This is a genomic window from Mesorhizobium humile, assembly GCF_033977215.1.
Classification (GTDB): Bacteria; Pseudomonadota; Alphaproteobacteria; order Rhizobiales; family Rhizobiaceae; genus Mesorhizobium; species Mesorhizobium humile.
This window is the reverse complement of record NZ_JAVIIV010000002.1, coordinates 168,668-225,006: the sequence shown is the minus strand read 5'-3', so window position 1 is coordinate 225,006 and position 56,339 is coordinate 168,668. Positions and strand designations below refer to the sequence as shown.

Annotated in this window: 54 protein-coding genes, 1 tRNA gene, 2 pseudogenes and 1 riboswitch (1 of these 58 cut by a window edge); of the genes and pseudogenes, 24 read left to right on the top strand and 33 right to left on the bottom strand. The window is 64.9% G+C overall.

Annotation, left to right across the window (positions count from 1 at the left end; all coding sequences use genetic code 11):
- From nuoG to RFM52_RS03960, 8 genes are all read right to left on the bottom strand, one after another.
- Positions 1-11 carry the 5' end (the start) of an NADH-quinone oxidoreductase subunit NuoG gene (gene nuoG, locus RFM52_RS03995; protein WP_320295239.1) on the bottom strand. Its footprint begins 2,071 nt before the window's first position, so 11 of the gene's 2,082 nt are visible here — the first part of the coding sequence; the start codon lies at positions 9-11; the stop codon falls past the left edge of the window.
- Positions 12-86: 75 nt separating this feature from the next.
- Positions 87-770 carry an NADH-quinone oxidoreductase subunit E gene (locus RFM52_RS03990; protein WP_320295238.1) on the bottom strand — a complete coding sequence of 228 codons (684 nt, stop codon included), beginning with the start codon at positions 768-770 and terminating at the stop codon, positions 87-89.
- A 75-nt stretch (positions 771-845) separates the two neighbouring features.
- Positions 846-2,150, bottom strand: a complete 1,305-nt coding sequence (nuoF, locus tag RFM52_RS03985; protein ID WP_140683773.1) for an NADH-quinone oxidoreductase subunit NuoF — start codon at positions 2,148-2,150, stop codon at positions 846-848.
- Between the two features lie 10 nt (positions 2,151-2,160).
- Positions 2,161-3,465, bottom strand: coding sequence for an NADH-quinone oxidoreductase subunit E (locus tag RFM52_RS03980; RefSeq protein WP_320295237.1), 1,305 nt, complete (start codon positions 3,463-3,465; stop codon positions 2,161-2,163).
- Positions 3,466-4,656 (bottom strand): NADH-quinone oxidoreductase subunit D, encoded by a 1,191-nt coding sequence (locus RFM52_RS03975; RefSeq protein WP_320295236.1) that lies wholly within the window; start codon positions 4,654-4,656, stop codon positions 3,466-3,468.
- Between the two features lie 9 nt (positions 4,657-4,665).
- Positions 4,666-5,271, bottom strand: a complete 606-nt coding sequence (locus tag RFM52_RS03970; RefSeq protein WP_320295235.1) for an NADH-quinone oxidoreductase subunit C — start codon at positions 5,269-5,271, stop codon at positions 4,666-4,668.
- A gap of 4 nt (positions 5,272-5,275) precedes the next feature.
- Positions 5,276-5,857 (bottom strand): NuoB/complex I 20 kDa subunit family protein, encoded by a 582-nt coding sequence (locus RFM52_RS03965; RefSeq protein ID WP_015317338.1) that lies wholly within the window; start codon positions 5,855-5,857, stop codon positions 5,276-5,278.
- Positions 5,848-6,213 carry an NADH-quinone oxidoreductase subunit A gene (locus RFM52_RS03960; protein ID WP_140644309.1) on the bottom strand — a complete coding sequence of 122 codons (366 nt, stop codon included), beginning with the start codon at positions 6,211-6,213 and terminating at the stop codon, positions 5,848-5,850. Before RFM52_RS03960 ends, RFM52_RS03965 begins: the two co-directional genes overlap by 10 nt.
- Before the next feature lie 332 nt (positions 6,214-6,545).
- Here RFM52_RS03960 and RFM52_RS03955 point away from each other — a divergent pair, with 332 nt between their 5' ends.
- From RFM52_RS03955 to RFM52_RS03920, 8 genes are all read left to right on the top strand, one after another.
- Entirely contained in the window at positions 6,546-7,745 is a 1,200-nt protein-coding gene (locus RFM52_RS03955; protein ID WP_320295234.1) for a winged helix-turn-helix domain-containing protein, read from the top strand.
- 29 nt (positions 7,746-7,774) lie between these two features.
- Positions 7,775-7,977, top strand: a riboswitch (cobalamin riboswitch).
- Positions 7,978-8,017: 40 nt separating this feature from the next.
- A complete protein-coding gene (locus RFM52_RS03950; protein WP_320295233.1) occupies positions 8,018-8,446 on the top strand; it encodes a DUF1636 family protein in 429 nt (142 codons plus the stop codon).
- 2 nt (positions 8,447-8,448) lie between these two features.
- Positions 8,449-9,486, top strand: a complete 1,038-nt coding sequence (gene cobW, locus RFM52_RS03945; protein WP_320295232.1) for a cobalamin biosynthesis protein CobW — start codon at positions 8,449-8,451, stop codon at positions 9,484-9,486.
- Between the two features lie 17 nt (positions 9,487-9,503).
- Complete coding sequence (locus tag RFM52_RS03940) at positions 9,504-13,271, top strand: cobaltochelatase subunit CobN (protein WP_320295231.1); 3,768 nt, start codon at positions 9,504-9,506, stop codon at positions 13,269-13,271.
- Positions 13,268-14,731 carry a precorrin-3B synthase gene (gene cobG / locus RFM52_RS03935; protein ID WP_320295230.1) on the top strand — a complete coding sequence of 488 codons (1,464 nt, stop codon included), beginning with the start codon at positions 13,268-13,270 and terminating at the stop codon, positions 14,729-14,731. Before RFM52_RS03940 ends, cobG begins: the two co-directional genes overlap by 4 nt.
- Entirely contained in the window at positions 14,732-15,364 is a 633-nt protein-coding gene (locus RFM52_RS03930; RefSeq protein ID WP_320295229.1) for a precorrin-8X methylmutase, read from the top strand.
- Positions 15,361-16,110 carry a precorrin-2 C(20)-methyltransferase gene (locus tag RFM52_RS03925; protein WP_320295228.1) on the top strand — a complete coding sequence of 250 codons (750 nt, stop codon included), beginning with the start codon at positions 15,361-15,363 and terminating at the stop codon, positions 16,108-16,110. Before RFM52_RS03930 ends, RFM52_RS03925 begins: the two co-directional genes overlap by 4 nt.
- A complete protein-coding gene (locus RFM52_RS03920) occupies positions 16,107-16,871 on the top strand; it encodes a precorrin-3B C(17)-methyltransferase (protein WP_320295227.1) in 765 nt (254 codons plus the stop codon). Before RFM52_RS03925 ends, RFM52_RS03920 begins: the two co-directional genes overlap by 4 nt.
- On the opposite strand, the gene RFM52_RS03915 is transcribed toward RFM52_RS03920, so the two are convergent.
- Complete coding sequence (locus tag RFM52_RS03915) at positions 16,835-17,602, bottom strand: cobalt-precorrin-6A reductase (RefSeq protein ID WP_320295555.1); 768 nt, start codon at positions 17,600-17,602, stop codon at positions 16,835-16,837. The two genes, RFM52_RS03920 and RFM52_RS03915, sit on opposite strands and share 37 nt — an antisense overlap.
- 1 nt (position 17,603) lies before the next feature.
- Between RFM52_RS03915 and cbiE the strand changes: the two genes are divergently transcribed.
- The 7 genes from cbiE to cobT are packed head-to-tail and all read left to right on the top strand — an operon-like array spanning position 17,604 to position 23,927.
- The gene (cbiE, locus tag RFM52_RS03910) at positions 17,604-18,845 is read left to right on the top strand and encodes a precorrin-6y C5,15-methyltransferase (decarboxylating) subunit CbiE (protein ID WP_320295226.1); all 1,242 of its coding nucleotides are present in this window, start codon (positions 17,604-17,606) and stop codon (positions 18,843-18,845) included.
- On the top strand, positions 18,842-19,228 hold the full coding sequence (locus tag RFM52_RS03905; protein ID WP_320295225.1) for a cobalamin biosynthesis protein: 387 nt from the start codon (positions 18,842-18,844) through the stop codon (positions 19,226-19,228). Before cbiE ends, RFM52_RS03905 begins: the two co-directional genes overlap by 4 nt.
- The gene (gene cobM, locus RFM52_RS03900) at positions 19,225-19,989 is read left to right on the top strand and encodes a precorrin-4 C(11)-methyltransferase (protein WP_320295224.1); all 765 of its coding nucleotides are present in this window, start codon (positions 19,225-19,227) and stop codon (positions 19,987-19,989) included. Before RFM52_RS03905 ends, cobM begins: the two co-directional genes overlap by 4 nt.
- Positions 19,986-20,801 (top strand): uroporphyrinogen-III C-methyltransferase, encoded by an 816-nt coding sequence (gene cobA / locus RFM52_RS03895; protein WP_320295223.1) that lies wholly within the window; start codon positions 19,986-19,988, stop codon positions 20,799-20,801. The genes cobM and cobA overlap by 4 nt, the downstream gene beginning before the upstream one ends.
- Positions 20,798-22,114: a cobyrinic acid a,c-diamide synthase CobB gene (locus RFM52_RS03890; RefSeq protein WP_320295222.1), complete on the top strand. Its 1,317-nt coding sequence runs from the start codon at positions 20,798-20,800 to the stop codon at positions 22,112-22,114. Before cobA ends, RFM52_RS03890 begins: the two co-directional genes overlap by 4 nt.
- Positions 22,111-22,878: an adenosylcobinamide-GDP ribazoletransferase gene (cobS, locus tag RFM52_RS03885; protein ID WP_320295221.1), complete on the top strand. Its 768-nt coding sequence runs from the start codon at positions 22,111-22,113 to the stop codon at positions 22,876-22,878. The genes RFM52_RS03890 and cobS overlap by 4 nt, the downstream gene beginning before the upstream one ends.
- A gap of 23 nt (positions 22,879-22,901) precedes the next feature.
- Positions 22,902-23,927 (top strand): nicotinate-nucleotide--dimethylbenzimidazole phosphoribosyltransferase, encoded by a 1,026-nt coding sequence (gene cobT / locus RFM52_RS03880; protein ID WP_320295220.1) that lies wholly within the window; start codon positions 22,902-22,904, stop codon positions 23,925-23,927.
- Between the two features lie 116 nt (positions 23,928-24,043).
- On the opposite strand, the gene RFM52_RS03875 is transcribed toward cobT, so the two are convergent.
- From RFM52_RS03875 to RFM52_RS03865, 3 genes are all read right to left on the bottom strand, one after another.
- Positions 24,044-24,880, bottom strand: a complete 837-nt coding sequence (locus RFM52_RS03875) for a hypothetical protein (RefSeq protein WP_320295219.1) — start codon at positions 24,878-24,880, stop codon at positions 24,044-24,046.
- Between the two features lie 305 nt (positions 24,881-25,185).
- A tRNA-Lys gene (locus RFM52_RS03870) sits at positions 25,186-25,261 on the bottom strand.
- Between the two features lie 160 nt (positions 25,262-25,421).
- Positions 25,422-26,324, bottom strand: a complete 903-nt coding sequence (locus tag RFM52_RS03865) for a PhzF family phenazine biosynthesis protein (RefSeq protein WP_320295218.1) — start codon at positions 26,322-26,324, stop codon at positions 25,422-25,424.
- A 132-nt stretch (positions 26,325-26,456) separates the two neighbouring features.
- On the opposite strand from RFM52_RS03865, the gene RFM52_RS03860 reads away from it, so the two are divergent.
- From RFM52_RS03860 to RFM52_RS03850, 3 genes are read left to right on the top strand one after another with little or no spacing between them, the layout of a single operon-like run.
- Positions 26,457-27,743 carry an efflux RND transporter periplasmic adaptor subunit gene (locus RFM52_RS03860; protein WP_320295217.1) on the top strand — a complete coding sequence of 429 codons (1,287 nt, stop codon included), beginning with the start codon at positions 26,457-26,459 and terminating at the stop codon, positions 27,741-27,743.
- A gap of 4 nt (positions 27,744-27,747) precedes the next feature.
- Entirely contained in the window at positions 27,748-28,455 is a 708-nt protein-coding gene (locus RFM52_RS03855) for an ABC transporter ATP-binding protein (protein WP_320295216.1), read from the top strand.
- Complete coding sequence (locus RFM52_RS03850) at positions 28,452-29,669, top strand: ABC transporter permease (protein WP_320295215.1); 1,218 nt, start codon at positions 28,452-28,454, stop codon at positions 29,667-29,669. Before RFM52_RS03855 ends, RFM52_RS03850 begins: the two co-directional genes overlap by 4 nt.
- Positions 29,670-29,710: 41 nt before the next feature.
- Here RFM52_RS03850 and RFM52_RS03845 read toward each other — a convergent pair whose 3' ends face one another.
- Complete coding sequence (locus RFM52_RS03845; RefSeq protein ID WP_320295554.1) at positions 29,711-30,427, bottom strand: hypothetical protein; 717 nt, start codon at positions 30,425-30,427, stop codon at positions 29,711-29,713.
- A gap of 5 nt (positions 30,428-30,432) precedes the next feature.
- Complete coding sequence (locus RFM52_RS03840; RefSeq protein WP_320295214.1) at positions 30,433-31,545, bottom strand: endonuclease/exonuclease/phosphatase family protein; 1,113 nt, start codon at positions 31,543-31,545, stop codon at positions 30,433-30,435.
- Between the two features lie 166 nt (positions 31,546-31,711).
- Here RFM52_RS03840 and RFM52_RS03835 point away from each other — a divergent pair, with 166 nt between their 5' ends.
- The gene (locus tag RFM52_RS03835; RefSeq protein WP_320295213.1) at positions 31,712-32,293 is read left to right on the top strand and encodes a BA14K family protein; all 582 of its coding nucleotides are present in this window, start codon (positions 31,712-31,714) and stop codon (positions 32,291-32,293) included.
- A gap of 176 nt (positions 32,294-32,469) precedes the next feature.
- Positions 32,470-32,754: a PilZ domain-containing protein gene (locus tag RFM52_RS03830; protein ID WP_041008222.1), complete on the top strand. Its 285-nt coding sequence runs from the start codon at positions 32,470-32,472 to the stop codon at positions 32,752-32,754.
- Positions 32,755-33,156: 402 nt separating this feature from the next.
- On the opposite strand, the gene ilvC is transcribed toward RFM52_RS03830, so the two are convergent.
- From ilvC to RFM52_RS03815, 3 genes are all read right to left on the bottom strand, one after another.
- Positions 33,157-34,176, bottom strand: coding sequence for a ketol-acid reductoisomerase (gene ilvC, locus RFM52_RS03825; protein WP_320295212.1), 1,020 nt, complete (start codon positions 34,174-34,176; stop codon positions 33,157-33,159).
- Positions 34,177-34,208: 32 nt separating this feature from the next.
- The gene (locus RFM52_RS03820) at positions 34,209-34,850 is read right to left on the bottom strand and encodes a TetR/AcrR family transcriptional regulator (protein WP_320295211.1); all 642 of its coding nucleotides are present in this window, start codon (positions 34,848-34,850) and stop codon (positions 34,209-34,211) included.
- 129 nt (positions 34,851-34,979) lie between these two features.
- Positions 34,980-35,438, bottom strand: a complete 459-nt coding sequence (locus tag RFM52_RS03815) for a MarR family winged helix-turn-helix transcriptional regulator (RefSeq protein ID WP_320295210.1) — start codon at positions 35,436-35,438, stop codon at positions 34,980-34,982.
- A gap of 96 nt (positions 35,439-35,534) precedes the next feature.
- Here RFM52_RS03815 and RFM52_RS03810 point away from each other — a divergent pair, with 96 nt between their 5' ends.
- Complete coding sequence (locus tag RFM52_RS03810) at positions 35,535-35,840, top strand: Rieske (2Fe-2S) protein (RefSeq protein ID WP_320295209.1); 306 nt, start codon at positions 35,535-35,537, stop codon at positions 35,838-35,840.
- Between the two features lies 1 nt (position 35,841).
- On the top strand, positions 35,842-36,561 hold the full coding sequence (locus tag RFM52_RS03805; protein WP_320295208.1) for a glutathione S-transferase family protein: 720 nt from the start codon (positions 35,842-35,844) through the stop codon (positions 36,559-36,561).
- On the opposite strand, the gene RFM52_RS03800 is transcribed toward RFM52_RS03805, so the two are convergent.
- Entirely contained in the window at positions 36,515-37,744 is a 1,230-nt protein-coding gene (locus RFM52_RS03800; protein ID WP_320295207.1) for an FAD-dependent oxidoreductase, read from the bottom strand. The two genes, RFM52_RS03805 and RFM52_RS03800, sit on opposite strands and share 47 nt — an antisense overlap.
- A gap of 150 nt (positions 37,745-37,894) precedes the next feature.
- On the bottom strand, positions 37,895-38,302 hold the full coding sequence (locus RFM52_RS03795; RefSeq protein WP_320295206.1) for a winged helix-turn-helix transcriptional regulator: 408 nt from the start codon (positions 38,300-38,302) through the stop codon (positions 37,895-37,897).
- Positions 38,303-38,469: 167 nt separating this feature from the next.
- Here RFM52_RS03795 and RFM52_RS03790 point away from each other — a divergent pair, with 167 nt between their 5' ends.
- Positions 38,470-39,363, top strand: a complete 894-nt coding sequence (locus RFM52_RS03790) for an SDR family oxidoreductase (protein WP_320295205.1) — start codon at positions 38,470-38,472, stop codon at positions 39,361-39,363.
- A gap of 32 nt (positions 39,364-39,395) precedes the next feature.
- Here RFM52_RS03790 and RFM52_RS03785 read toward each other — a convergent pair whose 3' ends face one another.
- The 4 genes and pseudogenes from RFM52_RS03785 to RFM52_RS03770 form a co-directional block, all read right to left on the bottom strand.
- On the bottom strand, positions 39,396-40,436 hold the full coding sequence (locus tag RFM52_RS03785; protein WP_320295204.1) for an SDR family oxidoreductase: 1,041 nt from the start codon (positions 40,434-40,436) through the stop codon (positions 39,396-39,398).
- Between the two features lie 77 nt (positions 40,437-40,513).
- On the bottom strand, positions 40,514-42,433 hold the full coding sequence (locus RFM52_RS03780) for a potassium transporter Kup (RefSeq protein ID WP_320295203.1): 1,920 nt from the start codon (positions 42,431-42,433) through the stop codon (positions 40,514-40,516).
- 145 nt (positions 42,434-42,578) lie between these two features.
- Positions 42,579-42,824 (bottom strand): annotated as a pseudogene (locus RFM52_RS03775) (KUP/HAK/KT family potassium transporter); the annotation flags it as partial.
- 120 nt (positions 42,825-42,944) lie between these two features.
- A complete protein-coding gene (locus RFM52_RS03770; RefSeq protein WP_320295202.1) occupies positions 42,945-43,685 on the bottom strand; it encodes a pyridoxine 5'-phosphate synthase in 741 nt (246 codons plus the stop codon).
- 108 nt (positions 43,686-43,793) lie between these two features.
- On the opposite strand from RFM52_RS03770, the gene RFM52_RS03765 reads away from it, so the two are divergent.
- Positions 43,794-44,192, top strand: a complete 399-nt coding sequence (locus tag RFM52_RS03765; RefSeq protein ID WP_320295201.1) for a SpoIIAA family protein — start codon at positions 43,794-43,796, stop codon at positions 44,190-44,192.
- Between the two features lie 202 nt (positions 44,193-44,394).
- On the opposite strand, the gene RFM52_RS03760 is transcribed toward RFM52_RS03765, so the two are convergent.
- The 10 genes and pseudogenes from RFM52_RS03760 to RFM52_RS03715 form a co-directional block, all read right to left on the bottom strand.
- A complete protein-coding gene (locus tag RFM52_RS03760; RefSeq protein ID WP_320295200.1) occupies positions 44,395-45,522 on the bottom strand; it encodes an ATP-dependent DNA helicase in 1,128 nt (375 codons plus the stop codon).
- Between the two features lie 165 nt (positions 45,523-45,687).
- Positions 45,688-46,590: pseudogene (locus RFM52_RS03755) on the bottom strand (translation factor GTPase family protein); the annotation flags it as partial.
- A 97-nt stretch (positions 46,591-46,687) separates the two neighbouring features.
- The gene (locus RFM52_RS03750) at positions 46,688-47,032 is read right to left on the bottom strand and encodes a nitrile hydratase accessory protein (RefSeq protein ID WP_320295199.1); all 345 of its coding nucleotides are present in this window, start codon (positions 47,030-47,032) and stop codon (positions 46,688-46,690) included.
- The gene (nthB, locus tag RFM52_RS03745; RefSeq protein ID WP_320295198.1) at positions 47,019-47,678 is read right to left on the bottom strand and encodes a nitrile hydratase subunit beta; all 660 of its coding nucleotides are present in this window, start codon (positions 47,676-47,678) and stop codon (positions 47,019-47,021) included. The genes RFM52_RS03750 and nthB overlap by 14 nt, the downstream gene beginning before the upstream one ends.
- Positions 47,675-48,280 carry a nitrile hydratase subunit alpha gene (gene nthA, locus RFM52_RS03740; RefSeq protein ID WP_320295197.1) on the bottom strand — a complete coding sequence of 202 codons (606 nt, stop codon included), beginning with the start codon at positions 48,278-48,280 and terminating at the stop codon, positions 47,675-47,677. The genes nthB and nthA overlap by 4 nt, the downstream gene beginning before the upstream one ends.
- Before the next feature lie 63 nt (positions 48,281-48,343).
- The gene (locus RFM52_RS03735; protein WP_320295196.1) at positions 48,344-51,499 is read right to left on the bottom strand and encodes an efflux RND transporter permease subunit; all 3,156 of its coding nucleotides are present in this window, start codon (positions 51,497-51,499) and stop codon (positions 48,344-48,346) included.
- Positions 51,496-52,800, bottom strand: coding sequence for an efflux RND transporter periplasmic adaptor subunit (locus RFM52_RS03730; RefSeq protein WP_320295195.1), 1,305 nt, complete (start codon positions 52,798-52,800; stop codon positions 51,496-51,498). Before RFM52_RS03730 ends, RFM52_RS03735 begins: the two co-directional genes overlap by 4 nt.
- A gap of 216 nt (positions 52,801-53,016) precedes the next feature.
- Positions 53,017-53,613: a LysE family translocator gene (locus RFM52_RS03725; RefSeq protein ID WP_320295194.1), complete on the bottom strand. Its 597-nt coding sequence runs from the start codon at positions 53,611-53,613 to the stop codon at positions 53,017-53,019.
- Positions 53,614-53,719: 106 nt separating this feature from the next.
- Positions 53,720-54,292, bottom strand: coding sequence for an acetolactate synthase small subunit (ilvN, locus tag RFM52_RS03720; RefSeq protein WP_042644054.1), 573 nt, complete (start codon positions 54,290-54,292; stop codon positions 53,720-53,722).
- Between the two features lie 82 nt (positions 54,293-54,374).
- A complete protein-coding gene (locus RFM52_RS03715; RefSeq protein WP_320295193.1) occupies positions 54,375-56,156 on the bottom strand; it encodes an acetolactate synthase 3 large subunit in 1,782 nt (593 codons plus the stop codon).
- Positions 56,157-56,339: the final 183 nt, after the last annotated feature.

Here is a 56,339-nt window from a genome sequence, read left to right as displayed (position 1 = left end):
AGCTTTGCCATTCGCCTCAAACCCTCGCGGATGTTCCGCAATCCGTTTTGCCGGACGCGGCTTCAAGCCGCGCTCGGCATTTCAATTCACTTATTCGCGGCCAGCGCCGCCGCCTGCGCAGCCCAGTCGTCGCGGCCGATGCGGCCGGCGAGCGACAGGTAATCCTCCACCCAAGCGATCTCTTCCGACGTCCAGGCGGCGATCTGGCCATAGGTCCAGATGCCGAGGCCGTTGAGCACCTTCTCCAGCTTCGGTCCGATACCCGAAATCGCCTTTAGGTCCGACGGCGCCGCCGGCTTGTCGAGCGCCTTCGGCTGCCTGAAATCCTCGGGCATCAGCCCGGTCGGGGCCGGTTGGGCGACGATATCGGCCCCGGTCGCGTCAAGCGCCTTCTCGGTCGCGTTCGCCGCGATATCGGTCACGTCCCTGGCGAAGGTCTGCGCCCTGGCGATCAGCGTCTCGGTCGCCTTGCGCGCCTTGGACGCGTTGGCGGCCGCTTCGTTCTGCGCCTCGAGGTCGTCGAGGAAAGGCTGGAACATGCGCTGCGAGGCTTCCATCGCGCCGGTGAAGGCGCCCATCCACATGCCGACGGCATGGTTGGCAAGACCGATGCTGAGCGCCGACATCGCCGCCGCGCCCGCGACCGGATGCGCGAAGAGGTTGACGGCGCTGGCCATCTCCTTCGGCATCATCTTGGTCAGGTCCTGGTTCATCTTCTCGAGCTGGTCCAAATCAGGCATGAACGGATAGGGTATCGAATACGGCGCCATAGAGATCTCCTGGTCGTTTCTTCGTATGCCCCGCCCCTGCTTTCAGTCTTCGGGCCAAGCCCGTATTTCGAAGTCCTATTCCGCCGCCACCATCACCGGCTCGACCCGGTGCGCGTTGCGCGAAAACTCGTCGATGCGGCGTTCCACCTCGCCGCGGAAATGCCGCATCAGGCCCTGGATCGGCCAGGCCGCCGCATCGCCCAGGGCGCAGATCGTGTGACCCTCGACCTGCTTGGTGACGTCGAGCAGCATGTCGATCTCACGCTTCTGCGCTTCGCCGCGTACCAGCCGCTCCATCACCCGCCACATCCAGCCGGTGCCTTCGCGGCACGGCGTGCACTGGCCGCAGCTCTCGTGCTTGTAGAAGTAGGAAAGCCTGGCGATCGCCTTCACGATATCCGTCGATTTGTCCATGACGATGACGGCCGCCGTGCCAAGTCCGGATTTCAGGTCGCGCAGCGCGTCGAAATCCATCGGCGCGTCCATGATCTGCTCGGCCGGCACCAGCGGCACCGAAGCGCCGCCCGGGATGACCGCGAGCAGGTTGTCCCAGCCGCCACGGATGCCGCCGCAATGCTCCTCGATCAGCTCGCGGAACGGGATCGACATCGCCTCTTCGAAGGTGCACGGATTGTTGACGTGGCCGGATACGCAAAACAGCTTGGTGCCGGCATTGTTCGGGCGGCCGAAGGACGAGAACCAGGCCGCACCCCGCCGCAGGATGGTCGGCGCCACCGCGATCGATTCGACGTTGTTGACGGTGGTCGGGCAGCCATAGAGGCCGACATTGGCCGGGAATGGCGGCTTCAGCCTGGGCTGGCCTTTCTTGCCTTCCAGGCTTTCGAGCAGCGCGGTCTCCTCGCCGCAGATATAGGCGCCGGCGCCGTGATGCATGTAGACTTCGAAGTCGTAGCCGGACGTGTTGTTCTTGCCGATGAGCTTGGCCGCGTAAGCCTCGTCGATGGCGCGCTGCAGCGCCTCGCGCTCGCGGATGAACTCGCCGCGCACATAGATGTAGGCCGCGATCGCGCCCATGGCGAAGCCGGCGACCAGCGCGCCCTCCACCAGCGTGTGCGGATCGTTGCGCAAGATATCGCGGTCCTTGCAGGTGCCAGGCTCGGATTCGTCGGCATTGATGACGAGATAGCTCGGCCGGCCGTCGCTCTGCTTCGGCATGAACGACCATTTCAATCCGGTCGGGAAGCCGGCGCCGCCGCGGCCGCGCAGGCCGGACGCCTTCATCTCGTTGACGATCCAGTCGCGACCCTTGGCGATCAGGCCCGGCGTATCGTCCCAGATACCGCGCGACTGCGCCCCGGCGAGCGACGTGTCGAACAGGCCGTAGATGTTGGTGAAGATGCGGTCTTTGTCCTGAAGCATTTTTCGTCCCTCAGACCGGCTTCTTGCCGAAGACGCGGATGTATTCGGCGACGCCGCCCTTGGCGAGCGCCTTGGCCTGCTTCACCCAGTCGTCGCGCTCGATACGGCCGCGGAAATTGAGATAACCGTCGACCCATTCGCGCTCGGCCTTCTTCCAGGCGGCGACCTGCGCGAAGGTGTAGATGCCAAGCGAATGCAGGATGCCCTCGATCTTCGGCCCGACGCCGGAGATCAGCTTGAGATCGTCGACCGCGGCCGGGCGCTCGATGCCGGCGGGCCGGTTCTTGTCCTCGAGCGAGGGTTTCACCGTCTTGGCGGCAGGCTGCTTGGTTTCCGGCGCCTTGAAGGCGGCAGCCGGCTCGGCTTTCGTCTTTGGCCCGCTGCGCGGCTTGGAAACCGCCTCGACTTCCGGATCGGCCTGGTTGGCGTTGGCGGCAGAATGGCGCGGCGCCCTGACGCTGGCCGCCTTCTCGGTGGCCGGCGCGACCTTGACCGGCGACGGCGTCGCCAACGCCGGGCTGGTTTCCGGCGCATCGGTCTTCGGCTTGGCGGATTTGGATGGCGCAACCGGGCCCGACGCCGGCCCGGCGGGAGCCTGCGAGACGACGGCGGCAGAAACAGCAGCCGGTGCAGCGGCAGCGGCATCCTTGACCGCCTTCGCGGCAGCCTTGGCTTCCTTGTCGCGCGTCGACTTCAGGATCGCCTTTTCGCTGGTCAGCGTCTTCAAGCCACCGGCGGGCTCGGAGCCGTGGCGGCCGTTCTGCGGACCGGGCTTCACCTCGGCGCCCTTGCCGGCATCGTAAAGGTCGATGATCTCGGCCAGCCGCTCGGGCGTCAGGTCCTCGAAAGTGTCCTTGAAGATCATGACCATCGGCGCGTTGACGCAGGCGCCGAGGCATTCGACCTCCTCCCACGACAGCGTGCCCTTGTCGTTGGTGTGGAACTGGTCGTGATGGATCTTCGAGCGACACACATCCATCAGCGCTTCCGAGCCGCGCAGCATGCAGGGCGTCGTGCCGCAGACCTGGATATGCGCACGCGTGCCGACCGGATTGAGCTGGTACTGCGTATAGAAGGTCGCGACTTCGAGGCCACGGATACGCGGCATGCCGAGCATGTCGGAGATCGTCTCGATCGCCGCCTTGGTGACCCAGCCTTCCTGTTCCTGCGCGATCATCAGCAGCGGAATGATGGCCGACTGTTCGCGCCCTTTCGGGTATTTGGCGATCCACTGCTGCGCCGCCGCCGCGTTCGCCTTGTTGAAGGCGAAGGAAGCGGGCTGGACGCTGGCATCTGCGAGACGGCGGACTGACATTTAGCGATCGACCTCACCAAACACGATGTCGAGGGAGCCAAGTACGGCGGTGACGTCGGCCAGCATGTGGCCGCGGCACAGGAAATCCATGGCTTGCAGATGCGCGAAACCGGGCGCGCGCAGCTTGCAGCGATAGGGCTTGTTGGTGCCGTCCGAGACCAGATAGACGCCGAATTCGCCTTTCGGCGCCTCGACGGCCGCATAGACCTCGCCGGCCGGCACGCGATAGCCCTCGGTATAGAGCTTGAAGTGATGGATCAGCGCTTCCATCGAGCGCTTCATCGCCTGGCGTTTCGGCGGCACCACCTTGCCGTCGAGGTTCGACACCGGGCCGGCGCCTTCCTTGCCGAGCAACAGATCCACGCACTGGCGCATGATCTTGGCCGACTGGCGCATCTCTTCCATGCGCACCAGGTACCGGTCGTAGCAGTCGCCGTTCTTGCCGATCGGGATGTCGAAATCCATCTCGGAATAACATTCGTAGGGCTGCGACTTGCGCAAGTCCCAGGCAGCACCCGAGCCGCGCACCATGACGCCGGAAAAGCCCCACGCCCAGGCGTCGGCAAGCGACACCGTGCCGATATCGACATTGCGCTGCTTGAAGATGCGGTTGGGTGTGAGCAACGCGTCTAGGTCGTCAATCGACTTCAGGAACGGATCGATCCACTTGCCGATGTCCTCGACCAGCTCCTGCGGCAGGTCCTGATGCACGCCGCCCGGCCGGAAATAGGCCGCATGCATGCGCGAGCCGGAGGCACGCTCGTAGAACACCATCAGCTTTTCGCGCTCGACGAAGCCCCATAGCGGCGGCGTCAGCGCGCCGACGTCCATCGCCTGCGTCGTCACATTCAAGATGTGCGACATGATGCGGCCCATCTCGGAATAGAGCACCCGGATCAACTGGCCGCGCTTCGGCACTTCGATGCCGAGCAGTCGCTCGGCCGCGAGCGCGAAGGCATGCTCCTGGTTCATCGGCGCGCAATAGTCGAGCCGGTCGAGATAAGGCACGGCCTGCAGGTAGGTCTTGGCCTCGATCAGCTTTTCGGTGCCGCGATGCAGAAGGCCGATATGCGGATCGACGCGGTCGACGACTTCGCCGTCCAGCTCGAGAACCAACCTCAAAACACCGTGCGCCGCCGGATGTTGAGGCCCAAAGTTAATGTTAAAATTGCGGACGGAGGTTTCAGCCATCGTGGCGCCTCAGTTTGACTTCGCCTTCTCGTCGCCAGGCAGCACGTAGTCAGTGCCCTCCCAGGGCGAGAGAAAATCGAAATTGCGGAATTCCTGCTTGAGCTCGACCGGCTCGTAGATGACCCGCTTGGCTTCGTCGTCGTAGCGAACCTCGACGAAACCCGTCAGCGGGAAATCCTTGCGCAGCGGGTGCCCTTCGAAGCCGTAGTCGGTCAGGATGCGGCGCAGGTCCGGATGGCCCGAAAACAGCACGCCGTAGAGGTCGTATGTCTCACGCTCGAACCAGTCGGCGCCGGGATAGACCGCCGTCAGCGACGGCACCAGGGTTTCCTCGTCGGCCTGGACCTTGAGCCGGATGCGCACATTCTGCTTCGGCGACAAAAGGTGATAGACGACATCGAAGCGCCTGGCGCGCGACGGGTAATCCGCTCCGCAGATGTCGATGATCGAGATGAACTGGCAGCGCGGATCGTCGCGCAGGAAGGTCGCCACCTCGATCAGATTGCCCGGTTCGACCGAAAGGGTCAGTTCGCCATAGGCAAGCACGGCTTCGCCGATGCGGCCGGAGAGCTTCTCGCCGAGATAGGTGGAGAGTTCGTTCAACGCCTGGGTCATCGGCTCACCGTTCGATCGTGCCGGTGCGGCGGATCTTCTTCTGCAGAAGGAGAATGCCGTAGAGCAGCGCTTCCGCGCTCGGCGGGCAGCCGGGCACATAGATGTCGACCGGCACGACGCGGTCGCAGCCGCGCACCACCGAATAAGAATAGTGGTAGTAGCCGCCGCCATTGGCGCAGGAGCCCATCGAGATGACGTAGCGCGGCTCCGGCATCTGGTCGTAGACCTTGCGCAGCGCCGGCGCCATCTTGTTGGTCAGCGTGCCGGCGACGATCATGATGTCGGACTGGCGCGGCGACGCGCGCGGCGCAACGCCGAAGCGCTCCGAGTCATAGCGCGGCATCGAGGTGTGGATCATCTCGACCGCGCAGCAGGCGAGGCCGAAGGTCATGAACATCAGCGAGCCGCTGCGCGCCCAGGTGATCAGCGCTTCGGTCGACGTGACAAGGAAACCCTTGTCGGCCAGCTCATTGTTGATTTCGAGGAAGAAGGGATCATCCTCCCCCACCGGCCTGCCGGTGTTGGGGTCGATGATGCCCTTGGGCTTCGGCGCGACGAGGGTGCCTGAACTGTCGTTCAATCCCATTCCAGCGCTCCTTTTTTCCATTCATAGGCAAAGCCGATGGTCAGCACCGCCAAAAACACCATCATCGACCAGAAGCCGAGCATGCCGACCTTGGAGAAGGAGACCGCCCATGGGAACAGGAAGGCAACCTCGAGATCGAAGATGATGAACAGGATCGACACCAGGTAGAAGCGGATGTCGAATTTCATGCGGGCGTCGTCGAACGAGTTGAAGCCGCATTCATAGGCGGAGAGCTTTTCCGGGTCGGGATTGCGGTAGGCCACCAGGAACGGCGCTATGAGCAGCGCAAGGCCGACGACCAGCGCCACGGCGATGAACAGGACGATCGGCAGATATGAACTCAGGAGTGCGCTCATGCGGCGGCTTTCCTTAGGCGGGCAGTTCACTTTGATTACAGCAACGAACTCTAATGCGGAAGCGTGACAGTTTAACCGCTGAACCGTTTTAAGAGGCCCATGCTGCAACGCGGCGAGGGTTAGCGCAGCGGTTTCGGTGACGCAAGTCAAACCTTGTTCAAATCGCGGCCCTGGACGCCTTATCGGAAGAAACTGGTCCGATCCGCTCTTGTTTGATTTCCTTCGCTTTTTACTCCACTTTTCTCTCCTGACATGTCTCCCGCCATTTGCCTGCTAGCATGGCCGGAATCACCGGCTAAAAACCAACGGACGATCTCGGCAAGGACACCTTGATGAAGGAGAAAATCTCGCTCGCCATGGCCAGGCGTATCGCGCTTGGCGCGCAAGGGTTCAACGACCCTCGCCCGGGAGGAGTACCCGACCGCCGGCACCTTGCGCGTGTGCTTTCGCGAACCGGCCTCTTGCAGATCGATTCCGTCAGCGCCGTGGTGCGCGCTCATTATATGCCGCTCTATTCTCGCCTCGGCCCCTACCCGCTTACGCTGCTCGACAACGCCGCGGTGACCCGCAAGCGCGCCGTCTTTGAATATTGGGCGCATGAGGCGTCGTTCCTCCCCGTCGAGACCTACCCGTTGATACGTTGGCGCATGCAGCGCGCCGAGCAGGGCGACGAAATGTATATCGGCCTCGCCAAATGGGGCCGCGAGCGCGGCGAACTGATCGAGGAGATCTACAAGGAGGTGGCCGAACGCGGGCCGATCGCCGCCTCCGACATCGAGGGCCACAAGGGCAATGGCGGCTGGTGGGGCTGGAGCGAGGCCAAGCACGCCTTCGAATGGCTGTTCTGGGCCGGCCGCATCACCACCGCCTACCGGCGCGGCTTCGAACGCTATTACGACCTGCCGGAGCGCGTTTTGCCGCAGGCGGTGCTTGACCTGCCCGTGCCCTCGGTCGAGGACGCGCATCGCGAATTGCTCCGCATCTCGGCTCGCGCCCACGGCATCGCCACCTATGGCGACCTGCGCGACTATTTTCGCCTTGCACCGGGCGACACGAAGGACCGCATCGAGGAACTGGTCGAAACTGGCGAATTGCTACCGGTGAAGGTCGAAGGCTGGGACAAGCCGGCCTATCTCCACAAGGATGCCCGTTTCCCGCGCCGCATCGAGGCCCGCGCCCTGCTCGCCCCTTTCGATCCAGTGGTTTTCGAACGCACGCGCACAGAAAAACTGTTCGGCTTCCGCTACCGTATCGAGATCTACACCCCGGCCGAAAAGCGCCAATACGGCTATTATGTGCTGCCTTTCCTGCTCGGCGACCGGATCGTCGCCCGCGTCGATCTCAGGGCCGACCGCCCGGCCAGCGTGCTGCGCGTTCACGCCGCCTATGCCGAAGTCGGGGCGCCGCCTGAAACCGCCGCCCAGCTCTTCGACGAGTTGAAGCAGATGCAGGCATGGCTCGGGCTGGAGGCGATCGAAGTGACGCCTGCCGGCGACCTCGGACCGGCGCTGGCCGACATCGCGGTGTCGTAGCCGCGCGTTGACACTGCCGCCTGCAAAAGCCTAAATCCGACCTAGACGGTCCCCTACCCGCAACGGCAGGGGCCAAGAGGGAATGCGGTGCGGGCCAAAAACCCAAATCCGCGGCTGTCCCCGCAACTGTAAGCGACGAGCCTTAGCCGAAAACCACTGGGATGTCCCGGGAAGGCGGCATTCAAGGCGACGACCCGCGAGCCAGGAGACCTGCCGTCTGAGACTTTGAGTATCCGAATGCCCGGCGGGTTTTCCGGGCAAGGAGCATGGTTTTGGATCGCAACGGCAGTTTCCCGGCTAAAGCAGCGGATTTTTCGTCCGAGCCCGACGACGCACTGGCCGGCGTGACCATTATTGTCTGCTCCTCCTGCCGCGACGAGACCGGTTCGGACGCGCATCCGCGCGCCGGCGCCTTGCTGGCCGAAGACACGCGCCGCGCCGCGTCGGGCGAAAACATCCGCATCCGCACCGTAGAATGCCTCGGCAATTGCAAGCGCCGGCTGAGCGCCGCGCTGCTGCGCGACGGCTGCTGGAGCTATGTGTTCGGCGATCTGAATACCGCCAGCGGCGCCGACCTCGTCGCCGGTGCAAAGCTCTTCGCCACCTCGACCGATGGCCTGATCCCCTGGCGCGGCCGGCCCGATTCCCTCAAGCGCGGCCTGGTTGCCCGCATCCCTCCCCTTGACATGCTGAAGGATTGACCATGAACGCTTCCGTTTCCCGTGTTCCCTGCACCGTCGTCACCGGCTTCCTCGGCGCCGGCAAGACGACGCTGATCCGAAACCTCATCGAAAACGCCAAGGGCAAGCGGCTGGCGATCATCGTCAACGAGTTCGGCGATGTCGGCATCGACGGCGAGATCCTCAAAGGCTGCGGCGTCGACGCGTGCCCGGAAGAAAACATCGTAGAACTCGCCAATGGCTGCATCTGCTGCACCGTGGCCGACGATTTCGTGCCGGCGCTCGACCAGATCCTGTCGCTCAACCCCAAGGTCGACCACATCCTGATCGAGACCTCCGGCCTCGCTCTGCCGAAGCCGCTCGTCCAGGCCTTCCAGTGGCCGACCGTGAAGAGCCGCGTCACCGTCGACGGCGTCGTCGCCGTGGTCGACGGCCCGGCGCTGGCCGACGGCCGCGTCGCCTCCGACATGGATGCCCTTCAGGCGCAGCGCGCCGCCGACGATTCCCTTGACCATGACGATCCGGTCGAGGAGGTGTTCGAGGACCAGATCGCCTGCGCCGACCTGATCATCCTGTCGAAGAGCGATTTGATGGATGCGGCCGGCTCGCAACGCGCCAACGCCGTCATCGGCGAGCACGTCGCGCGCGCCGTCAAAATCGTGCCGACCGCGCAAGGCAAGGTCGACCCGTCGGTGCTGCTTGGCCTCGGCCTCGCCGTCGAGGACGACATCGAGAACCGCAAGACCCATCACGACGATGAGCTCGACCACGAGCACGACGATTTCGATTCCTTCGTCCTCGACATTCCCGCGATTTCCAACCCGGATGAGCTGGCCAAGCGCGTCGCGCTAGCCGCCGAGCAGGAAAACGTGTTGCGCGTCAAAGGTTTCGTCGAGGTCGGCGGCAAGCCGATGCGGCTTCTGCTCCAGGCCGTCGGCCCACGCGTCAACCACTATTACGACCGCGCCTGGACGGCCGACGACGACCGCCGCTCGCGGCTTGTCGTCATCGGTCTCAAGGGGCTGAACCGCCCGGCGATCGAGCGTATCCTCGCCGGCTGAGGCAAATTCGGACCGCGATGCACATCCTCGCCACCACATCCGCTTCGCTCGACGATCTCGCCGAGCCGATCGACCTCAGGCAGACGCCTGCGGATGTCGTGGCCCTGTCCTTCACCGACAGCGACCTCGCCGGCCTGGCAGCCGCCTGGAAGGCGGATGCGGTGCGGCTGCCCTCGATGCGGCTGGCGGCATTGCGCGACCTTCGCCACCCGATGTCGGTCGACCTGTGGATCGACAGCGTTGCCCGCCATGCCAAGGTCATCCTTGTCCGCATCCTCGGCGGCTATGATTGGTGGCGCTATGGCTGCGACCAGCTCGCGGCGCTGGCGCGCGAGCGCGGCATCAAGCTCGCGCTGTTGCCCGGCGAGAGCCACGACGAGGATCAGCGGCTGATCGAGGCCTCGACCCTGCCGCGCCCCGAGCTCGACGCCCTGCTCGGCTATTTCCGCGAAGGCGGTCCGGCGAATATGAACGCGCTGGTACAAAGATTGGCACGGCTTGCCGGGTCGGAGGCGATAGTCGCCGAAGCGGTGAGCGTGCCGAAGGCGGGGTTTTACCAGCCGGGCCTGGGAGTCATCGACAAGCTTGATCCTTCAAATGTCGGCGATCCTTCGCCCCCCTCTCTGTCCTGCCGGACATCTCCCCCTCAAGGGGGGAGATTAGCCGTCACCGAGCCTGTTGCCCCTTCTGCCAACTCAACGATAGAACCTTCTGCGGTATCCGCGATTGGCGAAACCGTCGACGACGGAGCAATCTCCCCCCTTGAGGGGGAGATGTCCGGCAGGACAGAGAGGGGGGCGACGGAACTCAACGCCGACAATCTCGGTTCCCCCGTCGTCCCCATCCTCTTCTACCGCTCAATGCTTCTCGCCGCCGACGTCGCGCCGATCAACGCACTGGTTGACGCGCTGCGCTCGCAAGACCTGACGCCGGTCCCGATCTTCGTGTCCAGCCTCAAGGACCAGACATCTCTTGCCTTCGTCGAAAACGCCATCGCCTCACTAAGCCCCGCCGCAATCGTCACCGCAACCGCCTTCGCCTCCGGCGCCGAGCCAGGCGCCGAAACCCTGTTCGACCGGGCCGGCGTGCCGGTCTTCCAGGTCATCGTCGCCACCACCCGGCGCGAGGTCTGGGAAAAGAACCAGCGTGGCCTGGCGCCCGCCGATCTCGCCATGCATGTCGTGCTGCCCGAGCTCGACGGCCGCATCCTCGCCGGCACGATCTCGTTCAAGGGCGAGGTCGAGACCGATCCGGCCCTGGCTTTTCGCGCGTTTGCCAACCGGCCTGAAGCGGATCGCGTCACGCAGGTCGCCAAGCGCATCGCGGCGTTTATTCGCCTGCAGCAGAGCGAGCGAGCCAAGCGCAAGCTCGCGATCCTGCTCCCGGATTACCCGAGCGCGCCGGGACGGACCGGCTACGCCGTGGGGCTTGATGTGCCGTCGAGCGTGCTCGCCATGCTGCATGACCTGAAGGAACAGGGCTATGCGGTTGACGGGATTCCGCAATCGCCAAGAGAGTTGCTGGATGCGCTGGAGGTGGGTGGACAAGGATTGAGTTTCGATGACTACCTAGCCCTTTCCGCCGAGCTGCCGGAAGCTGCGCGTAGTGCGGCGGAAGCGGCGTGGGGCAAAGCGCAGGACCAGATAAGTTTGCGCGAGGCCCCCCTCTCTGTCCTGCCGGACATCTCCCCCTCAAGGGGGGAGATTATTCCTTCGCCACGGCTTTCGCCAAATTCCGGCCTGGCAAGAGGAGAGCCGGCGGCGGAACTGCCAATCTCCCCCCTTGAGGGGGAGATGTCCGGCAGGACAGAGGGGGGGGCGACAGAACGCCAGCCTTCGCAACGGGCCCGCGAACCCCACTTCCCCTTCCACGCCGCGACCTTCGGCAACGTCACCGTGGCGCTCGCCCCCGACCGCGGCCGCTCGGCCGACCGCCGCGCCGACTACCACGACCCGACGCTGCCTCCCCGCCACGAGCTGATCGCGTTCGGGCTCTGGCTGCAGAAATCGCTCGGCGTGCATGCCATCGTCCATGTCGGCGCGCATGGCACGCTGGAATGGCTGCCGGGCAAGACCGTCGCGCTCTCCGACACTTGTTTCCCCGAGATCGTCACCGGCTCGCTGCCGGTCATCTATCCCTTCATCGTCTCCAATCCCGGCGAGGCCGCGCAGGCCAAGCGCCGCATTGCGGCCGTCACGCTCGGCCACCTGCCGCCGCCGCTCACCGGGGCCGGCCTCGACGAGGCGCAACAGAAGCTCGAACGCCTGGTGGATGAATATGCCCAGGCCGACGGCCTCGACCGCCGTCGCCGTGACCGTCTGGCGAAGCTGATCGTCGAGACGGCGCGCAAGACCTGGCTTGCCTCGGAAGCCGGCGTCGCCAAGACCGATCAACCCGACGAAGCGCTGCGGCGCATCGACGCCTGGCTTTGCGACCTCAAGGATTTCGCCGTCAAGGACGGGCTGCATGTCTACGGCCGCGCGCCGGAGGGCGAGACCGATCCGCTGCGCCGGCAAAGCGCCGTGGCAGAGAAGGCAGCACTGCTCGCCGCTCTCGACGGTCGCCACATCAAGGCAGGACCGGCCGGTGCGCCGGCGCGCGGCCGCTCCGACGTGCTGCCCACCGGCCGCAATCTCTTCACCTCCGATCCGCGCACGATGCCGACGCCGACAGCTTATGATCTCGGCCAGGCGGCGGCGGAAGAAGTCGTGCGCAGCTATATGCAGAGCCATGGCGACTGGCCGCGTTCGCTGGTCATCGATCTCTGGGGATCGGCTTCGCTGCGCACCGGCGGCGAGGAGATCGCGCAAGGCCTGGCGCTGATGGGCTGCCGGCCGCAATGGGACGCCGCCACCGGTCGCGTCACCGGCATCGAGGTCTTGCCACCGGCCGCGCTCGGTCGCCCGCGCGTCGACGTCACCTGGCGCATTTCCGGCCTGTTCCGAGACATGTTCCCGACCCAGATCGCGCTGATCGACGCCGCTGCCAACGCCGTCGCCGGCCGTGACGAGGACGATACGGAAAACCCGCTCGCCGCCTCGACGCGTGCTCAGGGCAAGATCAGCCCACGTATTTTCGGCACCTCGCCCGGCACCTATGGCGCCGGCGTCGAGGATCTGCTGTCGCGCGGCGAATGGGGCGCGCGCGAAGAGATCGGCCGCGCCTATCTCGACGCGACATCGCACGCCTATGGCGGCGCCGACGGCGAAGCGATTGCCGCGCCCGGCGCTTTCGAAGGCCGCATTGCCGAAGCCGATCTCCTCGTCCACACCGGCGACGACCCGGGCCGCGACATCCTCGAAGGTTCGGCCGATGTCGCCTTCATCGGCGGGTTTTCGGCAGCCCTTGCCGCACTTGGCCGGAATGCCGACGTCATCGTGCTCGACACGACCGACCCGCAAAAGCCGAAGCCTCGTTCGGTCGGCGAAGCCGTGTCGCGCGTGGTACGCGCCCGTGCCGTGAACCCTCGTTTCATCGCCGGCCAGATGCGCCACGGCCCGCGCGGCGCCTCGGAATTCGCCGAAACGGTCGACCGCCTCGTCGGCTTCGCCGAGACCACCCATGCCATTCCGGGCGCGCTGATCGAGGCCGTGCACGACGCCTATGTCGGCGACCCGGACGTCCGGGCCTTCCTGCTGCGCGAGAACCCCGCCGCCGCCAAGGTCATCGCCGAGCGCTTTCTCGCCGCGCGGCGGCGCGGCCTCTGGCATCCGCTCAGGAATTCCATCGACGACGACCTCGCGGCCCTGATCGCCGAGGCCCAGGCAGGTGGGGTGGCAGCATGAACGCGTTTTCGCGCCGTGGCGCCTGCCCCGCACTCAGCGCTCCCATGCAGACCGGCGACGGGCTGCTGGTACGGCTCAACCCGGTTGCTGGAGGATTGGCGCCGAAGTCCCTGATCGGACTCGGGGAATCCGCTCTGCGCCACGGCAACGGCATTATGGAAGTGACCGCGCGCGGCAGCCTGCAGATCCGTGGTTTGACGGCAGAAAGCGCGCGGCTGCTGGCGGCGGAGGTCGATGCGCTTGGCATTGCGGTGCGCAGTGGCGTTCCGGTGGAGATTGGGCCGCTGGCGGGGATCGATCCGCACGAGGTTGTCGACCCGCGTCCGCTGGCCGAGCGGATCAGGGCCGCGATCGAGGAGGCCGGGCTGACGGTGCGGCTGGGGCCGAAGGTGTCGGTGATCGTCGACGGCGGCGGGCAGTTGGGCATGGATGCGTTGACAGCCGATGTGCGGCTGAGGGCGGTACGGACCGGGGATGGTGTTCTCTGGCGCGTATCGGTTGCCGGCGACCCACCCGGCGCAAGGCCACTCGCGACGGTCGATGCCGATGCAGCATGCGATATTGCTGTCGCGGCACTGCGGATGGTCGCTGAACGAGGTCGTGAGGCCCATACAAGAGATTTGTCGGAGAGACAGCTCAATTCACTCGCAGGTTGGCACTCTGTCGCCCCCCTCTCTGTCCTGCCGGACATCTCCCCCGCAAGGGGGGAGATTGGCAGCGTCGACGCCGGCTCTCCATTTTCAACGTTGCAGATTGGCGAAACGATTGGCGAGAGCGTAATCTCCCCCCTTGAGGGGGAGATGTCCGGCAGGACAGAGGGGGGGGCCTCACGCAAACCTATCGGCCTTTTCCCCTTAGCCGGCGACACTTTCACCCTCGGCATCGGCCTCCCTTACGGCAGCATGCCGGCCGAAAAGCTCGTCGCCCTCACCCAAAGCGCCCTCTCCCTCGGCGCCAGCGAAATCCGCCTCGCCCCAGGCCGCGCGCTGCTCTTCCTCGGCCTCTCTGTTCCCTCCTCCCTGCAAGCTTCCGCCGCCACGCTCGGCTTCGTCACCAACCCCGCCGACCCGCGCACCCGCATCGCCGCCTGCCCCGGAACGCCGGCCTGCGCCTCCGGCCGCATCGCTACGCGCGCCATCGCCGAAGCCATCGCAAAACAAAGCGCCGACCTCCTCGACGCCTCGCTGATCCTGCATGTTTCCGGCTGCGCCAAGGGCTGCGCCCATCCCGGAGCGGCGATGCTCACTTTGGTCGGCGACGAAAACGGAGCCGGACTTGTCGTGGACGGGACGGCAAAGGCCCTTCCTGCCGGATACAGGCCGGGCTATGACGCCGCGCGCGGCATTGCCGGCATCCTTGCCGCGCTGCGCGCGCAAAGACATCAGGGCGAAACCGCCGCCGCTTGCCTCACAAGGCTCGGCGCGGCCGGTATCGCGGAACTCTATCGACGGAACCAGTGAATGGCCGCCTACGACTATATCCGTGACGGGATGGCGATCTACGAGCGCTCTTTCGCCATCATCCGCGCCGAGGCGGACCTCACGCGATTCTCCGAGACGGAGGCAGATGTCGCGATCCGCATGATCCATGCCTGCGGCCAAGTCGAAGCCGCCAGGAATTTCGTCTTCTCCAGCGATTTCGTCGCCGCGGCGCGCACCGCGCTGGCTGCCGGCGCGCCGATCTTCTGCGATGCCGAGATGGTGGCGCATGGCGTCACCCGCGCCCGGCTGCCGGCGGGCAACGAAGTGATCTGCACGCTGCGCGACCCGCGCACGCATGACATCGCCAAGGAGATCGGCAACACCCGTTCGGCCGCGGCGATCGACCTCTGGGGCGAGCGCATGGCAGGCTCCGTCGTCGCCATCGGCAACGCGCCGACCGCGCTTTTCTATCTGCTCGAAAAACTGCGCGACGGCGCGCCGAAGCCGGCCGCGATCATCGGCATGCCGGTCGGCTTCGTTGGCGCCGCCGAATCCAAGGATGCTTTGGCCGAGAATTCCTACGGCGTGCCCTATGCCATCGTGCGCGGCAGGCTGGGCGGCAGCGCCATGACCGCCGCCGCGCTCAATTCATTAGCGAGGCCGGGCCTGTGAACGCAATTGCAGAAGGCCGTCTTGTCGGCGTCGGCACCGGTCCCGGCGATCCGGAGCTGCTGACGCTGAAGGCCGCGCGCGCGCTGGCCGAGGCCGACGTCGTCGCCTATTTCGCCAAGCGCGGCAACAACAGCAATGCGCGCGCCATTGTCGAGGCGCGTTTCCGACCCGACATGGTCGAACTGCCGCTGCTCTATCCGGTGACGACCGAGATCGATAAGGATCACGACGACTACCGCGCGCAGATCACCGACTTCTACGAGCAGTCGGCCGAACAAGTCGCCGAACATCTTAGCGCCGGCAGGATGGTGGCGGTGCTGTCGGAGGGCGATCCGCTCTTCTACGGCTCCTACATGCATCTGCATGTGCGCCTCGCGCACCGCTTCCCGACCGAAGTCATTCCCGGCATCACCGCGATGTCCGGCTGCTGGTCGCAGACCGGCGTGCCGATCGTCCAGGGCGACGACGTGCTGACCGTGCTGCCGGGCACGATGAGCGAGTTCGAGCTGACCCGTAGGCTGGCCGACACCGACGCCGCCGTCATCATGAAGGTCGGCCGCAACCTGCCGAAGATCAGGCGCGCGCTGGAAGCGACCGGCAAGCTGGCCAAGGCCGTCTATGTCGAGCGCGGCACCATGCCGGGTAGCGTCTCGACGCGGCTTGCCGAAAAGCCGGACGACAAGGCGCCCTATTTCGCCATCGTGCTGGTCGCCGGCTGGTCGGCGCGTCCGGGGGCAAAGCCATGAGCGGCCGTCTCACCGTCATCGGCCTCGGACCCGGAAATGCCGACCAGGTCACGCCGCAGGCTGCCAATGCCGTCGCAGAGGCTTCCTTCTTCTATGGCTACAAACCCTATCTCGACCGGCTTGAGCTACGGGCGGACCAGACCCGCATCGCTTCCGACAACCGCGAAGAGCTTGCCCGCTCCAACGAAGCGTTGGCCAAGGCGGCCGAAGGCCACAACGTGGCCGTCGTTTCCGGCGGCGATCCCGGCGTCTTCGCCATGGCAGCAGCCGTCTGCGAGGCGATCGAAGCAGGCCCGGCCGAATGGCGCGCCGTCGACCTCTCGGTCGTCCCCGGCGTCACCGCTATGCTTGCCGTTGCCGCCCGCATCGGCGCGCCGCTCGGCCATGATTTCTGCGCCATCTCGCTCTCCGACAATCTGAAGCCGTGGGAGCTGATCGAGCTGCGCCTGCTGGCGGCGGCCGGCGCCGGCTTCGTCATCGCTCTCTACAATCCGATCAGCAAGGCCCGCCCCTGGCAGCTCGGCCGCGCCTTCGAATGCCTGAAGGCGATCCTGCCGGGCACCACGCCGGTGATCTTCGGCCGCGCCGCCGGCCGGCCCGATGAGCGCATCGAGGTTTTCCTGCTGGCGGACGCCGATGCCGAAAAAGCCGACATGGCGACCTGCATCATCATCGGCTCGCCCGAGACGCGCATCATCAAGCGTGGAGAAAAACCCGCGCTGGTCTATACGCCGCGTTCGGCAACGGGATCGAAAAGATGATCGACTTTTGCCGCCAGCGCATCGACGGTTTCGGCCGAGGGCACGTCAGGCAGCGCGGGCCGGCGGATCATGACCACCTCGACGCCGAGCGCCCGCGCGGCGGCGATCTTGCCATAGGTCGCCTCACCGCCGCTGTTCTTGGAAACGACGGCGTCGATCCCGTATTTTTCGAGCAGCGCCTTTTCGTCCGCTTCCGGAAACGGTCCGCGCGCCAACAGGTAGAGCGCATCAGGCACGGCAAGCTTCGGCTCGACCGGATCGACGCTGCGGATCAGGTAGCGGTGTTGCGGCGCGGCCTCGAAGGCGCCGGCCTCCTGCCGGCCGATCGCCAAGAACACGCGGCGTGGCGCCACGCCGAGCGCACTTGCCGCCTCAATGACACTGCCGACCAGCGTCCAGCGATCGCCCGCGACGGGCTCCCAACCGGGACGCCGCAGCGCAAGGATCGGCACGCCGGACTCCCTGGCCGCTTCGGCGGCATTGGCGGAGATACGGGCAGCGTAAGGATGCGTGGCGTCGATCAGCAGATCGATGTGTTCCTCGCGAAGATAGGCGGCGAGCCCCTCCACGCCGCCAAAGCCGCCGACCCGCACCGGCACGCCTTGCGCGACCGGGCTCTCGGTGCGGCCGGCAAGCGACAGCGTGACCGAAAAATCCGCGCGACGTGTGAGCTTTCCCGCCAGTTGCCGGGCTTCCGTGGTGCCGCCGAGGATCAGGATACGGTGGGTCATCATGCCTGCTAAGGGTGCGCGCGCCGCCAAGCCAGTCTCGAAATGGCTGACCATTGTCGGCATCGGCGAGGACGGTGTAGCGGGTCTCGGCGACGAGGCCAAGCAGCGCATTGCGCAGGCGGAGACCGTGTTCGGCGGCAAGCGGCACCTTGCTCTCGTCTCGAACGTGGCCAAGGGCGAGACGCGCCCATGGCCGACGCCCTTCGATGCCGAGATGCGCGACGTGCTGGCGCTCAAAGGCAAGAAAATCTGCGTGCTTGCCTCAGGCGACCCGTTCTTCCACGGCGTCGGCGTCACACTGGCACGCAAGGTCAAGCCGGATGAGATGCTTGTCCTGCCGGCACCCTCCTCGCTGTCGCTCGCGGCATCGCGTCTTGGCTGGGCGTTGCAAGACGTCGAGACCATCTCGCTGCACGGCCACCCGATCGATCTGATCCGACCCCTGCTCCAACCCGGCGCGCGCATCCTCGCCCTGACATCAGACGCCGACGCGCCGGCGGCTATCGCCTCACTGCTCGACGAACTCGGCTTCGGCCCGTCGCGGCTGACGGTCCTGGAAGCGCTCGGCGGCGCCGATGAAGCGCGTCGAACCTCCCGCGCGGACGCTTTCGATCTCAAGAACATCAACCCGCTCAACGTGCTGGCGCTAGAGATTGTATCAACGCCGGATGCGCGCATCCTGCCCTTGACCGTCGGCCTCGCCGATCACCTGTTCGAGCATGACGGCCAGATCACCAAGCGCGAGATCCGCGCCATCACGCTGTCGGCGCTGGCGCCACGGCGCGGTGAGTTGCTGTGGGATATCGGTGCCGGTTCGGGCTCGATCGGCATCGAATGGATGCTGGCGCATCCTTCGCTGCGCGCCATCGCCATCGAGGCCAACGGCGAACGCGCCGTCCGCGTCCGCCGCAACGCCGCGCATTGCGGTGTGCCGGGCCTTGTCGTGGTCGAAGGCGCGGCGCCCAAGGCGTTCGCCAAACTGGAGACGCCGGATGCGATCTTCATCGGCGGCGGCGGCAGCGATACCGGCGTGCTGGAGAAAGCGATCAAGGCGCTGCGCGCCGGCGGCCGACTGGTCGCCAACGCGGTGACGCTGGAGATGGAGGCACTGCTGCTCGACCAGCACAACAGGCGCGGCGGCGATCTCACCCGCGTCGCGCTTTCCCGCGCGGCACCTGTCGGGTCCATGCAGGCCTGGCGTCCGGCCATGCCGGTTACGCAGTGGAGCTGGGTCAAGTCATGATGGTCGCGGGCATCGGTAGCCGCAAAGGCGTGAGCGTCGTGGAAGTGCTGGCGGCGATCGAGACCGCGCTTGAAGCGCATGGCCTCGCGATGACAGCGCTTTCGGCACTGGCGACCGCCCCGCTCAAGAAGGATGAGGCGGCGATTTCCGCCGCCGGCCGCGCGCTTAACCTGCCTGTCGTCATTGCCGATGACCGGGTCCTGCAGCTGGCCTCGCCGGGCGCCCGCAGCCGCTGCGATCTCTCGCAAAGCCGCGCCGGCACGCCGTCGGTTTCGGAAGCTTCCGCCCTCGCGGTCGCCGGGGCCGGTGCAAGGCTGCTCGGGCCCCGCACAGTGCTCGGTCCGGTCACCTGCGCCATCGCCATCAGCGGAGATGCGCCATGACGGTCCATTTCATCGGCGCCGGTCCAGGTGCGGCCGATCTCATCACGCTGCGCGGCGCGCGGCTCCTGGCCAGTTGCCCGGTCTGCCTCTATGCCGGCTCGATCGTCGCGCCGGAGCTGCTGGAACATTGCGCGCCAGGCACCAGGCTGATCGACACCGCGCCGATGTCGCTCGACGAGATCGAGGCCGAATATGTCGCCGCCCACAAGGCCGGCCACGACGTCGCGCGCCTCCATTCCGGCGATCTTTCGGTGTGGAGCGCCGTCGCCGAACAGATCAGGCGCCTGGAAAAGCACAACATCGCTTACACGCTGACCCCCGGCGTCCCCTCCTTCGCGGCGGCGGCGGCGGCGCTGCGCCGCGAGCTCACCATCCCCGAGCTCGCGCAAAGCCTGGTGCTGACGCGCGTTTCCGGTCGCGCCTCGAAAATGCCGCCGGGCGAGACGCTGGCCGGCTTCGGCCGCACCGGCGCCACGCTTGCCATCCATCTTGCCATCCATGCCATCGACCGCGTCGTTGCCGATTTGACGCCTCTCTACGGCGCCGAATGTCCGGTCGCGGTCGTCTTCCGCGCCTCCTGGCCGGACGAGAGCATCCTGACCGGCACGCTCGGCACCATCGAAGCGCAGCTGGCGGAAAATCCGGTGGAGCGCACGGCGATCATCTTCGTCGGCAGCGCTCTCGCAGCGCAGGATTTCGGCGAAAGCTCATTGTACGACGCCCACTACCAGCGGCGTTTTCGCGGACGGGATGGATTGTGAACGGCAGCGCCAATACAAACGGACGGGCAAATGTGGAGCAGGCGCTGGCGCGGCTGAACTTCAAGCCGCGCGAACTGGAGCCTGGCCATGTCTGGCTGGCGGGCGCCGGCCCGGGCGATCCCGGCTGCCTGACGCTTGAGGTGCTGGCGGCGCTCGGGCAATGCGACGCGCTGGTTTATGACGCGCTGGTCTCGCCCGACGTCGTGGCGGTCGCCCAGGGCGCCGAGCTCTTCTACGCCGGAAAACGCGGCGGCCAGCCCTCGATGAAGCAGGACGACATCAACGCCCTTCTCGTGCGGCTAGCGCGCGAAGGCCGGCGTGTCGTGCGTCTCAAGGGCGGCGATCCCTATATTTTCGGCCGTGGCGGCGAAGAGGCTTTGGCGCTGGCGGGCGAAGACATTCCGTTCCGTGTGCTTTCCGGCCTGACCTCCGGCCTCAGCGCTTTGGCCGCCACCGGCATTCCCGCCACCATGCGCGGCATCAACAAGGCGGTCATCCTCGCCACCGGCCACGCCGCCGGCACCGATGACGACATCGACTGGACCGCGATCGCCCGCACCGGACAGCCGGTCGTCGTCTATATGGGCATGGCCAATCTGCCGGTGATCGCGGCAAAGCTGCTCGGCGGCGGCCTCGCGCCATCGACACCCGCGGCTGTGATCGTCGCGGCGACGACGCCGCAGGAGCGCATCGTCGTCGCCACGCTCGCCACCATCGCCGATGAGGCCGCGGCTGCCGGGCTTGCTTCGCCGGCGCTGATCGTCGTCGGCGGCATCGTCGCCATGCGCGCGGCACTGGCGGGCGGCGCATGACGGCGCGCGCGATCATCATCGGCGCGCCACGCTCCGGCTCGGGCAAGACCAGCGTCACCATCGGCCTGTTGCGCGCGCTCGCCCGGCGCGGCCTGAAAGTGCGCGGCGCGAAGTCCGGACCGGACTATATCGACCCCGGTTTCCACACCGCCGCCACCGGCCTTTCCGGCGTCAACCTGGACAGCTGGGCGATGTCGCCTTCCCTGCTCAACGCGCTGGCCAGCCAGGCAACGGATGACGCCGAATACGTCATCCTCGAAAGCGCAATGGGCCTGTTCGACGGCATCCCCGCGCCGGAAGGCCGCTCCGGCTCGGCCGCAGATCTCGCCCGGCTCTATGGCCTGCCGGTGCTGTTGGTGCTCGACGTCTCCGGGCAGTCGACCACGGCGGCGGCGGTGGCCAAGGGTTTCGCCACCTACGACCCGGATGTCCGCATGGCCGGTGTCGTGCTCAACCGCCTTGGCAGCGAACGCCACCGCCGTCTGTCCGGCGACGCGATCGAGGCGATCGGCCTGCCCGTGGTCGGCGCCATCCTGCGCGATCCGATGCTCAATCTGCCGGAGCGGCACCTCGGCCTCGTCCAGGCCGGCGAATACGAAAACCTGATGGCGCATCTCGACCGGCTGGCGGACATGGTCGAGAAGTCGCTCGACATCGACGCCATCCTGGCGCTGGCCACCCCGCTGGAGCCGGCGGCCGGCGACTTCGGTGACGCGCTGCAACCGCCCGGGCAGCGCATCGCGCTGGCGGAAGATGCCGCCTTCACGTTCCTCTATCCGCATGTCGCCACGCATTGGCGCAAGGCAGGCGCCGAGATCGTGCCCTTCTCGCCACTCGCCGACGAAGCACCTTCGCCGGACTGCGACGTCTGCTGGCTGCCCGGCGGCTATCCCGAACTGCATGCCGGCAAGCTCGCGGCCGCGACGAATTTCCACACAGGTATGGCGCGCTTTGCAGCGACAAAGCCGATTCATGGCGAGTGCGGCGGCTTCATGGTGCTGGGCGAAGTGCTGGAAGACGCGGATGGACAAAGCCATAAGATGCTCGGCCTGCTCGGCCATTCGACCAGCTTCGCCAAACGCAAGATGAACCTCGGCTATCGCGAGGCGCGGCTGCGCGCCGCCTGTCCTTTGGGACCGGAGGGAACGCTGATCCGCGGTCATGAATTCCACTATGCGCAGATGACCGCTACCGGCAATGACGAGCCTTTGGCCGACCTTGCCGACGGCCAGGGCAACCCGCTTGGCGCTTCCGGCTACCGGCGCGGCCATGTCAGCGGCACTTTTTTCCATGCCATAGCGAGGGGCGCATGAACGGCCCTTCCGCACCCCGGCAAGTGCTTGACGATATCGGCCTCAGCCTCATCTTCTTCACCCGGCTGAAATTGCCATCGAGCGATTTCGGCGGCCGCAGCCTTGCCGACGCGATCTGGGCTGCGCCCTTTGCCGGTCTCGCGGTGGCGATCATCGGCGCGCTGGTCTACGCCATCGCCACGGTCCTCGGCCTCGCCACCGGCCCGGCCGCGGCGCTCACGCTCGCCGCGACGATGCTCGTCACCGGTTGCCTGCACGAGGACGGGCTTTCCGACATCGCCGACGGTTTTTGGGGCGGCCGGACACGCGACAGGAAGCTGGAGATCATGCGCGACAGCCGCATCGGCGCTTATGGCGCCGCGGCGCTTGGTATCTCGCTGCTCATCCGCTGGAGCGCGCTGTCCCAACTCACCGGCCCCGGCCATGTCGTCCTGGCGCTGCTCGCCGCGCATGCGGCTTCACGCGGCCTGTTCGGCGCCTTCATGCATCTTCTGCCGCCGGCTCGCAGCGACGGCCTGTCGGCCAATGCCGGCTCCGTCACGACGGAGACCGCCATTGTCGGCGCGGCGCTCGGCGCGGTCGCGCTGCTGGCGCTCGGCCTTGGCGGCGCGATCGCGGCGCTCATACTGCTCGGCCTGCTGTTTGCCGCCTTCCGCGCGCTTTGCCTCAGCCAGATCGGCGGCCAGACCGGCGACACGATCGGCGCGCTGCAGCAGCTCGGCGAGATCGCGGTGCTGCTTACCGCTTCCGTTTGCCTTTCCTGATTCTCTTTCGGAGACCTTGCCCCATGTCCCCCCAATCGACTGCCTTCAAATCGCTCGAAGATCTTCGCGCCGCCTGCCTCGACCTCCCCGCCGGCAGCGATGCGGCCGCCGGCGCCGTCGCCAAGCGCCAGGACACACTGACCAAGCCGCCGGGCAGCCTCGGCCGGCTGGAAACCATCGCTGCCTGGCTCGGCCGCTGGCAGGGCCGCGACATGCCGAAACTCGATGCGGTGAAAGTCTTTGTTTTCGCCGGCAATCACGGCGTCACCGCGCAGGGCGTGTCGGCCTATCCTTCGGAAGTCACGGTGCAGATGGTGGCGAATTTCGCCGGTGGCGGCGCCGCCATCAACCAGCTTGCCCGAATCGCCGGCGCGAAGCTGGACGTTATCCCGCTCGATCTCGACCATCCGACCGGCGACTTCACGCAGGTTCCGGCAATGGACGAAAAGGCATTCCTCGCCGCCGTCACCGCCGGCTATGACGCCGTGACCAACGACCTCGACCTCGTCTGCTTCGGCGAGATGGGCATCGGCAACACGACACCGGCTGCGGCGATCTCCACGGCGCTGTTTGGCGGCGGCGCCGAGAAATGGACGGGTCGCGGCACCGGCGTCGACGACGCCGGGCTGCAGCGCAAGGTCGTCGCCATCGAGGCCGGGCTCAAGCGCCATGCCGATTCGCTCTCCGACCCGCTGAAGATCGCTGCCGCTCTCGGCGGGCGCGAATTGGCGGCTATCTTCGGCGCCACGCTCGCCGCGCGCAAGAACAACGTGCCGGTGCTGCTCGACGGTTTTGTGTGCACCGCCGCGGTCGCGCCGCTGGCCAGACTGCACCCGACCGGACTGGCCCACACTATCGCCGCCCATGTCTCGGCCGAAGCCGGCCACCGCCGCCTGCTCGAAGCGCTCGGCCTGCCGCCGCTGCTCGATCTCGGCATGCGGCTCGGCGAAGGCTCCGGCGCCTGCCTTGCCGTCAACATCGTTCGCTCGGCGCTGGAATGCCATGCGAAGATGGCGAGCTTCGCCGAGGCCGGTGTTTCGGAGAAGTAGAACAGAGAGAGGGCGTTTCGCCGTTCGCGCGAAACGGTGAAACGCCCAGTCAGTCTTCGAAGGGTCGAAGGCGCAATGTCACCCGGTTGCGACGCGGGGCGATCGTGCGGGCAGGCTTATTGCGAGGCGGCGAAACCGCATTGCTTCTGTTCCATCTCGATCTGCTTGGTGATGCGGATGGCGTTCTGCGCGTAGGCCTCCGTCACCGAGCCGCTGTTCACGGTCTTGTCCTTCAGCGGACTCACGGCGGCGCAGAGATGGAAAACATGCGGTTCGGAGGACTTCGCGGCTCCGTTTTCCGGCGCGATCCAGTACACGACGTCCTGACCGGCAGGGTGACTGGCGTCCTTCGTTGCCGCGGTCACCGCGGAAGTATCCGTGGCGATCTCCTGGGCCTGGGCGGCGACTTCGGGCGAACAGGCCGTGGTCGGCTGCCCCGCCCTGATCTGGGCCGCGCACGAGTTCATGTCCTGGGTGTACTGCTCGACCGACGGGGGCTTGAAGCTGACCCCCATTACCGTCGCGAGCACGGCCAGCGCGGCACCGACGCCGCCGGCGACCTTCTTGGTCTGCGGATCCATGTTCTTGTCGGTGAGGATAAGGAAGATCAAGGGGAGGAAGGCAATCAGCGTGATGATCGCGCCGAGCTGGTTTTGGAAGAAGAAGCTGGCCGTGTCGGATGCCCGGGCCGGGTCGTGCCGGTTGGCAGCCTTCCAAAACAAGTTGCCGGCGATCGCGAAAATCGCGATCCCGACCAGAATGCCGATCAGCAGCGGCAGGTTTCCCTGGTCGAACTTGTGCTTGTAGAACAAAACGATCCCGGCAATCTCGCCGCCAATGGCGACGATCCACGAGAGCGCGGCGAAAAGGCGGAGGCGCGTGGCGGCGGATTTCTGGCCCTGCGTTGCTTGCCAATCCTTGGTGACGTCTGCGGCCGGCTTGTTGTCGGTCATGACCAGTTCCCCTGAAATCGACACTTTTGCAGGGCGGCGTCAATCAAAAGGCCAAGTCGCCCGGCGCAGCGTCATTGAACAAACGTCTCGTCGTCTTCCTTCGCGACGCAGCGAAAACGGGAGCGCCACGACAGGTTGCATCCCATCCATATTGCGCATGAGCGAAAGCGTCCATACCCACGGGGGCAGACTCTAGCATGACGGTGGCTTTGCTCTTCCTGTCTCCGGCTCGAACCGATGCCGGGATCCGGAAAAGACCGGGTCTTCTCGGCAAGCGTAAAGCGCTAGGAAAACAAGGAATTAAATGGTGGGTGTGCACAGGATCGAACTGTGGACCCGCTGATTAAGAGTCAGCTGCTCTACCAACTGAGCTACACACCCACACCGCTGGAAAACCAGCGTCGGCGGCGCATATAGCCGCCGCTTTCGGTCATGTCTAGCCCTGCCCGATCATTTCCCGACAAATCGCTGAAGCATGATCCCGAAAAGTGGATACCGGTTTTCGGAAAAGATCATGCTCGCTCAAAAAGGGCCGCACCGGTCAGACAAACAGCCTGCCTTCCGCGACCTTGATCGCATGGCCGCCGATGCGCGCGGAGGCCAGTTTTCCGCCATCGACATTAAGCTCGAGCCGAATGCGCGATGGCCGGCCCATTTCCAGCCCCTGCTCGATCCAGAGCTGCGAGGTGCCGTCGGTCGGGGCATCGAAATGCATGATCGCGCCGGCAAAGGCCGCCGCGGCCGAACCGGTTGCGGGATCTTCGTAGGACGGGGTACCGGGCACGATCATGCGCACATGGAAGCCGCTGTCGTGATGGACCGTCTCGCGGCAGTAGACATACGGGCTGGCGAAGGCCCATTCGCTCTTGCGGGGTGCCAATTCCGACCATGCCTGGTTGTCGAGCCTGATCTTGGCCGCCTCCGCCAGGCCGGCAACCGGAATAGTCACATAAGGCACACCGGCCGACCAGAAGGCGACGCGGTGATTCTCGAAGCCGATCTCGTGCGGGGCAAGGCCGAGTGCCGCGCCGATCGCGTCCGGGTCGGCCTTGAGCTCCAGCGGCTCCGGCAATTTCGCCAGGTCGAACTCGGCGAAGGTCGAGCCGTCATGCTTGCTCACCGCGCAGCGTACCGGCCCGATATTCTCCTCCAGCACGAAGATGCCGGCCGCCTCCCCGGCGAGTTCCGCCAGCGCGATTGCCGAGCCGACCGTGGGATGCCCGGCGAAAGGCATTTCATAGTCGGGCGTGAAGATGCGGATACGGTTGCGGTGCTTTGGATTGTCGGCGGGCAGCACGAACACCGTTTCCGAAAGATTGAATTCGCGCGCGATCGCCTGCATGCCGGCAGTGTCGAGCCCATCGCTGTCGAGCACCACCGCAAGCGGATTTCCGGCCAGCCTTTCGGTGGTAAACACATCGTAGAACAAGTAATTGCGCGCCATGGAGAAAACCTCTCGCCTCGCCCCGAATTTCCGCCTCAATCCCAACATGAGGGAAATTTAATTTGAAATTCGGACCTTAAGGCCTGATCTGTGCACGGATAGGGACATCGATTTTCAGCATAGGGGTCCGGGGTGGACCAGATTGTCAATCCGCCAAGCGCGGAATCCGGTACTTCCATAGAGGCCGCGCTCGGGCTCGACCGCAAGGGCGTAAGCCGCAAGCGACGCCGCTTCTGGCTCTACGCCATGCTGGCGGTAGCGGTCGTCGCGGCCGGCATTGCCCTCTATCGATGGTATGCCGCCGCACCCCCCAAAATTGAATACGCCACCGTGCCTGCGGCAATCGCCGACCTCACCGTCGAGGTATCGGCCACCGGCACACTGCAGCCATTGACCCAGGTCGACATCTCCAGCGAGCTTTCCGGCATCGTCCGCTCGGTCACGGCCAGCGAGAACCAGCAGGTCAAGAAGGGCGACGTGCTGGCGACGCTCGACACCGTCAAGCTGGAGGTCCAGATCGAGCGCGCCACCGCCTCCGCCAAGGCGGCGGCTGCCGCCGTCGAGAACGCCAAGGTGACCTTGCAGGAAAACGAGAACGCGGTTGTACGCGCAAGCGCGCTCACCAAGCGCGGCATGGCGACGGACCAGTCGCTCGAAGCGGCGACCGCGACGCGGGATCGCTCGAAGGCGGCGCTGGACAGCGCCGAAGCCAATCTCGCCATCGCCCAGGCCGACCTCAAGGCGCAGCAGACCGATCTTGCCAAAAGCACCATCTATGCGCCGATCGACGGCATCGTGCTGACGCGCTCGGTCGATCCCGGCCAGACGGTCGCGTCCTCGCTGCAGGCGCCCGTGCTCTTCGTCATCGCCGCCGACCTTCGCAACATGGAATTGCAGGCTGCGGTCGACGAGGCCGATATCGGCCAGGTCAAGCCCGGCCAGCACGCCCGCTTCACCGTCGACGCCTTCCCGGATCGCCCCTTCGACGCCGAGATCCGCGACATCTCCTACGCCTCGGTCACCACCGACGGCGTCGTCACCTACAAAGCGCGTCTCGAAGTTGACAATGGTGAGCTTCTGCTCAGGCCCGGCATGACGGCGACGGTCTCTGTTGTCACAAGGCAGGCCAAGGGCGTGCTCACCGTTCCCTCGACGGCCTTCCGCTATCGCCCGATGCAACAGCAGACGCGCGGCTGGAGCTTCAGTGACCTGTTCACCGGCCGCATGGGCCATCCCAACCGGCAGCGCGAGGCGACGAAAGCCCCGACCGACGGCTCGCGCACGCTTTATGTGCTGGAGAATGGCCGGCCGCATCCGATCAACGTCAGGATCGGCTCGACCGACGGCGAGTTGACCGAGATCACGTCCGGCCTCGACGCCGGCGCGCAAGTCATCACCGGCGCGCAGCAGCGGAGCTGACGACATGTCGGCTCCGCTGCTCATCACCTTCGACAAGGTCTGGAAGAGCTACGGCGAGGGCGAAGCCCGCGTGCATGCGCTGGCCGGCGTCGATCTCGCCATCCGGCGTGGCGAGTTCGTCGCCATCATGGGTCCCTCAGGCTCGGGCAAATCGACAGCGATGAACATCATCGGCTGCCTCGACACGCCGACGGTCGGAACCTACTCTTTCATGGGCGTCGATGCGGGCCGCCTCGACCGCAACCGCCGCGCGCTTTTGCGCAACCTTTATGTCGGCTTCGTCTTCCAGGGCTACAATCTCTTGCCGCGCACGACCGCCGCTGAAAATGTCGAGCTGCCGCTGATCTATCGCGGCGTTGCCGCGCGCGAGCGCCGCGACCTCGCCATGCAGGCGCTGGCCGAGGTCGGTCTGGTCGGGCGCGAGCACCACACCCCGGCCGAGCTTTCGGGCGGCCAGCAGCAGCGCGTTGCGATCGCCCGCGCCATCGTCACCAGGCCGACGCTGCTCGTCGCCGACGAGCCCACCGGCAATCTCGACACCGCGCGCACGCACGAAATCATGGAATTGCTGACCAGGCTCAACGCCGATCTCGGGCTCTCCATCGTCATGGTCACCCACGAGGCCGATGTCGCGGACTATGCCGGCCGCACCATCCGCTTCCTCGACGGTCATGTCGCCTCCGACACCTTGAAAGCGGAGGAAGCGGCATGATCTGGGAGACCGTCCGCCTCTCGCTGCGCTCGATCCGCCGCAACGTATTGCGCTCATTCCTGACGCTGCTCGGCATCGTCATCGGCGTCGCGGCCGTCATCGCCATGCTCACCATCGGCTCCGGCACGACGGAGAAGGTCAAGGCCGACATTTCCAAGCTTGGCAGCAACCTGCTCGTCGTTCGCGCCGGCCGGCCCGCGGGACCAGGCGGACCGGGGGGCCTCGATCAGGTGACGCGGCCGCTGGCCGAAAAGGATGTGACCGCGCTGGTTGCGCATCTCAGCGGCGCGCGCGCAATTTCGCCTGCCTCGCAAAAACAGGTCCGCGTCATCTTCGGCACCGAAAGCCTGACCTCGGGCGTCACCGGCACCGACAGCGCCTATCTCGATGCTCGCGACTGGAGGCTGGTGTCGGGGCGGCCGTTCAGCGATTCCGAAACGCGCGCCGGCACAGGCGTGTGTCTGATCGGCGAGACGGTGCGCCAGCAATTCTTCGGCGCCGGCGATCCCGAAGGCGAGATCATCCGCGTCAACCGCACCTCCTGCACGATCATCGGCCTGCTCGAGCCCAAGGGCTATACCGGCTTCGGCCAGGACCAGGACAATGTCGTGCTGATGCCGTTGCACGCCTATCAGCGCCGCATCGCCGGCAACCGCGACATCGACAACATCTATATCGCCGCCGACGACCGCACGCCGACCAGCGAACTGCAGCCGCGCGTCGAGGACATTTTGCGCGACACGCGCCGCATCACGCCGGACCGCGATCCCGATTTCGCCATCCGCGACATGACCCAGATCGCCGACGCGATGACCAGCGCCACCACCACCATGACCGGCATGCTGGGCGCGGTCGCCGGCGTCAGCCTGTTGGTCGGCGGCATCGGCATCATGAACATCATGCTGGTGTCGGTCACCGAGCGCACGCGCGAGATCGGCATCAGGCTGGCCATCGGCGCGCACGAAAAACACATCCTCATCCAGTTCCTGGTGGAGGCGACGGTGCTGTCGCTCTTTGGCGGCATCATCGGCATCCTGATCGGGCTTTCGCTGGCCGGCCTTGCCTCGATCGCGCTGACGATACCTTTCGCGCCCAGCCCCGCCGTCATCCTGCTCGCGGTCGGCTTCTCGGCGCTGATCGGCATGGTGTTCGGTTTTTTCCCGGCGCTGCGCGGCGCGAGGCTCGACCCCATCGACGCGCTGCGGCATGAATAGCCAGATCATAGCGGCTGCTGACGTCCGGACGCCTGGCGGAGTTAGTCGGCGCCCGCGAAATGCCACTCGATCAGCGGCTTCATATGCCCCATCAGCCCGTCCGGCAGGTCGGCTGCATTGCGGATAATGACCGGCCCCTCGATCTCCGGCTCCGTCTCGGTTGCGACGAAGGCGCTGATGCGCCGCGCCAGCTCTTCGGCGGGCTCGGCGACCCGGTAGCGGCGGAAGATCACCGTGCCGCTCGCTGTCGAGAGCGCGTGATAGTGCCGACCGCGTTCGGCCTTGGACAAGTCAAGCCCGGTCTCCTCCCCCACCTCGCGCATCATGTTGAAATCGACATCGACCAGCCCGTCGCGGAAATCGATCGGCTCGAAGGACCCGGCGGCGAAATAGACGCGGCCGGCATTGACCGTATGCGGCCCCATGCGGATCGCCACCAGCGCATTGTCGCCGGCGACCAGCATGGCATGCGCATAGGCGTGCTCGGCGCCGGAATTCTCGCGCCGCTTGCGCCACAGCATGAAGGTCGAATAGTTGACCGCATGGCAGCGGCCGATGAGGCGGCCGTCCCGGTAAGCAAGTTCGGAAAGCAGCACCACCGTGCCGTCGAACAGCGCCGGATTGGCGGCTGTCTCCCGCCGCCAGTTGTCTGCGATCGCCGCCGCATTGGTCAGCGCGAAGGGATGCGGACCGGGATCGAGGCGGACGTCGACCGCATCGACCGGTAGGATGACATTGCGCGGCAAGTCGAAACTCACGAGCGTCACGCCATGTCCAGTGTGATCGTCACCGGGCAATGGTCCGACGCTTTCGGCCTGTCCCAGCCGGCGCGCGGGAAACGCTCCACTTCCTGACCGGGCGGAAAGATGGTGCGCCAGGGCTGGCCGTTGCGGATGATGTCGGGGACGGCGGTGGCGTTCTTCGCGGCCAGCGCCTTTGACAGCAGGATATAGTCGAGCTGGCAAAGATGCCGCTCTTCAGGGCCGCGCGTGTGGTAGAAGCTCCAGCGGTCCATCTCCGGCCGCCGCTCGACGACATTCTCGCAAAAGCCGCCGGCGGTCAGCACGTCGATCGAGGAGCGGGCTTCGTCGACAACCTCGAAACGGTAACCGTCTATGGCGTCGCCGTCGATCTTCACGCGCTGCCGGTAATCGTTCATGTCGCCACAGATCGCCCAGCGCTTGTCCGCGGCATGATCCTTGCCGAAACGCTCCTCGATGATGCGGCGCACTGCCTGCGCCTCGGCAATGCGCAGCGGCATTGACGCCTCGCGGCCGTCCAACCCGTTGCGCGGCGGCCCCATCGACTTGAAATGCACGAGATAGAGCGTCAACGGCGCGCCGCCGATCCTCAGGTCGATCTCCAGACAGTCGCGGCGAAAGATACGCTCGCTCGCGAGATAGCCGAGCGTGGCAAGCTCCGGCGTGAACAGCCCGAACTGCTCGAAGGTGACATAGGCGTGGCTGGTCATGCGCACGAAATCGATCGGCTGCCCTTGCGTGGTCTCGTTGCGCATCATCACGGCGACATCGATGCCGCGCGTATCGTTGCCGGCGGTGGTGTATTTCTGCCGGTAGCCACGCCCGACCATCTTGAACAGATAGCCATATTCGAAAGCCTTCAGCGCCTCGATATTGTCGACCTCTTGCATGCAGATGACGTCCGCGCGGGTGGCCGCGATGGCAAGCGCCGTCAACTGGCGCGTGTCGTCGGACTGGGCGATCGCGCGGGCCTGCTCGAGGATGCGGTATTCGGCCTCGCTCTGGATGTCGAACAGCGCCAGCGTGCGGTCTTCATTGAGCTGGTTGCGGTAGCCCGAGAAATCGAACCTGTTCATCAGGTTCTCGACATTGAAGGTGGCGAGGCGCAGCGACATGGCCGTGACCTTTGCCCGCAAGCGAGGGCGAAAACAAGAGCCAGGCCGATGCTCGCCATGGTTGACGGAACCTTTCCGTTCATCCTCCGTTCAGACGGAAAGTTCCAACAATAGGCCTTTCCCCGGGGTGTGCTGGGCGTGGGGCCTTTGCTCCTTGGAGAGTGAAATGAAACCGCTTTTTTCTTCCCTGACATCCGGGCTCCTGGCCCTGGGCCTCGTTGCGGGTGTGACGGCACAGTCGGTCGCCGGCCCGATCCTTCAACCCGATCTCGGCGTCGCGACGAGCACTGCCGCGCCGACGATCATTCCGGTGCGCGACAGCTGGGCCGGCGGTAACAACAATGGCGGCGGCTTCCAGGACTGGCGTTGGCGTCACCGTGGCGGCGACTTCAGGTGGCGTGGCGGCGACCGTCAATTCTCGCGCCATTGGGACGGCGGCAACTGGGATGGCGGCGGCGACTGGCGCTGGCGGCATCACCGCCGGCACTTCCGAGACAGCGATGCGGCGATCCTTGGGCTGGGCCTCGGCCTGGGCTTGGGCAGCCTGGCCTATGGCAACTACTACGACCCCTACTATTACGATCCCTACCCGCGCTACGTTCAGCCGAGGCGCATCTACCGGACCGAGCGGCTGTCCAGCGCGCATGTCCGCTGGTGCTACGACCGCTACCGGTCGTATCGCGCCTGGGACAATACCTTCCAGCCCAACTACGGTCCTCGCAAGCAATGCTGGTCGCCCTATAGCTGAGCGGCGCCGCCGGCACAGACAAGCAGACGGCGCCCTTCCCGGCGCCGTTTTGCTTTTGCCGCAACCAGTGCTCGCTACCGGCCCATAACCCTAAATTCATCGGCGGCTTCTATTCATCCATGCCGATGTCCTCCAATATGACGATTCGCGCGAACGGGGTGCGAGACGTACCCGCCATGGCCGAAAACGAACACAGAAACCAACACAGGCAACGCGTGCTGAAGGGCGCAGCGATCCTGACCGGCATCAACAATTCCGAGGTGAGATGCACGGTGCGCAACATGCACTCGAACGGCGCCGAGCTGAAAGTGCCGATCGATGCGCGCGTGCCGGACGAATTCCTGCTTTATGTGCCGGTCGACGGCATCGGCTACAAGGCGGTAGTGCGTTGGCGCCGCGAGGACCGCATCGGCGTCGAGTTCACCGGCACCGAGCCCAAGCCGCACTGGCACTACGGCTGAAGAACGTCCACTTTGCAAAATAAAAAGCCAGCGGATTTCTCCGCTGGCTTGCACTCCAGCAACCGGAAGGTTTTGATGACAATTCGCCCTGCCGAGTCAGCTGGTGCGGGTTTCGAGAACCGGAGCGGAGCGGACATTTAAGTCCGTGAGCACCGGAAGCGCAGAAACCCGCGGCAGATGGCCGGCAGGGTAGAATTGGCGCAAGCTTCTTAGTTCTTCGCCTTGTCGACCAGCTTGTTCTTGGCGATCACCCGCGCGACCGCAGGGCGAAGCCGAGGACGCGCAGGCAAAAGACGTGGATCGCCTTAGTTCTTCGCCTTGTCGACCAGCTTGTTCTTGGCGATCACCCGCGCGACCGCAGGGCGAAGCCCGAGGACGCGCAGGCAAAAGACGTGGATCGCCTTAGTTCTTCGCCTTGTCGACCAGCTTGTTCTTGGCGATCCACGGCATCATGGCGCGCAGCTTGGCGCCGACTTCCTCGATCTGGTGGCTGTCGTTGTTGCGGCGGATGCCCTTGAAGCGCGACATGCCGGCGCGATATTCCTGCATCCATTCCGAGGTGAACTTGCCGGTCTGGATGTCCTTCAGGATGCGCTTCATCTCGGCCTTGGTGTCGGCGGTGATGATGCGCGGGCCCGAAACATATTCGCCCCATTCGGCGGTGTTCGAGATCGAGTAGTTCATGTTGGCGATGCCGCCTTCATAGATCAGGTCGACGATCAGCTTCACTTCGTGCAGACACTCGAAATAAGCCATTTCCGGCGCGTAGCCGGCTTCCACCAGCGTCTCGAAACCGGCGCGGATCAGCTCGACCAGGCCGCCGCACAGCACCACCTGCTCGCCGAACAGGTCGGTCTCGCATTCCTCGCGGAAATTGGTCTCGATGATGCCCGAACGGCCGCCGCCGACGCCGCAGGCGTAGGACAGAGCGAGATCGAGCGCGTTGCCCGAAGCGTCCTGGTTGACGGCGACAAGGCACGGCACGCCGCCGCCCTTCTGGTATTCGCCGCGCACAGTGTGGCCGGGGCCCTTAGGCGCGATCATGACGACGTCGACCGTCGACTTCGGCTCGATCAGGCCGAAATGCACGTTGAGGCCGTGCGCGAAGGCGATCGCGGCGCCATCGCGGATGTTCGGCGCGATTTCCGATTTGTAGATGTCGGCCTGCAATTCGTCGGGCGTCGCCATCATCATCAGGTCGGCCCACTTGGCTGCATCCGCCACGCTCATGACCTTGAGGCCGTCGGCCTCGACCTTCTTGGCGGTCGCCGAGCCGGCCTTCAGACCGATGGCGATCTCCTTGACGCCGGAATCCTTGAGGTTGAGCGCATGCGCCCGGCCCTGGCTGCCATAGCCGATAATGGCGACCTTCTTGCCCTTGATCAGATTGAGATCGGCGTCACGATCGTAATAGACACGCATTTGGTGTTCCTTCCCGTTTGAAGATCAGGGCCTCACGACCCGGTTTTTGCTCCGAAGAGAGCGAGAAAATGTTGCGTCGCGCGCGCGGCATCGCCGCCGATCGTCGCCCCAGTCAATTCCACCCGGTCGCCGAGCAGCAGACGTATCTGCACGTCGCGGCCGACCAGGCCGAAAAAGGTCCGGAACGCCGTCTCGGCGTCCTCGAAATCGAGCAGCCCGGCCTGCCGACCTGCTTCAAGCACCGGCTTCAAGCGCTTGGCAAGCGCGAAGCGGCCATTCTGCAGCACGATCGCGCCGAGATCGTCCTTGCCGGAACCGGCATGGCTGACTGCCACACGGTTCAGCGCGATCGAAGTGTCACTGGAGATAACCTTCAGCCAATCTGAAGCGAAACGCTCCAGGCTCGCCGTGAGCGAACCGATGTCCAGTCTCTCACGGTCGACGGACGCGACACGCACCTTTGACGCCTGCCATTGCACCGTAGCGTTGAGCAGTCCGTCGCGGTCGCCGAACCATTTGTAGAGCGTTTCCTTGGAACAGCTCGCCCGCCGCGCCACCGCGGTCATGGTAAGATTGTCGCCCTCCTCGACCAACAGGCGAAGAGCCGCATCCAGAACGGCCTGCTGCCGCTCCGTCAGCGTTTCACTTGTGTCGATCTCCGCTGGCTGCAACACGACTGTTCCCAATTCCGGACACGCCCGCAGATGCGTACCGTACGTTACGGTTCGGCTTATGGCTCATTCCCCTTTTCAGCGCAAGGGGCGGAATCGAAAAATTCGGACGAGGCGGGTGGCCGAGCTCTCTCAGTGGTTTTCTATCGGCGGATGCCGCAGCCGCCCGAGCAGAGTCGCCAGTGCCTTGAGCTCTTCGGCCGAGAGCCTGTCGCCCATCAGCTCGGCGATCGAAGCGCCGTAGACCGCCCAGATGCGGCGGCGCATCTCCCGGCCGCTTGCCGTGATGCGGACGGTCTGCCCGCGGCCATCGTCGGAGACGGGCAGCTTCTCGACCAGGCCGTCCGCCTCCAGCCGGGCCAGCAGCCGTGAGACGCCGTACTGCGCCAACAGCACGCGATCGATCAGCTCGAACGGCCGCAACCCGCCCTCGCCCGCTTCCGCGAGCTCGTGCAGCACGTCGTACCAGGCGAGCGGCGGCAGGCCGCGCGCCTTCAGCGCGTCCTCCGTGCTTTCGACCAGCTGGCGCGAGACGCGCACGAGGCGCGCCCAAGCGGTGACGGCTTCAGGTGATGGGGATTTTTTCGTCATCGGCACAATCTAGTAGATAGATGCAATTGCATCAAGCTTGACGATCGATGCAAATGCATCCATATAGATGCAATTGCATCGACAAGGAGTTATCCGATGAAACATGAAATCTGCAAGATCGCCGATATCCCGCAGATCGGCAGCCTGATCGCGCCTTTCTTCGGCCGCGAGGTCCATGTCTGGCGCAGTGCCGAGCGCATCCGCGCCGCGGCCAATGTCTGCCTGCATTTCGGTGGACCGCTCGACTGCAAGGACGGCGTTTTCGTCTGCCAATGGCATGGCGCGAAATTCGACATGGCAAGCGGCGAGCGTTTGGATGGACCGGCGCCAAAGGGCGCGCGCCTGATGTTCCTGTCGACCCGCGTCGAGGATGGCGCGCTCAACTACGTCTGGGGAGAGTGAGATGACCGCCAGGCTCACCCTCGTCAGTCATCATTTATGCCCCTACGTCCAGCGCGCCGCGATTGCGCTTGCCGAGAAAGGCGTGGCGTTCGAGCGGGTCGATGTCGATCTCTCCAACAAGCCTGACTGGTTCAAAGCCGTCTCGCCGCTCGGCAAGGTGCCGCTGCTGCGCGTCCGGCATGGCCATGCGGAGGAAGTGATTTTCGAATCCGCCGTCATCCTCGAATTCCTGGAGGAGACGGAGGCCAATCCCTTGCACCCGGCCGATCCGCTGGCGCGGGCCAGGCATCGCGCCTGGATCGAATTCGGCTCGGCCATCCTCAATGCCATAGGCCGTTTCTATTCCGCTGCCGACGAAGCCGCTTTCCGCCATGAAAGCAGAGACTTGTCCGGGATGTTCGCACGCGTGGAGGCAGAACTTGCGGCCAGGCAAAGCGGCCCGTGGTTCGCCGGCGAGCGCTTCTCTTTGGTCGATGCCGTCTACGGGCCGGTCTTCCGCTATTTCGACACGTTCGACCGCATCGGCGATTTCGGCATTGTCGACGGCAAGCCGCTCGTCCGGGCCTGGCGCGAGGCCTTGAGCGAACGCTGGTCGGTGACTGAAGCCGTCAGCCCGGATTATCCGCAGCGGCTGCTCGCCTTCCTTCAAGCAAGGAAATCTTACCTGTCCGGGATCATCCGGCGGCAGGCCATTGCAACTCCGCAAGCCCGATCCGCCTGAACGGGTCGATCACCGTTCCGGCCACCATGGCGGCAAGGAATTGCGGTCCTGGCGGAACCCTCGCCAGCGCCGCCACCATGCGGTCGCGGACAAAGGGCAAGGCTGCGGAATCCGATTGGTAGAACGGCGTCAGCGACAGCGACAGCGCCTGGAACACGCGCACATGCCAGCGCCTCGCCTTCGCGTAGGTATCGAGCGCGTCGTCGACACCCTTCGCCTGCGCCAGCGCATGGCTGAGCGCCGCCGCGTCGAGCAGCGCCATGTTTGCGCCTTGCCCGAGTTGCGGACTGGTCGAGTGCGCGGCGTCGCCGATGACGGCCAGCCGCCGGCCGGCCGGCAGCGTCATCGTGTGGTGGCCGTAGCGGGCGAGCGAGAGCTGCTCGAAACTGCCGATCTGGCCGGTGAAGGCCTCGCACTCCGGCCACACCGAGACCACCCTCGCCTTCCATGCTTCGAGCCCCTCGGCCTTTACCCGTTCGGCGTCAGCCGGCTTGAGGCTCCAGAAGAAAGCGGCCATGTCTTCCGCGCCGGGCTCAGGCCGGCCGATCGGCAGCACGCCGACCATGATGCTTGCCTTGTCGTAGCGCTGCAGCAGCGCCCGCCGGTCGAAGCCGTCCCGCCAGCCGAGCGACGCCCAGAATGCGCCATAGGTGAGCGGCCGCGGCATGGCGGCATCGCCAAGATAGTGCCGCAGCTTCGAGCGAGCGCCGCTGGCATCGACGATGAGGTCGAATGGGCCGAGCCGCCTGCCATTGCCGCAGACGAGCGTCGCGCGCTCGGCCGTCTCCAGCGTCTCGACCTCGACATTGGTTTCGATGGCGATCGCTTCGCGCAAGGCGGAGCGATAGAGCACCCCGAACAGCGCCGCACGATGCACGGCGAGGCCGAAGCGGCGGCCGCGCCGCGCGTCGTAGCGGACTTCGAGCACTGTGCGTCCGCTGCCGGCGTCGGTGCCGTGCAGCCGTTCGATGCGGCTGCCAAGCGAGAGAATCTCATTGAGCAAGCCGAGATCGGCGAGCACGGTCAGCCCGGTCGGCTGCAGGATGAGGCCGGAACCGACAGGCTTCGGCTCATCGAAGCGCTCGAAAATGGTGACCTTGTGCCCGGCCCGCTTGAGATAAAGCGCTGCCGCCAGCCCGGCCGGACCGGCGCCGGCAATCGCGATGTCGAGATTCTTGCCCATTGCCCGCCCAGACCGACCGGCGGGCACAATCCCCGATCGATCCCGCCAAATCAACCAGGCGCTTTAAGTCTTTATCTTGATGCATGTCGTTGTCCCAGAACCGTTGCACACTTCTGGGCGACATGCATTAGCTGCGGCAAGAAACCAGGCTCAGGTCCGGGCGTCGAAGGCGGCCCGCGCGTCGCGCACTGCGTCGTGGTTGAGCTCGGCCCATTGGACAAGCTGATGCATGGGGCCGGACATCGAGCGGCCAAGATCGGTGAGGCTGTATTCGACGCTTGGCGGCTTGGTCGGAAACACTTCGCGATGCACATAGCCATCGCGCTGCAGGTCGTAGAGCGTCTGCGTCAGCATGCGCTGCGAAATATCGGGAACCAGCCGTCGCAATTCGCCGAACCGATAGGGTTTTTCGGCCAGCGCCATGACCAGCAGCGAGCTCCATTTGCCGCTGATGCCCTGGATGACGTCGCGGACCGGGCAGTCGGCGAAATTGCCGCCGCCGGTCATGGCCTTATAGACCTCGAGCTTGGCTTTCAGATTGAGGATCTTGCTGTCCATCGCGGCATCCGCTGATCGAAATTCGGCCGTCCAGGTGGTTCCCTAGCTGTGCCTACCTCCCGAAAAACTGCCTTCTTTACGGCTTGAGGTCAATTCCTATTTTAGTGCTGGTCTCTTTTTGAGACCGCCAACAGCTGCCGCCGATCGGCGCAATTCAGGAACCTGCCATGACCGAAACACTCCTCGTCACCGGTGCCTCCGGCCAGCTTGGCCGCGCCGTCATCAATCACTTGCTGGAAGCGCAAAAGATAGCGCCGGCAAGCATTATCGCCACCACGCGCAGTCCCGAAAATCTCGCCGATCTCGCGGCACGCGGCGTCGTCGTCAGGGCCGCCGATTTCAACGACAAGGCCTCACTGGAGAAGGCATTCGCAGGCGCCGACCGGGTGCTGATCATCTCGACCGGCGACCTCGATCTGAAGACTGGCCAGCGCCTCAAGCAGCATGAGACCGCGGTGGCGGCGGCCAAGGCGGCGGGCGTTTCGCATCTGCTCTACACCTCGATGCCCAATCCGGAACCGGGCTCGCCCGTGCTGTTTGCCGGCGACCACTACGGCACCGAGCAGGCTATCAAGGCGAGCGGCATCCCCTACACCATCTTCCGCAACGGCTGGTACCAGGAGAACCTGTTCATGGCGCTGCCGCACGCCATTTCGGCGGGCAAGTGGTACACCTCGGCCGCCGACGGGCGCATCGCGCACGGCGCGCGCGACGATATGGCAGCCGCCATTGCCGCCGGCCTCGCGTCCGGCTCCAGCGAAAGCCATATCTACACGCTGACCGGCCCGCACGCCTATACCGTCGGCGAGATCGCCGCTCTGGTGAGCGAAGTCACCGGCAAGCCGCTGGAAGTCGTCCAACTGCCTGACGAAGCACTGACCGAAGGGGTGAAAGCGGCTGGCGTTCCCGAAGATTTCGCCCGCATCATCGTCTCCTTCGACGCCAACACGCGCGCTGGCCGCATAGCCTTGGTGACCGATACGGTCGAGGCGCTGTCGGGCCGCAAGCCGCGGACGCTGAAGCAGTTCCTCGAAGCGAACAAGGCCGCCTTGCTCGGCTGAAAACTGGCGCGCCTGAGAGCCTCTCAGGCGCGCTACTTCGCCTTCTTGAGCAGTCCGAGCCGGATCAGGCTCTCGCCGGTCGCCACAAGCGCGTCTTCGCGCGATCGCGGCGTCCAGCCGAGCAGGCGCACGGCCTTGGCGCTCGTGGCGTTCCTGGCCTTGCCCAGCTCCGTCATGATCTGGGCCGCTTGCCCGTCGAACAGGCCGACGATCCGGACCAGCCAGTCCGGCAGCACCCTGGTCGTGATGCGCGATCCTGCGTTGCCCAGCCGCGTCTTCAGCGTCCGCGCGATCTCGAGCATCGTCATGAAGTCGCCGCTGATGGCCAAGAACCGCTCGCCCTTCGCGGCAGGACTGGTCATGGCGCGCAGATGCAGGTCCGCGACGTCGCGCACGTCGACCACGCCGAACACCATGCGCGGCAGGCCGGGCATCTCGCCATCCATCAGGCGCCGGATGAAATCCGTCGAGGTCGAAAGATCCGCCCCAAGGACCGGTCCGAAGATGCCGACCGGATTGACGACCGCCAACTCCAGTGGCCCGCCTTCGCGATCGATGAAATCCCAAGCCGCCCGCTCGGCCAGCGTCTTCGACTTCACATAGGCGCTCACCTTCTGCGACAGATCGGTCCAGTCCTCTTCCGTGAACGGACGGCCGGCAACCGGTACCTGGCCATAGCCGACGGCGGCAAAGGACGAGGTGAGCACGACCCGTTCGACGCCGGCATCGCGCGCCGCGCGCAGCACGCGCAACGCCCCTTCCCTGGCCGGGACGATCAGCTCGTCCTCATGTTTCGGCACGCCGGGCGGAAAGGGCGAAGCGACGTGCAGGACGTATCGGCACCCGGCGACCGCTTCGGGCCAGCCTTTGTCGCTCGTGAGATCGGCATGGGCAAAGGAAAGCGCATCGCCGGGCTCGACGCCGCCGACCTTCAGCATGGCAAGAGCATCCGCTTCGCGCTTGGCGGAGCGCACCGTCGTGCGCACGCGGTAGCCCGCGTTCAAAAGCGACAGGATGCAATGCGCGCCAAGGAAGCCGGACCCGCCGGTCACAAGCACCAACTCGCCGCTCATGCCCCGCCCCTTTCGAAAGCAATTCCCGGAAACTTCCGTCCGGAATTGCGTGACGTCAGCCTATACGGCGCAGTCTGTCAGATGGCGACCTGCGTGCCAATCTCCACCACGCGCCCGGTGGGGATCTGGAAATACTCCGTCGCGTCCGCCGCCGTTTTCGCCAGGCCGATGAACAGCCGGTCCTGCCAGATCGGCATGCCGGAATTGGGCGAAGCCTTAAGCGACCGGCGCGACAGGAAGAAGGACGTCGTCATGATGTCGAACTTCCAGCCCTGCTTGCGGCAGATGGCCAAGGCGCGCGGAATGTTCGGCTGCTCCATATAGCCGAAAGTCAGCGTCACGCGCATGAAAAGCTCGTTGACCGTCTCCAGCTTCACGCGCTCGCTGTCGGGCACGACTGGCTGCGGCGCCGTGACCACCGACAGGATGACGTTCTTTTCATGCAGCACCTTGTAGTGCTTCAGGCTGTGCATCAGCGCCGTCGGCGCGCTCAGCGGATCGCTGGTCAGGAACACGGCGGTGCCCGAGACAAGCTGCGGTCTTTTCTTCAGGAGATTGGCCGCCAGGAAATCGAGCGGGATCTCGTTGCGGCGCGTCTTGTCGAACAGATAGCGGCTGCCACGCACCCAGGTCCACATGGCCATGATAATTGCGAAGGCCACGGCCAGGGAAGACCAACCGCCCTCGAAAACCTTGACGATGTTGGCGGCAAAGAAGCCGATGTCGATCAGCGCGAACATCGCCGTCAGGCCGACCGCCAGCCAGATGTTCCATTTCCAGATGCGTGTCATGACGACAAACAGCAGCGTCGTCGTCACCAGCATGTTGCCGGTGACCGAGATGCCATAAGCCGAGGCCAGCCGGCTGGATTCGCCGAAACCGACCACCAGCAGCATCACCACCAGGGCGAGCAGCAGATTGACGCGAGGCATGAAGATCTGGCCGGATTGCTTCTCCGACGTATGCAGGATTTCGAGCCGCGGCAGCATGTTGAGCTGCACGGCCTGCCTGGTCAGCGAGAAGGCGCCGGAGATCACTGCCTGGCTCGCGATGACGGTCGCCGCGGTCGCCAGCACCACCATCGGGATCAGCGTCCAGCCCTCGTTCATCTCGAAGAAGGGATGGCCGACCACGCCTTTGTTCGCGAGGATGAAGGCACCCTGCCCCGCGTAGTTCAGCAGAAGGCACGGGAACACGATTGCCAGCCAGGCAAGCACGATGGGCTTGCGGCCGAAATGGCCGAGATCGGCATAGAGCGCTTCCGCCCCGGTGACGGCGAGAAAAACGGCACCGATGGTCACGAAGGCCACGTCAGGCGAATTGATCAGGAACGCGACGATATAATGCGGGCTGATTGCCCACAGGATTTCCGGGTCGCTGACGATATGATTGAGACCGGAAAGGCCGATGGCGAGGAACCATAGGGCGGTGATCGGCCCGAACACGAGGCCGACGCCCCCCGTGCCAAAACGCTGCACGGCGAACAATATCGCCAGGATGATCAGGGTCAGCGGCACGACATAAGGCTGGAAGGCGGGCGTGACGACATTCATGCCTTCGACCGCCGAAAGCACTGAGATGGCTGGTGTGATCACCGCGTCGCCGAAGAACAGTGACGCTCCGACGATGCCGATGCCGAGGATGATCGCCGAGCGCGTGGCGAAACTGCCGCGTACCAGCGCCATCAAAGACAGCACGCCGCCTTCGCCGCGGTTGTCGGCGCGCAGCACGAACATGATGTATTTGACGGTGACCGTGATGGTGAGCGACCAGATGATCAGCGACAGCACACCGAGAATGTCGGCGCGGGTGGCGACGTCGCCGCCCGACGAGGCATGCAACGCCTCGCGAAGCGCATAGATCGGGCTTGTGCCGATATCGCCATAGACGACCCCGAGCGCACCCAGCATCAGCACCCTGGTGCTGTGCTGCTGCATTTCAGTGTGGCCCGATTGGTCGGCGGGTTCTGCGTCTACACCACCATTGGCAAGGGCCATGACGACACTCCGATAAAATGCGCGGTGCTCTACGCTTGCTGCGGTGCAATATCAAGTGCCCCAGCGTGAGGGCTCTCATGCTGCCAACGCAGGGCTTTCATATACGCAATGCGCAGGCTTATGCATCCGGTAGAAATCGATCTCGTCAAATGGCGACCTGCGTGCCGATCTCGACCACGCGCCCGGTCGGAATCTGGGAATACTCCGTCGCGTCCGCCGCCGTTCGCGCCAGGCTGATGAACATCCGGTCCTGCCAGACCGGCACGCCGGAATTGGGCGACGCCTTCAGCGAGCGCCGCGACAGGAAGAACGACGTCGTCATGATGTCGAACTTCCAGCCCTGCTTGCAGCAGATGGCCAAGGCGCGCGGAATGTTGGGCTGTTCCACATAGGGGGTCCGTCTCGCTGGCGTTGGCTAGCACCATGAACCCCATTTCACCGGATTCGTCACGCCCCGAGGTCGCCGCAACGCGCGGGACGCTCCAAAACCGCCGAAACTACGCAAGGCGCCCTACCATCCGCAGGCCTTCAAGAACCGCCCGACCGTGCCGGCCATGCCATACTCCAGCGCATCGGCTGTCAACCCATGTCCGATCGATACTTCGGCCAATGCCGGAATACGTTTTGCCAGCGCCGGCAGGTTCTGCACGGTCAGGTCGTGGCCGGCATTGACGCCAAGCCCTGCCTTGAATGCCGCGTCAGCGGTTTTTCCCAGTCTTTCCAGTTCCTTCGCCGCCTTTGCGGAATCGGAATGGAAGCCGCCATAGGGGCCGGTATAGAGCTCGATCCGGTCGGCGCCGGTATCGCGAGCCGCGTTCACCCCGTCAGGATCGGCGTCGGAAAACAGCGACACGCGAAACCCACTTTTCTTCAGCCGCTTGACGACCGGAGTGAGGAACGCCGCCTGGGCGACGAAGTTCCAGCCATGGTCCGAAGTCGCCTGCGCCGGATCGTCCGGCACCAGCGTCACCTGCTCGGGCTGGCTTTTCTCGACAAGCGCCAGGAAATCCTCGGTCGGATAGCCCTCGATGTTGAATTCAGCCTTGGGAAATTCGTCGTCGATCAGCGCCCTGATCTCAGGCAGGTCGGAATGCCTGGTGTGCCGCTCGTCGGGCCTCGGATGCACCGTCAGCCCGTGCGCGCCGGCGGCAAGGGCGATGCGGCCAAGCCCGGTGACGCTCGGCCATGGCAGGTCGCGGCGGTTGCGTAGCATGGCGACAGCGTTGAGATTGACCGAAAGCTTGGCGGGCATGAGCTGGGTCCAGTGGATCGGCGGGCATCTATACCGCCTTTGACGGGAACAGATAGAGGGTTTCGGGTGTTCCAGGGGATAGATGGAGGCTAACGTAAGGATCTACCTGTGAATTTCCTCGAAGCCGTGCCGGCGGTCCGCCGCATTGAAACCAACCGCGACGCGCTTTTCGCCATCGACGTCGTCGGCGATATCTCGCCGGCCGACGCGGAAAACCTCTTCGGCCTGCTGGAGGCGGCCTATGCGCTGCATCCAAGGATCGACGTGCTGGTCAGGCTGACCGACGCGGAAAGCGTCGACTGGGCCAACATTTCGCAAGATACGGTCAAGCAGGGCGTGGCCGACGCGCTGGAACATGTCGTGCGTTGCGCTGTCGTCGGCGAGCCGAATTGGGCCTACCTCGTCACCGGCGTCTTCCCTAAGGCGCTGCCGTTCGAATTCAGACGTTTCGGCGTCGACGATGAAGAAGCTGCCTGGCAATGGCTTGGCGCAAGGCCGAAGGACTAGGGTTGTCGAGATTCAGGTCAGGCCGAGTCGAAAATGGTGGATTCCGAGAACCGGCCTACGCCGGCCGTAGCCTTCATAGAGCGGAAACATTTATGAGGGCTTCGGCCGGCGAAGGCCGGAGCGGAGCGTACTAAAGTACGTGAGCACCGGAAGCGCAGGAAGCCGCCATTTGCAGGCCGGCCTCACCTGAACATCGACAACCTTAGCGTACGACCGTCAGTCGCTCGGCTGCCCGGGTGATGGCGGTGTAAAGCCAGCGCTGCCTTGTCTCCTTGAAGGCCCAGCTCTCGTCGAACAGCACGACGTCGTTCCACTGTGAGCCCTGCGCCTTGTGCACGGTCAAGGCGTAGCCGTAGTCGAAATCGTCGAAACGCTTCTTCTGCTGCCAGGGGATTTCGGCGTCCGGATCCTCGAACGCCGCCTTGAGCAGCTTGATCTTGGCGACGCCGCGGTCTGGGTCGTCCTCTTCCGGCGAGACAAGCAAGTTGATGCCGGGCTTCACCGTCTCGCGCGAGGAGGTCATCACCTTCCATAGCGAGCCGTTGAGCAGCCCCTTGGCCGGATCATTGCGCAGGCAGACCAGCTTGTCGCCGGCCTGCGGGAAGTCGGCGTTGAAACCCTTCAGCTCGCGCAGCCTTTGATTGTAGCGCCGCCGCGTGCGGTTGGTGCCGACCAGCACCTGGTCGGCCTTGAGCACCAGATCCTGGGTGACGCCTTCCCTGCCGATCACTTGCGCGGTGCCATAATCGCCATGCATGAATTCGCGACCCTCGCGCACGTCGAGGGCCAGCCGGATGATGGGATTGTCGCGCGCCTGGCGGTGGATTTCGGTGAGCAGCACATCCGGCTCATGCTCGGTGAAGAAGCCGCCGCCCGAGATCGGCGGCAGTTGCGCCGGATCGCCAAGCACCAGGATCGGCGTGCCGAAGCTCTGCAGGTCGCGGCCGAGCTGCTCGTCGACCATCGAGCATTCGTCGATGACGACGAGCTTGGCGCGCGAAATCGGGCTTTGCCGGTTGAGCGAAAAGGTCGGCGACATCGAGGTCTTGCCGGTCACCTCGTCCTCGACCGATTCCTCGCCCTTGGGCCTGTAGATCAGCGAATGGATGGTGCGGGCGTTGGTCGCGCCCTTGGAGCGCAGCACCTGCGCCGCCTTGCCGGTGAAGGCGGCGAACTGCACCTGCCCGTCGACATGCTCGGCGAAATAGCGCGCCAGCGTCGTCTTGCCGGTGCCGGCATAGCCGAACAGCCGAAAAACCTGCGGCCGGCCCTCTTTGAGCCAGCGCCCGACCGCTTTCAAAGCCTCATCCTGTTGGGGAGAAAATTCCATCAGTGCGACAGACCGGATTCGCAGACGAAAGACAAGATTGGCCGCCATATCGACCGTTGTCGGTGGCAATCGCTGGCGCCTCCGCAAAGTCAGGCTATCAGCCCCGAACAGGAACGTAAAGAGAACAAAACCGCAGTGCCTCGGTTGGCTCCGACGAAGAACAAGTCAGCCGTAGGCAGCCACTGCCGGCGGCGGGCCGCGGTCAGCCGTCAGAACGGGCGCGTAGTGGTCGAACTGCATCGTGTAGGCTGCGCAGTCATGGCTCATCGAGTGCAGGTTGTCGACGTACTTGAACATGGTGGCCAGCGGCACCATCGCGTTGATGACGATGGCCTCGCCGCGGCTTATCCGACTCTTGACCAGACCGCGGCGGTCATGCAGGTCGCCGATAATGCTGATGACATAGATTTCCGGCGTAACCACCTCGATCCTCATGATCGGCTCCAGCAATTGCACGCCGAGCTTGGGCGCAGCCTCTTTGAAGCAAGCGCGGCCGGCGACCTCGAAGGCCAAAGCCGAAGAATCGGTGTCGTGACAGGCGCCGTCCACCAAGGTTGCCTTGATGCCGATCATCGGAAAGCCCGCGAAGGGACCGGAGGACAGGATGCTGCGCAATCCGGCCTGGACCCCCATGACATAGTCTTCGGGAACCGCAACTCCGGCGGTCTTCGAAAGAAACACGAACTCCGCATTGCGCCCGCTGGGCTCGAACAGAATCTTGACTCGGGCGAACTGTCCGTGGCCGCCAACCTGCCTCTTATGCGTATAGTCTTGTTCGCAGGCGAGGGTAATCGTTTCGCGATAGGCCACTTGTGGCGCGCCGACATTGACCGCGACGTTGAACTCGCGGGTCAAGCGATAGAAGATGATGTCGAGGTCAAGCTCGGTCATCGCGGCGATGATCGTCTGGCCCGATTCCACGTCCCGCTTCACCTCAAAGCCAGGCAGCTTCTCTGCAAGCGTCGATAAGGCGACACGCAACTTCTCCTCATCGGCTCTCGACTTCGGCTCGATCGCGAGTTGCAGCAAGGGCCATGGCGCGGGAGGTTTTTCCATAGTGACGGCACGGTTGCAGGCAGCGCCGATATTTGCAACCGAACATCGGGGCGAAATCCAGACTGAGATAACAGAAGCCTAAACTTGTCCCACTGCCGGCAAGCTGCGATCAGAGCCCCGGATCGTTCTCCAGCAGGATCGGCTTGCCATGCGGCGTGGCGTGTGCGGCGCGTTCCCACGCGGCGGCGAGCTCGTCCACCTCGCCCTTGCCGGCAATCCCCTTTCGCGACAGCAGCTTTTCCAGCGCCGCCAGCCAATGCTCGTAATAGTCGTGCCCGTCGCAAGCCGCGCCCGGCTGCTTCACCTCGGCGGACAAGGCCTCCGCCCACTCGCTCCACGAAAACAGGCCTTTGCCGTGCAGCGCAACCGTCAGGGCGAAGGCTTCCGCCTGCCAGGGCTCGGCAAAGACCGGCTCGTCGAAACCCGCCGGCAACGCATCTTCATGCCGGCTCAAGATAACTCTCCCAGGCATCGATCGAGACACTCAGCGTAGGATCGGCGCCCTCGCCCCAGATCTCGCTCCCGTCGAACACCACCGTGTAGACCCATTGCGGGTTCTCACCCGTGCCATGCGCATTGCTGTCGGGGAAGACGAAGCCGTCGCGAACGGCCTCGATCGTCCCTGTCTTGCCACGGGCGTAGCGCGGCAGGCGCGTATGGCCGGTCGGGTTGAAGTTCTTCGTCCGCACGTGATCGCCCGCCTGGAAACGCGCCGGGGTATCGACGGGCCGATCGCACGGGCCGCCCTTGGCGAGCACGGCCGGCACGTCCGCCGCCTTCAGCACTCTCTTCGGCGTCGCGGCCGGATCGACCGCCTTGCCGGCGGCAAGGTCGCGCTCGGTGATGAAGCCGTGGCGCTTCAGCAGCACTTCCAGCGCCTTGATCCAGATCTGGTAGTAGCTCGACGAATAATAATCGGCGGGATGCAGCGATTCCCGCGCATGCCGGCTCTCGTCAATGTTCCAGGCGCCCATGCCGCCGGCCGTTAGTGTCACGCCCAGCGCCCGCTTTTCCCATGCCGCATGGAAATAAGGCTCGTCTCTCTCGGGCGCGACCGGCCCGAAACCCATCTGCCCGCCGAGATCCTGCGGTCCGTTCATGCCGGTTCCTTCGCGACTGCCGTGCCGATCATCGCATCGCGGCTGACTAGCCCGGCGAGCTGCTCCTCGCTCCAGCCTTCGGTGCCCTTGGGCCGCATCGGCACCACCAGGTAGCGAAGCTCGGCCGTCGAATCCCAGACGCGGATCTTCTTCTGCGCCGGCAGCGTCAGTCCGAATTCCTCCAGCACTCCGCGCGGATCGATCACAGCCCGCGAGCGGTAAGGCGGTGCCTTGTACCAGACCGGTGGCAGGCCGAGCACCGACCACGGATAGCAGGAGCAGAGCGTGCAGACGACGAGGTTGTGCGTCTCCTCGGTGTTGAACACGGCCTGCATGTGCTCGCCCTGGCGGCCGGAATAGGAGAGCGATTCAATCGCCGCGGTCGCGTCGCGCTTCAGCCAGTCGGCGTAAGCCGAATCCCTCCAGGCCTTTGCCACCACCCGCGCGCCGTTGCGCGGACCGATCTTGGTCTCATAGGTATCGACGATGACGTCGATGGCCGCGGGATCGATCAGGCCCTTTTGGGTGAGGATCGTCTCCAGCGCGCGCACGCGCGCCGCGAAGGGATCGAGCTCGTTGTCGTGATCATGATCATGGGACATCACGCGACGTTACGATTGCCCACATCGCGCCGCAAGTATGACGGCTTGGGCCAGAGCCGCCGCCTATTCGGCGGCGGTCTTTTGCGGGATGTCGTCGTTGGTGTCGAACAGCGAGGCTTGTTCGCCGCTGTCCACCACATGCAGCGCCGGACTGCTCTTCTTCGAGGAGAAGCCGAGCAGCCAGCCGGAGAAATTCTCGAAATAGACGTAGATCACCGGCGTGACGAACAGCGTCAGCGCCTGCGAGGCGAGCAGGCCGCCGACCACCGCGACGCCGAGCGGCTGGCGAAGCTCGGCGCTGGCACCGGTGCCGAGCGCGATCGGGAACGTGCCCATCAGCGCGGCAAGCGTCGTCATCATGATTGGCCGGAAACGCATCAGGCAGGCCTTGTGGATGGACTCCTTCGCCGACATGCCCTGTCGCCTGAGCTCCAGCGCCACGTCGACCATCATGATGCCGTTCTTCTTGACGATGCCGATCAGCATCAGGATGCCGATCACCGCGATCACTGAAAGGTCCATGCCGGCGAAGCGCAGCGCCACCACCGCGCCAAGCACCGCCGACGGCAGGCCAGTGAGGATGGTGAGCGGGTGGATGAAGCTCTCATAGAGCATGCCGAGCACGATATAGATCGTCAGGATCGCGCCGCCGATCAGCAGGCCCTGGTTGGCAAGCGAATCCTGGAAGGTCTTGGCCGTGCCGGCGAAGCTCGTCGAGATCGCCGTCGGCATGCCGATCTGCTCCTTGAGCTGGTCGATGCGGGTCACCGTGTCGCCGAGCGAGACGCCCTGCGGCAGATTGTAGGAGATCGTCACCGCCGGAAGCTGGCCGAGCTGATTGACCGTCAGCGCGCCGGCTGTGCGATCGACCCGCGCGAAAGCGCCCAGCGGAACCAGGCTGCCGCTGGCCGTCCGCATCTGGATGGCAAGCATGTGCTCCGGCGACCATTCGATCTTGGGATCGAGCTCGGTGATCACCGCATAGCTGTCGGCCGAACCGAAGATGGTCGAGACCTGATCGGTGCCGAAGCCGCCATAGAGCGCGGAGCGCAGCGTGTCGGTATCGATGCCGAGCTGGGCGGCCTTGTCGCGATCGATCACCAGCGACGCCTGCAGGGCGTTGTTCTGCAGATCGCTTGTGACGTCGGTGAATTTCGTGTGGTCGGCCGCCATCGCGTCGTTGAGCTTCTGCGCCCAGATATCGGTCTGGCCGGTATCCAGGCCCTGCACCACGAGCTGGTAGGCGCTGGCGGATGACCGCGAACCGAGCCGCAGGTTCTGCACCGGTTGCATATAGGTCTCGATGCCCGCGACGCCCGACAGCTGGCGCCTCAGATCCGATAGCACCTTCTCGATGTTGGGACGCTGATCCTTGCCCTTGAGCTGGACGAAGAGCTGCCCCTGGTTGAGGGCGTTGTTGCCGCTGCCCGCCGACCAGGCCACATGGTCGACATAGGGCGACTTCGAGAACACGCCGGCCACTTGCCCTTGCAGCTTCGCCATGGCGTCGAACGAGATGTCCTGGCGCGCGATGGTGGTCACCGAGATCTGGCTGATATCCTCCTGCGGAAAGAAGCCCTTCGGCGAAACCTGGATCAGCCACACCGACGCCGCCGCGGTCGCCACGAAGACGAGGAACACCAGGAAAGTGTTTCGCAGGCAGAAGCCCAGGATCCGGTCGTATCCGCGCGTGATGAGGTCCGGCCTGTGACCGGGAGCATGCTTTTCGCGATCCGCCTTGCTCACCGACAGCAGGCGCGAGCAGAGCATAGGCGTCAGCGTCAGGGACACGAACATGGAGGCCAGGATGGCGACGGTCACCACGACGGCGAATTCGTTGAAGATGCGGCCGATGACGCCGCCCATCAAAAGCACCGGGATGAACACCGCCACCAGCGAGATCGAGATCGAGATGATGGTGAAGCCGATCTCGCGCGCGCCCTTCAGCGAGGCGTCGAAAGCCGACAGGCCGTCTTCCTCCATATGGCGGAAGATGTTTTCCAGCATGACGATGGCGTCGTCGACGACAAGGCCGACGGCTAAAGTCAATCCCATCAGCGAGATGTTGTCGATCGAGAAGCCGAACAGGAACATCGCGCCGAGCGTGGCGATCAGCGAGATCGGCACCGCCACGGCCGGGATGATCGTCGCCGTTACCCTGCGCAGGAACACGAAGATCACCATCACCACGAGAGCAATGGTCAGCAGCAGCGTGAACTGCACGTCGTCGACGGCCTGGCGAATCGAGGTCGAACGGTCGTTGAGCAGCTTGATCTGCGCGGCCGCCGGCATCTGGTCCTGGAAGGACGGCAGCATCGCCTTGACCTTGTCGACGACGTCGACGGTGTTGGCGTCGGGCTGGCGCTGCACGGCCATGATGATCGCGCGGGTACCATCGTACCAGCTCGCGGTCGTCGTGGTCTGCACGGAATCGACGACCCGCGTCACCTCACCCAGCCGGACCGGGTGGCCGTTCTTGGTGGCGATGATGAGGTTGGAGAAGCCGGCCGCGTCGGTGAGCTGGGTGTTGGCGGTGATGGTGAGCTGCTGCTTGTTGTTCTGCAGCACCCCGAGCGGCGTGTTGCTGTTGGCCGAGGCGACGGCCGCCTGCAGCTGGTCGATCGAGATACCGCGCGCGGCAAGCGCGGTCGGATTGATCTGGATGCGCACCGCGTATTTCTGCTGGCCGAAGATCGAAACCTGGGCCACGCCGTCGATGGTCGACAGCGACGGCGAAATGACGTTTTCGGCGAAGGCGTCGAGATCGGTCATCGGAACCGTGTCGCTGACCAGCGACATCAAAAGGATCGGCGCATCGGCCGGATTGACCTTGCGATAGCTCGGCGGCGACGTCATCTGCGGCGGCAGCGATTTCTGCGTGCGCGCGATCGCTGCCTGGACGTCGGCGGCCGCCGCGTCGATGTTGCGGTTGAGCACGAACTGGATGGCGATCGAGGTCTGGCCGAGCGAGTTGGTGGTCGAGATCGAATCGATGCCGGCGATCGTCGCGAACTGCTTGATCAACGGCGTCGCAACCGATGTCGCCATCGTCTCCGGCGAAGCGCCGGGCAGCGAGGCCGAGACATTGACCACCGGAAATTCGGCGCTGGGCAGCGCCGCCACCGGCAGGAACTTGTAGGCAAAAATTCCGCCCAGCACGAGGGCGAACGACATCAAAAGGGTGGCGACAGGCTTGCGGATGCAGAATTCGGAGATCATTGGCTCGCCCCGCCGGCCTTGTCGGCCTCCGCAACCTTGGGCGCAGCTGGCCCACCGCCGCTGGCCGCGCTGCCTTCATGCACCGCCGCGCCGTTCTTCAATCGTGTCTGGCCTTCGACGACGACCTTCTCGCCGCTCTTCAGGCCATCGCTGATGGCGCTGTTCTGGCCCACCGTCAGCGCCACCTGCACCGGCCGCATCTCCACGGTGTTGTCCGGCTTGACCACATAGACGAACGGGCCCTTCTGGCTGGGCTGCACCGCGACCGTCGGAACCGAGGTCATCTGCGGCATCGTGCCTGCCTCGAGCACCACGTCCACATATTGCCCCGGCCACAGCGACAGATCCGGATTCGGTATGCTCGCCCGCGTGGCGATGGTGCCGGAGGCCGTATCGACGCTGGAATCGACGAAATCGAGCGTGCCCTTGCCGATCGGCGTGGGATCGTCGTCCTTGGTCAGCGTCACGTCGCCTTGCTGCGGGTCGGCCAGGGCCTTGTGCAACAGCGCAAGGTTGCTCTCGGGCAGCGTGAAGTTCACCTGCAGCGGGTCGATCTGCGTGATGGTGACCAGCGGGGTCGCCGTGCTGGAGTTGCCGTTGCTTACGGTGACAAGGTCGCCGACCGAGACGTTGACGGCGCCGAGCCTGCCCGCGATCGGCGCCGTGATCGTGGCAAAGCCGAGCTGGACATTATCGGCGTCGATCGTCGCCTTGTCGGCATCGACGGTCGCGGACGCTGCCTTCTGCGCCGCCACCGCCTGATCATAGGTTTGCTGGGTTCCGGCCTGCTTGGCGACAAGGTCCTTGGCGCGCTGGAGATCGGAATTCGAACTGGCAAGCAGCGCCTGGTCCTTGGCTAAAGCGGCCTGATCCTTGGCAAGTTGCGCCTTCAATGCGCGGTCGTCGAGCTGGAACAGAACGTCGCCGGCCTTGACCATCTGGCCGTCCTTGACGTCGATCGACACGATCTGGCTGGAGATACGGGCATTGATGCTCACCACCGCCGGCGACGACACGAAGCCGATGGCATAGCGCCGTATCGGGAAATCGGCGGTCGTCGCGGTCGCCGCAACGATCGAGGCCGAGCGCGCCCCGCCGCCCTTCGCGGTGTCCGATGCATTGGCCGTCTTGTCGCCGCCCCCGGTTTTATCACCGCTTGCCGCCTTGTCCGCGGTGGCCGTGCCGGCCTGCCTGCCCGAAATGAGCTGCTGGACCTTGGCCAACGTCGAGGGCGAAGAATAGAGCCCGGCGCCCGCCAGACAGGCGACCGCTACAACTGCAGAGATGATTTTCCCGCGCATCGACAAATAAGCCTTCTACCCGACACGCCGATCCCGGTGGTCCATCTTAGCTCGATTCACGGCCCTTCGCCGCGATTTTCGCCGAATAGATAGGACAAGGCTCTGGCGGAAAAGGGCCAAACCGCGGGATTACGAAGATTTAATGTGCAGTGCACAAATGTTGGGCAGCCGGCTAATATGCCGTCGCGGACCCTCGCATCGGTCCAAAAAACGCTCTCAGCGCAGCATCGGCCACAGCGTCGCCGCGAGCAGCACACCCATGGCGATGTTGAACCATTTCAACCGCACCGGATCCGACAGGAAGCCGCGCAGCGCGGTACCGAAACCAGCCCAGACGGACACACTGGGCAGGTTGACGATGGCGAAGGCGGCCGAGATTAGCATCACCGAAATGAACGGGTGGTCGGCGTTGGTGTAGACGGCCATGGCGGTGATCGCCATCACCCATGCCTTGGGATTGACCCACTGGAAGGCCGCCGCATCGATGAAGCGCATCGGCTTCGCCTCCGCCTCGCCCTTGCCGCTCAACGAGCGCGACATCGCGATCTTCCAGGCGAGATAGAGCAGATAGGCCGCGCCCGCGACCTTCAACGCGGTATGCAGCGCAGGCACCGCCGTCAGCACCGCGCCGAGGCCAAGGCCCACGGCCAAAAGCAGGACGAAAAAGCCGATGCTGATGCCGAGCATATGCGGGATCGTTCTGACGATGCCGAAATTGACGCCGGATGTCAGCAGCATCAGATTGTTCGGCCCTGGCGTGATCGAGGTCACCAGGGCATAGACCAAAAGGGCAAGGAATGCGTCAGCCGACATGATATCCTCCCAGATATGTCAGCCTTACTGTCCTTTTAGCAAACGCGCAAAAGCCAGCGGCGAGCAACCGCCGGGCCAAAACCTGAAAACAGGCTGACCGTCCTGATTACATCCCTTGCGGGCCACGGTTCATCGCGGCGACGCCGGTGCGGCAGATCTCGACCAGGCCGAGCGGCTTCATGATGGCGATGAACTGGTCGAGCTTGGAGCCCTTGCCGGTGATCTCGAAGATGAAATGCTCGGTGTTGGCGTCAATGACCGAGGCGCGGAAAGCATCCGCAAGGCGAAGCGCCTCGACCCGGGCATCACCGGTGCCGGCGACCTTGACGAGCGCGAGTTCCCGCTCCAGCGGCCGCTCCTGCCCAAGCTCATGCGAGCGCACGGTCAGGTCGACCACCCGGTGCACCGGCACGATGCGCTCGAGCTGATGCTTGATCTGCTCCATCACATGCGGCGTGCCGCGCGTCACGATGGTGATGCGCGACAGATGTTTTTCATGCTCGGTCTCGGAGACCGTCAGACTTTCGATGTTGTAGCCGCGGCCTGAGAACAGGCCGATGACGCGAGCAAGCACGCCCGGCTCGTTATCGACCAGCACGGAAAGCGTGTGCGTTTCCGGCTTCTCGGTTTCCTTGGCGATGAAGTATGCCGAGCCGGTCGGCTGAAGCTGTGCGTTCATGACGTGAATCTCTATTTCAGATTTTTGAGCTAATTCTCTGTTTGCGCATGGCTTCTCGCGACAGCCCTGCCTTGGCGGCCGCTTACACCAGTTCCCTGCCCTTGGCGTCGATGGCGTTGGCCACCGCCTCGTCGGTCGCCTCGTCCGGCAGGAGCATCTCGTTGTGCGCCTTGCCTGACGGGATCATCGGGAAGCAGTTGGCCAAGGTCGCCACGCGGCAGTCGAACAGAACCGGCTTCTTCACCGAGATCATCTCCTTGATGGCGTCGTCGAGCTCATCCGGCTTGTCGCAGCGTATGCCGTGGCCGCCATAGGCCTCCGCCAGCTTGACGAAGTCCGGCATCGCCTCGGTGTAGGAATGCGACAGCCGGTTGCCGTGCAACAACTGCTGCCACTGGCGCACCATGCCCATGTACTGGTTGTTGAGGATGAAGATCTTGATCGGCGCCTCATACTGCACCGCCGAGCTCATCTCCTGCATGGTCATCTGCACCGAAGCGTCGCCGGCGATGTCGATGACCAGCGCATCGCGATGCGCGATCTGCACGCCGAGCGCGGCCGGCAGGCCGTAGCCCATCGTGCCCAGGCCGCCCGAGGTCATCCAGCGGTTCGGCTTGTCGAAATGATAGTGCTGAGCCGCCCACATCTGATGCTGGCCGACCTCGGTGGTGATGTAGGTGTCCATATCCTTGGTCAGCGCATAGAGCCGCTGGATCGCGTATTGCGGCATGATGACGTCGCTGTTCATCTTGTAGGCGAGCGAATCCCGCGCCCGCCATTTCGCGATCTGCTCCCACCACGGATAAAGCGCCTTCTTGTCGGTCTTGGCGGTCGCCCGCCACAGCCGCACCAGGTCTTCCAGCACGCGGCCGACGTCGCCCAGGATCGGCACGTCCGCATGCACGTTCTTGTTGATCGAGGACGGGTCGATGTCGATGTGGATCTTCTTCGAGTTCGGCGAGAACGCGTTGAGCCTGCCGGTGATGCGGTCGTCGAAGCGCGCGCCGATGCAGATCATCACGTCGCAATCGTGCATTGCCATGTTGGCTTCGTAGGTGCCGTGCATGCCGAGCATGCCGACCCAGTTCTTGCCGGATGCCGGATAAGCGCCAAGCCCCATCAGCGTCGAGGTGATCGGGAAGCCGGTGAGGTCGACCAGCTCGCGCAGCAGATGGCTGGCTTCCGGGCCGGAATTGATGACGCCGCCGCCCGAATAGATGATCGGCTTCTTCGCGCCGGCCATCAGCTCGACCGCGGCCTTGACCTTCTCCAGGTCGCCCTGGACCTTCGGCTTGTAGCTGGTGCGCGGCGCCGTCTGTGGCGGCACATAGATGCCTTTGGCGAACTGCACGTCCTTCGGAATATCGACCACCACCGGGCCGGGCCGGCCGGTGGTCGCGACATGGAACGCCTCATGGATGGTGGCGGCGAGCTGGTTGACGTCCTTCACCAGCCAATTGTGCTTGGTGCAGGGCCGCGTGATGCCGACCGTGTCGCATTCCTGGAAGGCGTCGGAGCCGATCAGCGAGGTCGGCACCTGGCCAGTGAGGCAGACCAGCGGAATGGAATCCATCAGCGCGTCCTGCAGCGGCGTCACCGCATTGGTGGCGCCGGGACCGGACGTCACCAAAAGCACGCCGGCCTTTCCGGTCGAGCGCGCATAGCCTTCGGCCGCGTGGCCGGCGCCCTGCTCATGCCGGACCAGGATGTGCTCGACATCGTCCTGTTGAAAAATTTCGTCGTAAATTGGGAGAACCGCGCCGCCCGGATAGCCGAAGACGTGCTTGACGCCGTTATCCTTCAGCGCCTGCACCACCATCTCCGCGCCCGTCATTTCGCGCCGCTCGTTCTGTCCGTTGCTCATCGGTCTGGTCCCGTACTGTCCGCCATCTGGCGATTTGCTGGTCGTTTAGTTCGATTGGAGGCAATAAAAAAGGCCCCCGAGGGAGCCTGTGAGATGCGCATGGGAGGTTTTCGCCCGGCGGTTACACCGCCTTGCCCACGCGCCAGCCTACGAGAATGAGTGCCGTTTTCATGGGCGCGGACA

Bases quoted from the DNA above. Each gene is read 5' to 3' on its own strand.
- RFM52_RS03990 (WP_320295238.1), bottom strand. From the start codon at position 770: ATGGCGCCGTATTCGATACCCTATCCGTTCATGCCTGATTTGGACCAG.
- nuoF (WP_140683773.1), bottom strand. From the start codon at position 2,150: ATGCTTCAGGACAAAGACCGCATCTTCACCAACATCTACGGCCTGTTC.
- RFM52_RS03980 (WP_320295237.1), bottom strand. From the start codon at position 3,465: ATGTCAGTCCGCCGTCTCGCAGATGCCAGCGTCCAGCCCGCTTCCTTC.
- RFM52_RS03975 (WP_320295236.1), bottom strand. From the start codon at position 4,656: ATGGCTGAAACCTCCGTCCGCAATTTTAACATTAACTTTGGGCCTCAA.
- RFM52_RS03970 (WP_320295235.1), bottom strand. From the start codon at position 5,271: ATGACCCAGGCGTTGAACGAACTCTCCACCTATCTCGGCGAGAAGCTC.
- RFM52_RS03965 (WP_015317338.1), bottom strand. From the start codon at position 5,857: ATGGGATTGAACGACAGTTCAGGCACCCTCGTCGCGCCGAAGCCCAAG.
- RFM52_RS03960 (WP_140644309.1), bottom strand. From the start codon at position 6,213: ATGAGCGCACTCCTGAGTTCATATCTGCCGATCGTCCTGTTCATCGCC.
- RFM52_RS03955 (WP_320295234.1), top strand. From the start codon at position 6,546: ATGAAGGAGAAAATCTCGCTCGCCATGGCCAGGCGTATCGCGCTTGGC.
- cobW (WP_320295232.1), top strand. From the start codon at position 8,449: ATGAACGCTTCCGTTTCCCGTGTTCCCTGCACCGTCGTCACCGGCTTC.
- RFM52_RS03940 (WP_320295231.1), top strand. From the start codon at position 9,504: ATGCACATCCTCGCCACCACATCCGCTTCGCTCGACGATCTCGCCGAG.
- cobG (WP_320295230.1), top strand. From the start codon at position 13,268: ATGAACGCGTTTTCGCGCCGTGGCGCCTGCCCCGCACTCAGCGCTCCC.
- RFM52_RS03930 (WP_320295229.1), top strand. From the start codon at position 14,732: ATGGCCGCCTACGACTATATCCGTGACGGGATGGCGATCTACGAGCGC.
- RFM52_RS03920 (WP_320295227.1), top strand. From the start codon at position 16,107: ATGAGCGGCCGTCTCACCGTCATCGGCCTCGGACCCGGAAATGCCGAC.
- RFM52_RS03915 (WP_320295555.1), bottom strand. From the start codon at position 17,602: ATGACCCACCGTATCCTGATCCTCGGCGGCACCACGGAAGCCCGGCAA.
- cbiE (WP_320295226.1), top strand. From the start codon at position 17,604: ATGCCTGCTAAGGGTGCGCGCGCCGCCAAGCCAGTCTCGAAATGGCTG.
- RFM52_RS03905 (WP_320295225.1), top strand. From the start codon at position 18,842: ATGATGGTCGCGGGCATCGGTAGCCGCAAAGGCGTGAGCGTCGTGGAA.
- cobM (WP_320295224.1), top strand. From the start codon at position 19,225: ATGACGGTCCATTTCATCGGCGCCGGTCCAGGTGCGGCCGATCTCATC.
- RFM52_RS03890 (WP_320295222.1), top strand. From the start codon at position 20,798: ATGACGGCGCGCGCGATCATCATCGGCGCGCCACGCTCCGGCTCGGGC.
- cobS (WP_320295221.1), top strand. From the start codon at position 22,111: ATGAACGGCCCTTCCGCACCCCGGCAAGTGCTTGACGATATCGGCCTC.
- cobT (WP_320295220.1), top strand. From the start codon at position 22,902: ATGTCCCCCCAATCGACTGCCTTCAAATCGCTCGAAGATCTTCGCGCC.
- RFM52_RS03875 (WP_320295219.1), bottom strand. From the start codon at position 24,880: ATGACCGACAACAAGCCGGCCGCAGACGTCACCAAGGATTGGCAAGCA.
- RFM52_RS03865 (WP_320295218.1), bottom strand. From the start codon at position 26,324: ATGGCGCGCAATTACTTGTTCTACGATGTGTTTACCACCGAAAGGCTG.
- RFM52_RS03855 (WP_320295216.1), top strand. From the start codon at position 27,748: ATGTCGGCTCCGCTGCTCATCACCTTCGACAAGGTCTGGAAGAGCTAC.
- RFM52_RS03850 (WP_320295215.1), top strand. From the start codon at position 28,452: ATGATCTGGGAGACCGTCCGCCTCTCGCTGCGCTCGATCCGCCGCAAC.
- RFM52_RS03840 (WP_320295214.1), bottom strand. From the start codon at position 31,545: ATGTCGCTGCGCCTCGCCACCTTCAATGTCGAGAACCTGATGAACAGG.
- RFM52_RS03835 (WP_320295213.1), top strand. From the start codon at position 31,712: ATGAAACCGCTTTTTTCTTCCCTGACATCCGGGCTCCTGGCCCTGGGC.
- RFM52_RS03830 (WP_041008222.1), top strand. From the start codon at position 32,470: ATGGCCGAAAACGAACACAGAAACCAACACAGGCAACGCGTGCTGAAG.
- ilvC (WP_320295212.1), bottom strand. From the start codon at position 34,176: ATGCGTGTCTATTACGATCGTGACGCCGATCTCAATCTGATCAAGGGC.
- RFM52_RS03815 (WP_320295210.1), bottom strand. From the start codon at position 35,438: ATGACGAAAAAATCCCCATCACCTGAAGCCGTCACCGCTTGGGCGCGC.
- RFM52_RS03810 (WP_320295209.1), top strand. From the start codon at position 35,535: ATGAAACATGAAATCTGCAAGATCGCCGATATCCCGCAGATCGGCAGC.
- RFM52_RS03805 (WP_320295208.1), top strand. From the start codon at position 35,842: ATGACCGCCAGGCTCACCCTCGTCAGTCATCATTTATGCCCCTACGTC.
- RFM52_RS03800 (WP_320295207.1), bottom strand. From the start codon at position 37,744: ATGGGCAAGAATCTCGACATCGCGATTGCCGGCGCCGGTCCGGCCGGG.
- RFM52_RS03795 (WP_320295206.1), bottom strand. From the start codon at position 38,302: ATGGACAGCAAGATCCTCAATCTGAAAGCCAAGCTCGAGGTCTATAAG.
- RFM52_RS03790 (WP_320295205.1), top strand. From the start codon at position 38,470: ATGACCGAAACACTCCTCGTCACCGGTGCCTCCGGCCAGCTTGGCCGC.
- RFM52_RS03785 (WP_320295204.1), bottom strand. From the start codon at position 40,436: ATGAGCGGCGAGTTGGTGCTTGTGACCGGCGGGTCCGGCTTCCTTGGC.
- RFM52_RS03780 (WP_320295203.1), bottom strand. From the start codon at position 42,433: ATGGCCCTTGCCAATGGTGGTGTAGACGCAGAACCCGCCGACCAATCG.
- RFM52_RS03770 (WP_320295202.1), bottom strand. From the start codon at position 43,685: ATGCCCGCCAAGCTTTCGGTCAATCTCAACGCTGTCGCCATGCTACGC.
- RFM52_RS03760 (WP_320295200.1), bottom strand. From the start codon at position 45,522: ATGGAATTTTCTCCCCAACAGGATGAGGCTTTGAAAGCGGTCGGGCGC.
- nthB (WP_320295198.1), bottom strand. From the start codon at position 47,678: ATGAACGGACCGCAGGATCTCGGCGGGCAGATGGGTTTCGGGCCGGTC.
- nthA (WP_320295197.1), bottom strand. From the start codon at position 48,280: ATGTCCCATGATCATGATCACGACAACGAGCTCGATCCCTTCGCGGCG.
- RFM52_RS03735 (WP_320295196.1), bottom strand. From the start codon at position 51,499: ATGATCTCCGAATTCTGCATCCGCAAGCCTGTCGCCACCCTTTTGATG.
- RFM52_RS03730 (WP_320295195.1), bottom strand. From the start codon at position 52,800: ATGCGCGGGAAAATCATCTCTGCAGTTGTAGCGGTCGCCTGTCTGGCG.
- RFM52_RS03725 (WP_320295194.1), bottom strand. From the start codon at position 53,613: ATGTCGGCTGACGCATTCCTTGCCCTTTTGGTCTATGCCCTGGTGACC.
- ilvN (WP_042644054.1), bottom strand. From the start codon at position 54,292: ATGAACGCACAGCTTCAGCCGACCGGCTCGGCATACTTCATCGCCAAG.
- RFM52_RS03715 (WP_320295193.1), bottom strand. From the start codon at position 56,156: ATGAGCAACGGACAGAACGAGCGGCGCGAAATGACGGGCGCGGAGATG.